52 protein-coding genes, 2 pseudogenes and 2 riboswitches (2 of these 56 cut by a window edge) are annotated in these 55,330 nt (G+C 74.8%); of the genes and pseudogenes, 24 read left to right on the top strand and 30 right to left on the bottom strand.

The window, feature by feature from the left end; genetic code table 11:
• The 6 genes and pseudogenes from ppk2 to cobN all read right to left on the bottom strand — a co-directional run.
• Positions 1–612: the 5' portion of a polyphosphate kinase 2 gene (ppk2, locus tag PV364_RS13520; RefSeq protein WP_319660391.1), read on the bottom strand. The gene continues 285 nt to the left of window position 1, outside the view; 612 of the gene's 897 nt are visible here — the first part of the coding sequence; its start codon is at positions 610–612; its stop codon lies off the left edge, out of view.
• 13 nt (positions 613–625) lie between these two features.
• Complete coding sequence (locus PV364_RS13515) at positions 626–850, bottom strand: hypothetical protein (RefSeq protein WP_319660390.1); 225 nt, start codon at positions 848–850, stop codon at positions 626–628.
• 34 nt (positions 851–884) lie between these two features.
• Positions 885–1,877: pseudogene (locus tag PV364_RS41230) on the bottom strand (inorganic phosphate transporter).
• A 69-nt stretch (positions 1,878–1,946) separates the two neighbouring features.
• Entirely contained in the window at positions 1,947–3,506 is a 1,560-nt protein-coding gene (locus tag PV364_RS13495; RefSeq protein ID WP_319660152.1) for a substrate-binding domain-containing protein, read from the bottom strand.
• Positions 3,507–3,691: 185 nt separating this feature from the next.
• On the bottom strand, positions 3,692–4,159 hold the full coding sequence (locus PV364_RS13490) for a DUF4442 domain-containing protein (protein ID WP_319660151.1): 468 nt from the start codon (positions 4,157–4,159) through the stop codon (positions 3,692–3,694).
• A gap of 75 nt (positions 4,160–4,234) precedes the next feature.
• Positions 4,235–7,837: a cobaltochelatase subunit CobN gene (gene cobN, locus PV364_RS13485; RefSeq protein WP_319660150.1), complete on the bottom strand. Its 3,603-nt coding sequence runs from the start codon at positions 7,835–7,837 to the stop codon at positions 4,235–4,237.
• 52 nt (positions 7,838–7,889) lie between these two features.
• A riboswitch (cobalamin riboswitch) is annotated at positions 7,890–7,974 on the bottom strand.
• A 117-nt stretch (positions 7,975–8,091) separates the two neighbouring features.
• On the opposite strand from cobN, the gene cobG reads away from it, so the two are divergent.
• Genes cobG through PV364_RS13470 form a run of 3 tightly spaced genes read left to right on the top strand, consistent with a single transcriptional unit; the run spans position 8,092 to position 11,575 of the window.
• Complete coding sequence (gene cobG / locus PV364_RS13480; protein ID WP_319660149.1) at positions 8,092–9,459, top strand: precorrin-3B synthase; 1,368 nt, start codon at positions 8,092–8,094, stop codon at positions 9,457–9,459.
• The gene (locus tag PV364_RS13475; RefSeq protein ID WP_319660148.1) at positions 9,456–10,088 is read left to right on the top strand and encodes a precorrin-8X methylmutase; all 633 of its coding nucleotides are present in this window, start codon (positions 9,456–9,458) and stop codon (positions 10,086–10,088) included. The genes cobG and PV364_RS13475 overlap by 4 nt, the downstream gene beginning before the upstream one ends.
• On the top strand, positions 10,085–11,575 hold the full coding sequence (locus tag PV364_RS13470; protein WP_319660147.1) for a precorrin-2 C(20)-methyltransferase: 1,491 nt from the start codon (positions 10,085–10,087) through the stop codon (positions 11,573–11,575). Before PV364_RS13475 ends, PV364_RS13470 begins: the two co-directional genes overlap by 4 nt.
• A 13-nt stretch (positions 11,576–11,588) precedes the next feature.
• Here the strand turns inward: PV364_RS13470 and PV364_RS13465 are convergent, their stop codons facing one another.
• From PV364_RS13465 to PV364_RS13455, 3 genes are all read right to left on the bottom strand, one after another.
• On the bottom strand, positions 11,589–12,347 hold the full coding sequence (locus PV364_RS13465; RefSeq protein WP_319660146.1) for a cobalt-precorrin-6A reductase: 759 nt from the start codon (positions 12,345–12,347) through the stop codon (positions 11,589–11,591).
• A 135-nt stretch (positions 12,348–12,482) separates the two neighbouring features.
• Entirely contained in the window at positions 12,483–12,902 is a 420-nt protein-coding gene (locus PV364_RS13460) for an organic hydroperoxide resistance protein (RefSeq protein ID WP_319660145.1), read from the bottom strand.
• Between the two features lie 76 nt (positions 12,903–12,978).
• Entirely contained in the window at positions 12,979–13,824 is an 846-nt protein-coding gene (locus PV364_RS13455) for an alpha/beta hydrolase (RefSeq protein ID WP_319660144.1), read from the bottom strand.
• A gap of 196 nt (positions 13,825–14,020) precedes the next feature.
• Here PV364_RS13455 and PV364_RS13450 point away from each other — a divergent pair, with 196 nt between their 5' ends.
• Positions 14,021–14,518 carry a MarR family winged helix-turn-helix transcriptional regulator gene (locus PV364_RS13450; RefSeq protein WP_319660143.1) on the top strand — a complete coding sequence of 166 codons (498 nt, stop codon included), beginning with the start codon at positions 14,021–14,023 and terminating at the stop codon, positions 14,516–14,518.
• Between the two features lie 103 nt (positions 14,519–14,621).
• Here PV364_RS13450 and PV364_RS13445 read toward each other — a convergent pair whose 3' ends face one another.
• The 5 genes from PV364_RS13445 to cbiE form a co-directional block, all read right to left on the bottom strand.
• Complete coding sequence (locus PV364_RS13445; RefSeq protein WP_319660142.1) at positions 14,622–15,728, bottom strand: CU044_5270 family protein; 1,107 nt, start codon at positions 15,726–15,728, stop codon at positions 14,622–14,624.
• Positions 15,725–16,411 (bottom strand): RNA polymerase sigma factor, encoded by a 687-nt coding sequence (locus tag PV364_RS13440; RefSeq protein ID WP_319660141.1) that lies wholly within the window; start codon positions 16,409–16,411, stop codon positions 15,725–15,727. The genes PV364_RS13445 and PV364_RS13440 overlap by 4 nt, the downstream gene beginning before the upstream one ends.
• 285 nt (positions 16,412–16,696) lie before the next feature.
• Positions 16,697–20,047: a S8 family peptidase gene (locus PV364_RS13435; RefSeq protein ID WP_319660140.1), complete on the bottom strand. Its 3,351-nt coding sequence runs from the start codon at positions 20,045–20,047 to the stop codon at positions 16,697–16,699.
• Between the two features lie 204 nt (positions 20,048–20,251).
• Positions 20,252–21,022 carry a precorrin-4 C(11)-methyltransferase gene (cobM, locus tag PV364_RS13430; protein WP_319660139.1) on the bottom strand — a complete coding sequence of 257 codons (771 nt, stop codon included), beginning with the start codon at positions 21,020–21,022 and terminating at the stop codon, positions 20,252–20,254.
• Entirely contained in the window at positions 21,019–22,257 is a 1,239-nt protein-coding gene (gene cbiE, locus PV364_RS13425; protein ID WP_319660138.1) for a precorrin-6y C5,15-methyltransferase (decarboxylating) subunit CbiE, read from the bottom strand. The genes cobM and cbiE overlap by 4 nt, the downstream gene beginning before the upstream one ends.
• A 101-nt stretch (positions 22,258–22,358) precedes the next feature.
• Between cbiE and PV364_RS13420 the strand changes: the two genes are divergently transcribed.
• From PV364_RS13420 to PV364_RS13410, 3 genes are read left to right on the top strand one after another with little or no spacing between them, the layout of a single operon-like run.
• A complete protein-coding gene (locus PV364_RS13420; protein WP_319660137.1) occupies positions 22,359–23,597 on the top strand; it encodes a threonine synthase in 1,239 nt (412 codons plus the stop codon).
• Positions 23,598–23,631: 34 nt separating this feature from the next.
• The gene (locus tag PV364_RS13415; RefSeq protein WP_319660136.1) at positions 23,632–25,170 is read left to right on the top strand and encodes a hypothetical protein; all 1,539 of its coding nucleotides are present in this window, start codon (positions 23,632–23,634) and stop codon (positions 25,168–25,170) included.
• A gap of 10 nt (positions 25,171–25,180) precedes the next feature.
• Positions 25,181–26,125 (top strand): ribose-phosphate pyrophosphokinase, encoded by a 945-nt coding sequence (locus PV364_RS13410; RefSeq protein ID WP_319660135.1) that lies wholly within the window; start codon positions 25,181–25,183, stop codon positions 26,123–26,125.
• Here the strand turns inward: PV364_RS13410 and PV364_RS13405 are convergent, their stop codons facing one another.
• From PV364_RS13405 to PV364_RS13380, 6 genes are all read right to left on the bottom strand, one after another.
• Positions 26,126–26,359, bottom strand: a complete 234-nt coding sequence (locus PV364_RS13405) for a hypothetical protein (RefSeq protein WP_319660134.1) — start codon at positions 26,357–26,359, stop codon at positions 26,126–26,128.
• Positions 26,356–26,739 (bottom strand): hypothetical protein, encoded by a 384-nt coding sequence (locus PV364_RS13400; RefSeq protein WP_319660133.1) that lies wholly within the window; start codon positions 26,737–26,739, stop codon positions 26,356–26,358. Before PV364_RS13400 ends, PV364_RS13405 begins: the two co-directional genes overlap by 4 nt.
• Before the next feature lie 53 nt (positions 26,740–26,792).
• Positions 26,793–28,292: a HAMP domain-containing sensor histidine kinase gene (locus PV364_RS13395; RefSeq protein WP_319660132.1), complete on the bottom strand. Its 1,500-nt coding sequence runs from the start codon at positions 28,290–28,292 to the stop codon at positions 26,793–26,795.
• Positions 28,289–29,002, bottom strand: a complete 714-nt coding sequence (locus PV364_RS13390; RefSeq protein WP_319660131.1) for a response regulator transcription factor — start codon at positions 29,000–29,002, stop codon at positions 28,289–28,291. The genes PV364_RS13395 and PV364_RS13390 overlap by 4 nt, the downstream gene beginning before the upstream one ends.
• 295 nt (positions 29,003–29,297) lie before the next feature.
• Complete coding sequence (locus PV364_RS13385; protein ID WP_319660130.1) at positions 29,298–31,112, bottom strand: APC family permease; 1,815 nt, start codon at positions 31,110–31,112, stop codon at positions 29,298–29,300.
• On the bottom strand, positions 31,109–32,428 hold the full coding sequence (locus PV364_RS13380; protein ID WP_319660129.1) for a hypothetical protein: 1,320 nt from the start codon (positions 32,426–32,428) through the stop codon (positions 31,109–31,111). Before PV364_RS13380 ends, PV364_RS13385 begins: the two co-directional genes overlap by 4 nt.
• A 98-nt stretch (positions 32,429–32,526) precedes the next feature.
• Here PV364_RS13380 and PV364_RS13375 point away from each other — a divergent pair, with 98 nt between their 5' ends.
• Entirely contained in the window at positions 32,527–33,021 is a 495-nt protein-coding gene (locus tag PV364_RS13375) for a hypothetical protein (protein WP_319660128.1), read from the top strand.
• Between the two features lie 15 nt (positions 33,022–33,036).
• Here PV364_RS13375 and PV364_RS13370 read toward each other — a convergent pair whose 3' ends face one another.
• Positions 33,037–33,912, bottom strand: coding sequence for a YhjD/YihY/BrkB family envelope integrity protein (locus PV364_RS13370; protein ID WP_319660127.1), 876 nt, complete (start codon positions 33,910–33,912; stop codon positions 33,037–33,039).
• A gap of 125 nt (positions 33,913–34,037) precedes the next feature.
• Here PV364_RS13370 and PV364_RS13365 point away from each other — a divergent pair, with 125 nt between their 5' ends.
• Genes PV364_RS13365 through PV364_RS13355 form a run of 3 tightly spaced genes read left to right on the top strand, consistent with a single transcriptional unit; the run spans position 34,038 to position 36,282 of the window.
• The gene (locus PV364_RS13365; RefSeq protein ID WP_319660126.1) at positions 34,038–34,826 is read left to right on the top strand and encodes an SDR family NAD(P)-dependent oxidoreductase; all 789 of its coding nucleotides are present in this window, start codon (positions 34,038–34,040) and stop codon (positions 34,824–34,826) included.
• 35 nt (positions 34,827–34,861) lie between these two features.
• Positions 34,862–35,299, top strand: a complete 438-nt coding sequence (locus PV364_RS13360; RefSeq protein WP_319660125.1) for a glyoxalase superfamily protein — start codon at positions 34,862–34,864, stop codon at positions 35,297–35,299.
• Positions 35,296–36,282, top strand: coding sequence for an RNA polymerase subunit sigma-70 (locus PV364_RS13355; protein WP_319660124.1), 987 nt, complete (start codon positions 35,296–35,298; stop codon positions 36,280–36,282). Before PV364_RS13360 ends, PV364_RS13355 begins: the two co-directional genes overlap by 4 nt.
• 599 nt (positions 36,283–36,881) lie before the next feature.
• Here PV364_RS13355 and PV364_RS13350 read toward each other — a convergent pair.
• The 4 genes from PV364_RS13350 to PV364_RS13335 all read right to left on the bottom strand — a co-directional run bounded on the left by PV364_RS13350 (position 36,882) and on the right by PV364_RS13335 (position 39,154).
• The gene (locus PV364_RS13350; RefSeq protein ID WP_319660123.1) at positions 36,882–37,277 is read right to left on the bottom strand and encodes a DUF1992 domain-containing protein; all 396 of its coding nucleotides are present in this window, start codon (positions 37,275–37,277) and stop codon (positions 36,882–36,884) included.
• 26 nt (positions 37,278–37,303) lie between these two features.
• The gene (locus PV364_RS13345; protein ID WP_319660122.1) at positions 37,304–38,104 is read right to left on the bottom strand and encodes a VOC family protein; all 801 of its coding nucleotides are present in this window, start codon (positions 38,102–38,104) and stop codon (positions 37,304–37,306) included.
• A gap of 100 nt (positions 38,105–38,204) precedes the next feature.
• Positions 38,205–38,639, bottom strand: coding sequence for a MazG nucleotide pyrophosphohydrolase domain-containing protein (locus PV364_RS13340; RefSeq protein WP_319660121.1), 435 nt, complete (start codon positions 38,637–38,639; stop codon positions 38,205–38,207).
• A gap of 38 nt (positions 38,640–38,677) precedes the next feature.
• Positions 38,678–39,154 carry a molybdopterin-dependent oxidoreductase gene (locus PV364_RS13335; protein ID WP_319660120.1) on the bottom strand — a complete coding sequence of 159 codons (477 nt, stop codon included), beginning with the start codon at positions 39,152–39,154 and terminating at the stop codon, positions 38,678–38,680.
• Positions 39,155–39,328: 174 nt separating this feature from the next.
• Between PV364_RS13335 and modA the strand changes: the two genes are divergently transcribed.
• The 3 genes from modA to PV364_RS13320 are packed head-to-tail and all read left to right on the top strand — an operon-like array spanning position 39,329 to position 42,053.
• Entirely contained in the window at positions 39,329–40,171 is an 843-nt protein-coding gene (modA, locus tag PV364_RS13330) for a molybdate ABC transporter substrate-binding protein (protein ID WP_319660119.1), read from the top strand.
• Positions 40,172–40,182: 11 nt separating this feature from the next.
• Positions 40,183–41,007 carry an ABC transporter permease gene (locus PV364_RS13325; RefSeq protein ID WP_319660389.1) on the top strand — a complete coding sequence of 275 codons (825 nt, stop codon included), beginning with the start codon at positions 40,183–40,185 and terminating at the stop codon, positions 41,005–41,007.
• Entirely contained in the window at positions 41,004–42,053 is a 1,050-nt protein-coding gene (locus PV364_RS13320; protein WP_319660118.1) for an ABC transporter ATP-binding protein, read from the top strand. The genes PV364_RS13325 and PV364_RS13320 overlap by 4 nt, the downstream gene beginning before the upstream one ends.
• Positions 42,054–42,111: 58 nt before the next feature.
• Here PV364_RS13320 and lysA read toward each other — a convergent pair whose 3' ends face one another.
• Entirely contained in the window at positions 42,112–43,461 is a 1,350-nt protein-coding gene (gene lysA / locus PV364_RS13315; RefSeq protein ID WP_319660117.1) for a diaminopimelate decarboxylase, read from the bottom strand.
• Between the two features lie 13 nt (positions 43,462–43,474).
• Positions 43,475–43,846 carry an SAV_915 family protein gene (locus PV364_RS13310; protein WP_319660116.1) on the bottom strand — a complete coding sequence of 124 codons (372 nt, stop codon included), beginning with the start codon at positions 43,844–43,846 and terminating at the stop codon, positions 43,475–43,477.
• Between the two features lie 248 nt (positions 43,847–44,094).
• Here PV364_RS13310 and PV364_RS13305 point away from each other — a divergent pair, with 248 nt between their 5' ends.
• From PV364_RS13305 to PV364_RS13290, 4 genes are all read left to right on the top strand, one after another.
• Positions 44,095–44,619, top strand: coding sequence for a universal stress protein (locus PV364_RS13305; RefSeq protein WP_319660115.1), 525 nt, complete (start codon positions 44,095–44,097; stop codon positions 44,617–44,619).
• 64 nt (positions 44,620–44,683) lie between these two features.
• Positions 44,684–45,454: a DUF4118 domain-containing protein gene (locus PV364_RS13300; RefSeq protein ID WP_319660114.1), complete on the top strand. Its 771-nt coding sequence runs from the start codon at positions 44,684–44,686 to the stop codon at positions 45,452–45,454.
• A 341-nt stretch (positions 45,455–45,795) separates the two neighbouring features.
• A complete protein-coding gene (locus PV364_RS13295) occupies positions 45,796–47,946 on the top strand; it encodes a SpoIIE family protein phosphatase (protein ID WP_319660113.1) in 2,151 nt (716 codons plus the stop codon).
• 40 nt (positions 47,947–47,986) lie between these two features.
• The gene (locus PV364_RS13290; protein WP_319660112.1) at positions 47,987–49,231 is read left to right on the top strand and encodes a Tm-1-like ATP-binding domain-containing protein; all 1,245 of its coding nucleotides are present in this window, start codon (positions 47,987–47,989) and stop codon (positions 49,229–49,231) included.
• Positions 49,232–49,424: 193 nt separating this feature from the next.
• Here PV364_RS13290 and PV364_RS13285 read toward each other — a convergent pair whose 3' ends face one another.
• Positions 49,425–49,646, bottom strand: coding sequence for a CbtB domain-containing protein (locus PV364_RS13285; protein WP_319660111.1), 222 nt, complete (start codon positions 49,644–49,646; stop codon positions 49,425–49,427).
• A gap of 60 nt (positions 49,647–49,706) precedes the next feature.
• A riboswitch (cobalamin riboswitch) is annotated at positions 49,707–49,774 on the bottom strand.
• A gap of 149 nt (positions 49,775–49,923) precedes the next feature.
• Here PV364_RS13285 and PV364_RS13280 point away from each other — a divergent pair.
• The 4 genes and pseudogenes from PV364_RS13280 (at position 49,924) to PV364_RS13265 (ending at position 53,164) form a co-directional block, all read left to right on the top strand.
• Positions 49,924–50,487 carry a histidine phosphatase family protein gene (locus tag PV364_RS13280; RefSeq protein WP_319660110.1) on the top strand — a complete coding sequence of 188 codons (564 nt, stop codon included), beginning with the start codon at positions 49,924–49,926 and terminating at the stop codon, positions 50,485–50,487.
• Between the two features lie 147 nt (positions 50,488–50,634).
• Positions 50,635–51,650 (top strand): annotated as a pseudogene (locus PV364_RS13275) (energy-coupling factor ABC transporter permease).
• Positions 51,651–51,653: 3 nt separating this feature from the next.
• The gene (gene cbiQ / locus PV364_RS13270; RefSeq protein WP_319660109.1) at positions 51,654–52,415 is read left to right on the top strand and encodes a cobalt ECF transporter T component CbiQ; all 762 of its coding nucleotides are present in this window, start codon (positions 51,654–51,656) and stop codon (positions 52,413–52,415) included.
• Entirely contained in the window at positions 52,403–53,164 is a 762-nt protein-coding gene (locus PV364_RS13265) for an ABC transporter ATP-binding protein (protein ID WP_319660108.1), read from the top strand. The genes cbiQ and PV364_RS13265 overlap by 13 nt, the downstream gene beginning before the upstream one ends.
• Before the next feature lie 10 nt (positions 53,165–53,174).
• Here PV364_RS13265 and PV364_RS13260 read toward each other — a convergent pair whose 3' ends face one another.
• Positions 53,175–53,684 carry a MarR family winged helix-turn-helix transcriptional regulator gene (locus PV364_RS13260; protein ID WP_319660107.1) on the bottom strand — a complete coding sequence of 170 codons (510 nt, stop codon included), beginning with the start codon at positions 53,682–53,684 and terminating at the stop codon, positions 53,175–53,177.
• Between the two features lie 83 nt (positions 53,685–53,767).
• Between PV364_RS13260 and PV364_RS13255 the strand changes: the two genes are divergently transcribed.
• Positions 53,768–54,298: a YceI family protein gene (locus PV364_RS13255; RefSeq protein WP_319660106.1), complete on the top strand. Its 531-nt coding sequence runs from the start codon at positions 53,768–53,770 to the stop codon at positions 54,296–54,298.
• Positions 54,299–54,307: 9 nt separating this feature from the next.
• On the opposite strand, the gene PV364_RS13250 is transcribed toward PV364_RS13255, so the two are convergent.
• On the bottom strand, positions 54,308–55,069 hold the full coding sequence (locus PV364_RS13250) for a hypothetical protein (RefSeq protein ID WP_319660105.1): 762 nt from the start codon (positions 55,067–55,069) through the stop codon (positions 54,308–54,310).
• A 160-nt stretch (positions 55,070–55,229) separates the two neighbouring features.
• Here PV364_RS13250 and PV364_RS13245 point away from each other — a divergent pair, with 160 nt between their 5' ends.
• On the top strand, positions 55,230–55,330 hold the 5' end (the start) of the coding sequence (locus PV364_RS13245; protein ID WP_319660104.1) for an MFS transporter. Its footprint extends 1,150 nt past the window's final position; the window shows 101 of its 1,251 coding nt (coding positions 1–101); the start codon lies at positions 55,230–55,232; its stop codon lies off the right edge, out of view.

Genomic DNA, 55,330 nt, shown 5'->3' with positions numbered 1-55,330 from the left:
CTGGCGGATGGTGAAACGGGTGCGCTGTTCGTCGCGGGAGACGGAGAACCAGAACTTCACCAGGTCGATGCCGTCGTCCACGAGCATCCGCTCGAAGGCGGGCGCCTGGCGCATGAAGCGCTGGTACTCGTCGTCGGTGCAGAAGCCCATGACCCGCTCGACCCCGGCCCGGTTGTACCAGGAGCGGTCGAACATGACGATCTCGCCGGCCGTCGGCAGGTGGTCGACGTACCGCTGGAAGTACCACTGGCCGCGCTCGCGCTCGGTCGGCTTGACCAGGGCGACGACCCGGGCACCGCGCGGGTTCAGGTGCTCGGTGAACCGCTTGATGGTGCCGCCCTTGCCGGCCGCGTCACGCCCCTCGAAGACGATCACCAGCCGGCGCCCGGTCTCCTTGATCCAGCTCTGCAGCTTCAGCAGCTCGATCTGCTGGAGCCGCTTGTGCCACTCGTACTCCTTGCGCTCCATCCGGTGGTCGTACGGATAGTTCTCGCGCCAGGTCTCGACGGGGGTGCCGTCGGGGCGGATGAGCACGGGCTCGTCCTGGTCGGTGTAGTCGACCTGCATACCGGCCAGCAGGTCCGGATCGGCGGGGTGCGGGAGCGTCGCCATGTCGCCTCGCCTCTCAGGAGTGGAACTGCGGAACGATCGGACGGATGCCGTACGCCACGACCGCGGCGCAGGCCAGGGAGCACAGGCCTGCCGCCGTGTACGACACGGTCGCGCCGTCGCGGGAACCCCCGGCCCGGGAGAGCCCGAGCACACCGAGGGCGAAGACGACGACCACACCCACCGTAACGCCGGTGCTGACAGCGGCCACTTCGCCGAGGGCGCTCCAGTCCGGTTGCATCGCATTTCTCCTTGTCGGACGCGGTCGGACGCGCTCAGGCGGCCGACGGGGCGGAGGTCGCGGAGGGGCGCAGCGCCACGGTATGCGTGTCGTTGACATTCTGGGCGTGCACCGGGTGGCGGCGCGAGAACACGACGATGAACGCCGCCACCGCCAGCAGGGCGACCACCACGGTGCCCACCGTGCCGCCGTGCTGCACGACGCTCGCCGAGACCCCGCCCGACCAGCGCGGCGGCCGGCAGCGTCACCAGCCAGGCGACGACCCTGCGGCCGGCGGTCCCCCAGCGGACCTCTGGCGGCCGGCGGCCCAGCCCGGCGCCCAGGATGCCGCCCGAGCACACCTGCGTCGTCGACAGCGCGAAGCCCCGGTGCGCGGAGGTCAGGATCACCGTCGTGGAGGCCGCCTCGGCCGCGAAGCCCCGCGGCGACCGGATGTCGGTGAGCCCCTTGCCCATGGTGCGGATGATCCGCCGGCCGCCCAGGTGGGTGCCGAGGCCGATGGCCAGGCCCGCCGCCGCGATCACCCACACCGGCGGCCCCGCTCTTCTGGGCGTCGTTCGTGCCGTGCACCGGCGACGCCGACGCGATCTGCCCGAGCCGGAAGCCCCGGGTCACCGACTCCCGCCGCGCCCGCGCGGTGATCCGCTAGGCCAGGTACGTCGCCAGCAGTGCCGCGATCCCCGCCACCAGGGGGACGCGACCGCGGGGATCAGCACCTTCTCGACGGCAGTCCCAGCAACCAGTCACGAGGTTCCACAGCGGCGCGCCGACCAGCCCCGCGAAGATCATGCCGGGGTGACCAGGGTGTCGTCGACGATTCCCCGGAGATCGTCTTCGCGACCTCGGTGGAGAGGAAGGCGCCGGCGATGTTCAGCACGCCGCTGATGAGGACCGCGGTCCGCGGTCGCAGAGCTCCCGTCGGGATGGACGTCGCCATCGCGTCCGCCGTGTCATGGAAGCCGTTGGTGAAGTCGAAGGCCGGCGCGGTCACGATCACGACCGCCACGAGAAACGTGATGTGGTCCATGCCCTTTGAGGGAGAGGGCCGCACGCGTACGCCAGGCGACGCCCACATGACGCCCGCCGGTACTGCTCGTCAGGACACGGCATAGTCCTTCAGCCCGCAGCGTTCGATCGCGGCGGGCGAGTAGCAGGGCAGGTGGCCGTGGGATCTGACGACGGCCTGGCCGGGGCCGAGAAGCATGTAGTGGAGGAAGCCGGCGGTGAGGGTGCCGGCGGCGGGGGTGCCGAAGGTGTAGGCGTACTCGAGGTCGTTGAAGGGGTAGCCGGTGGCGCCGTCGGCCCCGGTCGACGGGGCGAAGCCGTCGATCTCCAGGATGCGCACGTGCGGCGCGGCCTTGGCGGCGCCCAGTTCGGCGTAGCCGATGGCGCCGGGTATCCGGCCCACCTCGGAGAGGACCTTGGCGGTGCTGTCGCGTTCGCAGCGGATCACCGGGGCGTCCTGGTAGTCCTTCCGCACGCATTCCCGTGAGGTGAACGGGCCCTCGCCCCTGCCTCCGAGGACGCGCCTGCGGAAGATCTCGCGGGTGCCGGAGTCGGAATTGCGGCTGACGAGGCGGATGGGGACCGAACCGCCGCCGAGTTCCTTCCAGTTGTCGACGGTGCCGGCGAAGACGGCGCGTATCCGGGCCACGGGCAGGTTCGTCACGGGGATGCCGTCGTTCACGACGAGCGCGAACGTGGAGACGGCGACCCGGCTGCCGGTGAGTGGGGCGAGGTCGTCCGGGGCGGGGCCGTCGGACATGGCCACCACCGCGGAGCCGTGGCCCGCCTTCCCGGCGTCCGCGAGGTCGCGGACGCCCCGGTCGCTGGAGTTCGCGTCGACCGTGATCCGGGAACCCTCGCAGTCCGCGGCGTAACGGCGGGCGAGTTCCTCCATGACCGGGGCGAAGGCCGTGGACCCGGTGACCGTCAGTCTGCCGGTGGCGCAGCCGAGGGGCGGCGGCGCGTCCTCGCGGACGACGATGATGGAGGCCAGCACGGTGACGCAGACGGTCAGCAGGATGGTGATCCAGCGGGTCGCGCGGCTGAACAGCGGGGGCGAGGCGTCGACGGGCATCGCCTTGTTGGGGACGACGACACCGTCGCGGATGCCGCCGGTGATCCGGACGCCGCCGCCGACGTGGCCGCCGGTGAGCAGCACCAGCAGCTTGTAGTGCTGGCCCCGGTTGAGCGGCACGCGGGGCAGGTGGATGACGTTGCCCTCGTGGCGGACCCCGCCCTCGCCGCCGGCCGGGGCGAAGTGGTCCATCAGCCCGCCGGCGTCGACCTGGGTGACGGCCACCCCCCGGACCAGACGGCCGGCGAAGACCACGTTCAGGGCCCGGTGCGGGTCGCGGTTGGTGTAGTCGCCGTCGGCGATGCTCTCGCCGCCGTCGTTCTCGATGCGGAGCAGGACGAGCGTGGCGTCCACCATGTCCGGCAGGTCGTTGAAGAGACCGAGCCGCACATTGGTCGCGCCGGCCTCGCCGTCGGGGTCGTCGCTGCCGATCGGGGTGTCCATTTGGACGCGGTAGCCGATGCGTTTACGGCGCGGCACCCGGCGTTCGTACCAGACCACCCCGACGGAGACCGCCAGACCGACGACGGCGGTCAGCACCGCCACGATGTTGTCGGCACTCAGCCAATCGCCCATGCGCGTTCTCGCATCCCCCGTGCAGCCGCCGTGTCACTGGTGCCGCCGGTGCCCGCGGTGACGGTCCGGTCGGTCGGTCGGGTTCGGTCACTGTACGAGCGCGAACGGGTGCCGTTGGCACCTTCCCTGTCCTGCCGTCAGATGTTCGCCGGGCGTTTCCCCGCCGCGCGCGGAGCGGGCCCGGCCTACCGGGGGCCGGGCAGCCGGCGCACGCTCCAGTCGAAGCCGCCCCGGCACACCACCCTGCCCGCCGCGTCCCGGACCTCGGCGACCGTGGCGATCCGCGCGCCGTCGCTCTCACCCGCCAGCAGGGGCCGCAGCGCGGCGCGTTCGTCCGCCCCGAGCGCGCACGTCGCCACCAGCCGCCCCCGGGCCGGGGCCAGGAACTCCATCGTGGCCGCCGCACCCAGCGGCACGACGCCCTCGAACTGGCCGGGCTCCTCGCACGCCGCGACGAGCGCGGCCAGGCCGGCCGCGTCGAGCAGCGCGACCAGCCCGCTCGCGTGCAGGCTCCCGATGACGTTCCCCAGCGCGTCCGGCGTCTCCAGCGCCACTTCCGCGGCACCGTCCTCGGCGCGGACCACCTCGATCCCCGCGGTCCGGTTGGCCGGCACGGGGTCCAGCAGCGCCCGTGCGAGCGCGGTGACGTCCATGACGTCAGCCTGGCAGCGCCGTCCGACGGGCGTGTGACACCCAGTTGTCCGTCGTGCCACGAACCGGCGTGCGGACTACTCGCCGCCCTCCAGATCCCCCTCGGTCTCCAGGAACGCCTCGCGCAGGGCCGCGACGACCTCCGGGTCGGGCTCCGCCCACATGCCGCGGGACTCGGCCTCCAGCAGTCGTTCGGCCATGCCGTGCAGCGCCCAGGGGTTGGCCTCCTGGAGGAAGGCGCGGTTCTCCGGGTCCAGGACGTAGGTGCGGGCGAGCTTGTCGTACATCCAGTCGGCGACGACACCGGTGGTCGCGTCGTAGCCGAAGAGGTAGTCGACGGTGGCGGCCAGTTCGAAGGCGCCCTTGTAGCCGTGCCGCCGCATGGCCTCGATCCAGCGGGGGTTGACGACCCGGGCGCGGAACACCCGGGAGGTCTCCTCCACCAGCGAGCGCGTGCGGACGGTCTCCGGGCGGGTGGAGTCGCCGATGTACGCCTCGGGGGAACGGCCGGTCAGCGCGCGGACGGTGGCGACCATGCCGCCGTGGTACTGGTAGTAGTCGTCGGAGTCGGCGATGTCGTGCTCACGGGTGTCGGTGTTCTTCGCCGCCACCGCGATCCGCCGGTAGGCGGTCTCCATCTCCTCGCGCGCGGGCCGGCCGTCGAGACCGCGGCCGTACGCGTAGCCGCCCCAGACCGTGTAGACCTCGGCGAGGTCGGCGTCGCTGCGCCAGTCGCGGCTGTCGATCAGCTGCAGCAGCCCCGCGCCGTAGGTGCCCGGGCGGGAGCCGAAGATCCGGGTGGTGGCGCGGCGCTCGTCGCCGTGCGCGGCGAGGTCGGCGCTCGTGTGGGCGCGGACGAAGTTCGCCTCGTCCGGCTCGTCCAGGCCGGCGACCAGGCGCACGGCGTCGTCCAGCAGGCCCACCACATGCGGGAAGGCGTCGCGGAAGAAGCCGCTGACGCGCAGCGTCACGTCGACCCGCGGACGGCCCAACTCCTGTGCGGGGACCGCCTCGACACCGGTGACCCGGCGGGACGCGTCGTCCCACACCGGGCGCACGCCGAGCAGCGCCAGCGCCTCGGCGATGTCGTCGCCCGCGGTGCGCATCGCGCTGGTCCCCCACAGCGACAGGCCCACCGACTGCGGCCAGGCGCCGTCGTTGTCCTCGCGGTAGCGGGCCAGCAGCGAGTCCGCCAGGGCCTGCCCGGTCTCCCAGGCGAGCCGGCTGGGGACCGCCTTGGGGTCGACGGAGTAGAAGTTGCGGCCGGTCGGCAGCACGTTGACCAGGCCGCGCAACGGGGAGCCGGACGGGCCGGCCGGTACGAACCCGCCGTTCAGGGCGTGCACGACGGCGTCGATCTCGTCCGTCGTACGGGCCAGCCGCGGCACGACCTGCCGGGCCGCGAAGTCCAGCACCCGGGCGACCTCCTCGGGCAGGCCCTTGGCGACCTCGGCGACCGCCTGCGGGTCCCACGCCGCGTCCTCCATCGCCTGCACCAGCGCGCGGGCCTGCTCCTCGGCCGCGTCGGCGGTGACCCGGGTCGCCGCCGACTCGTCCAGGCCCAGGGCCTCGCGCAGCCCGGGCAGGGCGGCGGTGCCGCCCCAGATCTGGCGTGCGCGCAGGATCGCCAGCACCAGGTTGACCCGCTCGGCACCGGCCGGGGCCCGGCCGAGCACGTGCAGGCCGTCGCGGATCTGCGCGTCCTTGATCTCGCAGAGCCAGCCGTCGACGTGCAGCAGGAAGTCGTCGAACTCGGCGTCGTGCGGCCGGTCCGCCAGGCCGAGGTCGTGGTCGAGCTTGGCCGCCTGGATCAGCGTCCAGATCTGGGCGCGCACGGCGGGCAGCTTGGCCGGGTCCATGGCGGCGATCGCGGCGTGCTCGTCGAGCAGTTGCTCCAGGCGCGCGATGTCGCCGTAGGAGTCTGCGCGGGCCATCGGCGGCACGAGGTGGTCCACGAGGGTGGCGTGGGCGCGGCGCTTGGCCTGGGTGCCCTCGCCGGGGTCGTTGACCAGGAACGGGTAGATCAGCGGCAGGTCGCCGAGGGCGGCGTCGGGGCCGCAGGCGGCGGACAGGGCCGCGTTCTTGCCGGGCAGCCACTCCAGGTTGCCGTGCTTGCCCAGGTGGATCATCGCGTCGGCGCCGAAACCGCCTTCGGCCTGCGCGGAGGCGATCCAGCGGTAGGCCGCCAGGTAGTGGTGGGAGGGCGGCAGATCGGGGTCGTGGTAGATCGCGATCGGGTTCTCGCCGAACCCGCGCGGCGGCTGGATGACGATCAGCAGGTTGCCGCGGCGCAGCGCGGCCAGCACGATGTCGCCCTCGGGGTCGCGGCTGGTGTCCACGAACATCGAGCCGGGCGGCGGGCCCCAGTGCCCGGTGACGGCGTCGCGCAGCTCCGCCGGGAGCGCGGCGAACCAGCGGCGGTAGTCGGCGGCCGGGACGCGGACGGGGTTGCGGGCCAACTGCTCCTCGGTCAGCCAGTCCTGGTCGTGACCGCCCGCCTCGATCAGCGCGCGGATCAGCTCGTCGCCGTCGCCGGAGGACAGTCCCGGTATCTCCTCCGCGGGCCCGAAGTCGTACCCCTCCTCGCGCAGCCGGCGCAGCAGCGCCACCGCGCTGGCCGGAGTGTCCAGGCCCACCGCGTTGCCGATGCGGGAGTGCTTGGTCGGGTACGCGGACAGCACCAGCGCGAGGCGGCGCTCCGCGGGCGGGATGTGCCGCAGCCGCGCGTGGCGCACGGCGATCCCGGCGACGCGGGCGGCGCGCTCGGGGTCGGCCGCGTAGACCGGCAGTCCGTCCTCGTCGACCTCCTTGAAGGAGAACGGGACGGTGATGAGCCGGCCGTCGAACTCGGGCACGGCGACCTGCGTCGCGGCGTCCATCGGGGACAGTCCCTCGTCGCTGCCCTCCCACGTGGCCCGGGAGGAGGTCAGGCACAGCGCCTGGAGCACCGGCACGTCGAGCGAGGTCAGCGCGCCCGCGTCCCACGCCTCCTCGTCGCCGCCGGCGGAGGCCTCGGCGGGACGGGTGCCCCCCGCGGCCAGCACGGTGGTGACAATCGCGTCCACGCCGGCCAGGGCGTCCAGCAGGTCCGGCTCGGGGGCGCGCAACGAGGCGACGTACAGCGGGAGCGGGCGGCCGCCGGCCTGCTCGATCGCGGCGCACAGCGCCTCCACGAAGGCGGTGTTGCCGCTCATGTGGTGGGCCCGGTAGTAGAGAACGGCGACCCGGGGGCCCTCGGTGACGGCCGCGGTGCGCTCCAGGCGGCCCCAGGACGGGGCGGGGGCCGGGGGCTCGAAGCCGTGGCCGGACAGCAGCACGGTGTCGGACAGGAAGCGGGCCAGCTGGGCGAGGTTGGCGGGACCGCCGTGCGCCAGATAGGCGTGCGCCTCGGCGGCGGTGCCGACCGGCACGGTGGACAGCTCCATCAACTGGGCGTCCGGGGCCTGTTCACCGGTGAGCACGACCACCGGGCGCGGCCCGGCGAGCAGCGCGTCCAGCCCCTCCTCCCAGGCCCGGCGACCGCCGAGCAGACGCACCACGACCAGGTCGGTGCCGTCGAGGAGCGCGGGCAGCTCGCCCGCCGTGAGCCGGGCCGGGTTGGCCGGCCGGTAGGAAACCGGGCCGTCCGCGGCGCGGGCGCTGAGCAGATCGGTGTCGGACGTCGAGAGCAGCAGGATCACGTCGGGCGTGCCTTCCTCGGGGTCCGCGCCCCGGGCCGGTGGATGACGGCGGGAGTTCCTGGCTCCCGCGGCCCGGGCATCAGCCGTGGGCCGCGATGACAGTGGCGGGACCGCACCGGTTTCGCACCGGTTTCCTCCCCTGGCGCCGTCGATGGCGTGGGCGCGGCCTGACGACCGTCCCGCCTGCATCGTAAGGGCTGCTGACGTTGCATGGGCCGTACACCTCCCAGGTGCCCGCGGGTATGCTCGCGGCCATGCCCACAGCCCCGGACTCCCCCGTGAACGGCGCCCCCGCCGTGCCCTCGGCGGGGCGCGCGGCGCGCGAGGACGCGTGCCCGGGGGCGCTGCGGCTGCACACCGCCGACGACGGCCCGCTGGCCCGGGTCCGCATACCCGGCGGCTTGTTGACGTCGCGTCAGATACGAGTGCCGGCCGATGCCGCCGACGACCTCGGCGACGGCCGCCTCGACCTCACCTCCCGGGGCAATCTGCAACTGCGCGGCCTGCGCGCCCCCGACGCGGCCACCGCCCTCGCCGACCGGCTCGCCGCCGCGGGGCTGCTCCCCTCGTACGCCCACGAACGGGCCCGCAATGTCGTCGCCTCCCCGCTGAGCGGGCTCGACGGCCACGGATACGCCGATGTGAGCGACTGGGCGCGGGAGGTGGACGCCCTGCTGTGCGCGAGTCCCGCGGCGGCCGGGCTGTCGGGCCGGTTCCTCTTCGCCCTCGACGACGGCCGCGGGGACGTCGCGGCGCTCGGCGCCGATGTCACGTTGATCGCCCGGCCCGACCGCGCCACCGCCGAACTCCGTCTCGCGGGTCAGGCCGTCGCCCGCGTCCCCGCCGCCGACGCCCCCCGCTGGGCACTGCGCGCCGCCGAGACCTTCCTCCGCCTCGCCGCCGGGCACACCACCCGCGCCTGGCGCCTCGCCGACGTCGACCCCACGGGCGCCCGCGTCGCGGGGCTCCTGCCCGTCGCGGTGGCGCGCGCCACCCCGGGGCCGGGCGGGACGGCCGCCGGGACGGACACCCGCTCCGCCGCGCGGGGCGGGCCGCGGCTCGGCGGCCTGCCCCAGCCCGGCGGCGGGACCTGGGTGCTGTCGGCCGGGACGCCGCTGGGACGCGTGACCGCGCGGGCGTGGCGGGTCCTGGCGGAGATCGCCGACGCCGCAGCCGGGCAGGTGCGCGTGACGCCGTGGCGCGGCGTGGTCGTCCCGGGCGTCCCGGCGGACGACGCCCCCGAGGTGCTGCGACGCCTCGCCGGAGCGGGCTTCCTGACCGGCGAGGACTCGCCGTGGCGCGGCGTCACCGCGTGCGCCGGACGGCCCGGGTGCGCCAAGTCGCTGGCGGACGTGCGGGCGGACGCCGAAGCGGCGGTGCGCGCCGGGGCCGCCGGCCCCGGACATCCCCTGCTGCCCGTCCACTTCTCCGGCTGCGAACGCAACTGCGGCCGCCCGGACGGCGCCCGGGTCGACGTCATGGCCACCGCCGACGGGCACTACCGCGTCACCACGGGCGGCACCGGCGCGAGCACCGCCACCGGCACGGCCGCCCGGGACCTGCCCGCGGCCGTCGCCACCGCCCGCCGCACGACCCCACCACCACCGAGGACCACGACGTGATCGAGTACGAGAAGGACGGCCCGGAGATCTACCGCCGGTCGTTCGCCATCATCCGCGCCGAGGCGGAACTCGACGCCCTGCCGCCGGACGTCGCGCAGGTCGCCGTGCGCATGATCCACGCCTGCGGCATGACCGACCTCGTCCGCGACCTGGCCTTCAGCCCGTCCGTGGTCGCCGACGCGCGCGCCGCGCTGCGCGCCGGGGCGCCGATCCTCTGCGACGTGCAGATGGTCGCCAGCGGCGTCACCCGCAAACGGCTCCCCGCGGACAACGACGTGGTCTGCACCCTCTCCGACCCCGCCGTCCCCTCGCTCGCCGCCGAACTCGGCACCACCCGCAGCGCCGCCGCCATGGAACTGTGGCGGGACCGCCTGGACGGCGCCGTGGTCGCCGTCGGCAACGCCCCGACCTCGCTCTTCCGGCTGCTGGAGATGGTCGAGGCGGGCGCCCCGCGTCCGGCCGCGGTCATCGGCGTGCCGGTCGGATTCGTCGGCGCGGCCGAGTCCAAGGACGCCCTGGCCGCGCACCCCTCCGGCCTGGAGCACCTGATCGTGCGCGGCCGGCGCGGCGGCAGCGCCCTCGCGGCCGCCGCCCTCAACGCCCTTGCGACGGAAAGCGACATCGTATGACCACCGGCCGTCTGTACGGAGTGGGCCTCGGCCCCGGCGACCCCTCCCTGATGACCGTGCGCGCCGTGGACGTCATCCGCTCCGCGGACGTGATCGCGTACCACTGCGCCCGGCACGGCCGCAGCATCGCCCGCTCGATCGCCGCGGCGCACATCCGCCCCGAGCAGATCGAGGAGCGGCTGATGTACCCGGTCACCACGGAGACCACCGACCATCCGGGCGGCTACCGGGGCGCGTTGGACGACTTCTACGCCGAGTCCGCCGAACTGCTCGCCGCGCACCTGGACGCGGGACGCACGGTCGCCGTGCTCGCCGAGGGCGATCCGCTCTTCTACGGCTCGTACATGCACATGCACAAGCGGTTGGCCGACCGCTACCCGGCGGAGGTGATCCCGGGTGTCACGTCCGTGAGCGCGGCCGCCGCCCGGATCGGCCGCCCGCTGGTGGAGGGCGAGGAGGTGCTGACGATCCTGCCCGGCACACTGCCCGAGGAGGAGCTCGCGGCACGGCTCGCCGCCACCGACGCGGCGGCCGTGATGAAGCTCGGCCGCACCTTCCCCGCCGTGCGCCGGGCGCTGGGAACGGCCGGGCGGCTGGCCGACGCGCACTACGTCGAGCGGGCCACGATGGACGCCGAACGCCTGGGGATGCTGGCCGACGTCGACCCGGACTCGGTGCCGTACTTCGCCGTCGCGGTGCTGCCCAGCCGGATCGGCGAGCAGTCCGCCCCGGGCCGGGCGGAGGGCGAGGTCGCGGTCGTCGGGCTGGGCCCGGCCGGCCCGATGTGGCTGACCGCGGAGGCGCGCTCCGCGCTCGCCGAGGCGGACGAACTGGTCGGCTACACCACGTACATGGACCGCGTCCCGGTCCGTCCCGGGCAGGTGCGGCACGCCTCCGACAACCGCGTCGAGGCCGAACGCGCCGAGTTCGCCCTCGACCTCGCGCGGCGGGGACGGCGGGTGGCCGTCGTGTCGTCCGGCGACCCCGGCGTCTTCGCGATGGCGACGGCCGTGCTGGAGGCCGCCTCCGCCGAGCCGTACCTCGACGTGCGGGTGCGGGTGGTCCCCGGGATCACCGCGGCGCAGACGGCGGCGGCGCTCGCGGGCGCGCCGCTCGGGCACGACTACGCGGTGGTCTCGCTGTCCGACCGGCTCAAGCCCTGGACGGTGATCGAGGAGCGGCTGCGCGCCACGACCACCGCCGATCTGGTGCTCGCGCTCTACAACCCGGCGTCCCGCAGCCGCCGGGAACAGCTGGAGCAGGCCCTGAAGGTGCTGCGGGAGGGCCGCCCGCCCGGCACGCCGGTGGTCGTGGCGCGCGACGTCGGCGGACCGGAGCAGGCGGTGCGGATCACCACGCTGGAGGACCTGGACCCGGCGACCGTGGACATGCGCTGCGTTCTGCTCGTCGGCTCCTCGCAGACCCGCGCGGTGCGGCGCGGCGACGGCACGACGGTGGTGTGGACGCCCCGGCGCTATCCGGCCTGATCCCCGTCCCGTCTCACCGCCCGGCGCGCAGCCACTCCAGGGCGCCCGCCACGTCCGGGACGGCCGGAACGCCCGGCGGGGCGGGCGGTCGGCGCACGATCACCACGGGCAGGCCGAGTTCGCGGGCGACGGCGAGCTTCGGGGCCGTCGCCGCGCCGCCGCTGTCCTTGGTGACCAGCACGTCGACACGGTGGCGGGTCATCAGCGCCCGCTCCCCGTCGTGGGTGAACGGGCCGCGGTCCAGGACGACTTCCATCCGCGGCGGATGCGGCGGTCCGGGGGCGTCGACGGACCGCACCAGGAACCAGCGGCCGGCGTCCCCGGCGAAGGCCGCCAGGCCCGTACGCCCCGTGGTCAGGAACACCCGGCCGCCGAGCGCGGGCAGCAGGGCGGCGGCTTGCTCCGCCGAGTCCACCATGTGCCAGCGGTCGCCGGGACCGGCGGTCCACCCGGGGCGGCGCAGGCCCAGCAGCGGAACACCGGTCGCCGCGGCCGCCGCGGCGGCGTGGGCGCTCATCGTCTCGGCGAAGGGGTGGGTGGCGTCGACCACCACGTCCACGGCGTGCTCCCGCAGCCAGCGCACCAGGCCCCCGGTCCCGCCGAAGCCGCCCGTCCGCACCTCGCCCGGCGGCAGCCGGGGTGCGGCCACCAGGCCGGCGAGGGAGCTCGTCACCCGCCAGCGGGCCGCCGGTTCACCGGCCAGCGCCTCCGCGAGACCGCGGCCCTCCGTGGTGCCGCCGAGGATCAGGACGTGCTGCTGCGTGCCGGTCATCCCCGCACCCTAGGCCCTGCCGGCATGGCGGCACGGGGGACGGCGGCGGCATCGCGGGACGCGCCGAGCCGCCCCGTGTCCGGCCGCGGCGTGCTGCGCGCGGCGGCCAGGGGGGCGGCTCGGTGTGCGGTGGTCTCAGACGGTGGTGGTGTTGACGGTGACGGGGATGTTGCCGCGGGTGGCCTTGGAGTAGGGGCAGATCTGGTGGGCGGCCTCGGTGAGGGCGGTGGCGGTGTCCTGGTCGACGCCACCGAGTTCGACGTTGAGGACGGCGGCGAGGCCGAACCCCTCGTCGCCGTGGACCAGGGTGATCTCGGTGTCGATGGCGGTGCTGGTGAGCCGCACCTTGCGCTGGGAGGCGGCGAGGCGCACGGCCCCCAGGAAACAGGCGCCCCAGCCGGCGGCGAAGAGCTGCTCGGGGTTGGTGGCGTCACCGGCGCCGCCCAGTTCCTTCGGCAGCGCGAGGGTGGTGGTCAGATGGCCGTCGTCGGACTGGACGCGGCCTCCGTTGCGGCCCTCGCCGGTCACGTTCACGACAGCGGTGTAGTCGGCCATGGTGCTTCTCCTTCGGGTGCGCGGGAGGTGTGGTGGGCCTCCCCCGCACGGGGGCCCGTGCGGGGGTGGCGGCGGTTCAGCGGACGGTGGTGCGGGCGGCCTGCTCGATGACGCGGGTGACCGCGTCCGGGCGGGAGACCGACACCGCGTGCGAGGCCTTCACCTGCGTGGTGCGGGAGTGGGCACGCTCGGCCATGAACCGCTGGGCGGCGGGCGGGATGTTGCGGTCCTGGGTGGTGATGAGGTTCCAGGAGGGGATGGTCTTCCAGGCGGCCTCGGTGGCCTTCTCCTCCAGGGCGGACGAGGCGACGGGGCGCTGCGTGGCGGCCATCAGGTCGGTGACCGGGGTGGGCACGTCGGCGGCGAACTGGTCGTGGAACTTGTCGGCCTTGATGTACAGGTCGGTACCGGTGGCGCCGCCGGGAAGCGGGAAGGGCACGCTGTTCAGGGTCGGGCCGAGGGTGCTGCCGGGGTACTTGTTCGACAGTTCGAGCGCGCTCTCGCCCTTGTCGGGGGCGAAGGCGGCTATGTAGACCAGCGCCTTGACGGCCGGGTCGCCGGCGGCGGCCTGGGTGATGACGGCACCGCCGTAGGAATGGCCGGCGAGCACGATCGGGCCCTTGACGCTCTTGAGGAAGCTGTCGAGGTAGTCGGCGTCGCTCGCCAGGCCGCGCAGCGGGTTGGCCGGGGCCACCACGGGATAGCCGTCGCGCTGCAGGCGCTTGATCACACCGTTCCAGCTGGAGGAGTCCGCGAACGCGCCGTGCACCAGGACCACCGTGGGCTTCTTCTCCGCCGCGTGGTGTCCGGCGGTGGCGCTGGCCGGGACGGTGACCGCCAGGGACGCGGCCGCCACAGCGGCGACGGCGCCCAGCACGGCGGCGGACGTACGGGTGGGGCGGATGACGGTCGTGAGCTTCATGGCGGCTCTCCTTCTCAAGGGGTGGAACCCGGTCGGCTGTCCGTCCCGGGCGTTCCGTCCGGGGCGACATCGAGAAACCTAGCGAGCTTTTCTCTCGTGCACAAGTTATTGGCGCACCAGACACTCGCATCCCATCGAGAGTGCGACAATGGCTCCGGGAGCAGACGACCCGACGACCGAGGAAAGGGGTCCCACCGTGAGTGACGACAGCCGCACGCCCGAGCCCGGCGACCACGCCGGCCAGGGCGAGCCCGCGCCGCTGCTGGACGAACTCCTGTGCTTCTCGCTGTACGCGGCCTCGCGCGCCGTCACCGGGGCGTACCGGCCGCTGCTCGAACCGCTGGGCCTGACCTACCCCCAGTACCTGGTCCTGGTCGCCCTCGGCGAGCACGGCACGATGACCGTGAAGGACCTGGTCGCCGCCCTCCAGCTCGACTACGGGACCGTCACTCCGCTGATCAAGCGCCTCGAGACGAACCAGCTGCTCGAACGGCGGCGCCGCACCGACGACGAACGCGTCGTCGAAGTCGCCCTCACCCCGGAGGGCACCGCCCTCCACCGGCACATCGCGAGCGTCCCGCCCGCGATCGGCGACGCCATCGGGCTGGCCCCCGAGGAGATCGCCACCGTCCAGGGCCTCCTCCGGCGGCTGACGGCCAACGTCCACCGCCACACCGCCGGCGCCGGCGGCTGACCTCTCCCGGACATCCCCGGTGAACGCCGCGTGGCCGCCGTCCTGGGACGGCGGCCACGGGGGCGGGGTCGGCGGCGGGCGCGCCGCCGACGGACGCGGAACGTCAGGCCTTCTGCCCGGGGGTCTGCTTCATGCCGTCGACGATCGCCCGGTCGGTGATGGCGTCGGTGTAGAGCACCGTGCCGGGCTTGATCGTCACGCCGTCCTCGGGGACTTCCCTCACCTGCACGGTACGCTCACCGAGGAAGACATGGGTCTTCTTGTCGAAGATCCACTCCTGCCGCTCGCCGCTGGTCTCGTCCAGCCGGGCCACCGCGACCCCCGTGCGGCCGATCGCGTCCTGGGCGTCGTCCACCACGACGACGCCGGGGATCTTGGCCGCCGTCCTGAACAGCGCCGAGTACAGCTCCGCGGGCGGGTAGCTCTCGCCGAGCAGGTCGCCGATCGTGGTGAACGCCTGCTGGTCGAGGGAGTTGCCGTGCCCCTTCGCCGCCTTGTAGATCATCTTCAGCAGCTCGTCGGGGTCGGTGGGCAACGTCGCCAGGAACTCGTACGACGGGCCGTTCAGGGACGCCTTGAACGGGTGCCCCTGCTCGTCGGGCAGGCTCAGCGTCTCGCCCTCGGGGCTCCGGTTGACGGCGGGGTCGATCAGCCAGCCCTTGGTGCCGTCCGCGGAGCGCCAGATCTGGCGCTTGTGCAGCGCGTGGCTGGCCAGGCTGCTCTTGTCGTCGGTCGACTTCACGAAGGTGTCGGCCGACTGGGACTCGATGTAGACGTACTGGCCCGGCTTCATCACCGGACGCGGCTCCGCCGACGCCGCCAGCGAGATCTGGTCGATCAGCTGGTTCAGTCCCTTGGCACTCGCGGGACTGACCTGCGTGGTCAGTGCGGGCCCGGTGGCCACGTCCGCGAACTGCCCGCCCGGGCCACCGTTCAGCGCCGTGCCGGCGACGACCGCACCGGCCACGGCCAGGGCGGCCACGGGCAGGGCGATCGCCAGGCGCGGCATGCGGAAGCCGCGGTTCTTCGGCAGGTCGGAGCCGGCGGTCGCCATGTGCGCTCCGCGCTGCCGGTCCTGCTGGATGTGGGCCATCAGACGCTCCTTGTGGAACTGGTGACGACCCGTCGGAAGATCGCGTCCAGTCTGCGGGAGGAGCGAGGCGCTCTCCTCCCACTCCGCCGGACTCTGCCGGGACTGATTCGCTTTCATCGGTTTCCCTCCGATACGGGCCGGATCGCGTTGATACGGTCCCCTCTTGTCTGTCGATCCGGCCGGCCGGGTTCCCGATTTCCCCCGACGGGTTTTGCCGCCGGTCCGCGCGCGGGCCGGACGGGCGGGCCGGCGAGCTCCGCCTCGGTGAGTCTGCGCAGCTTGGTACGGGCCCGGGAGAGCCGGGAGCGCACCGTGCCGACGGGGATGCCGAGCGCCTCGGCGGCAGCCGTGTACTCCAGCCCCTCCCACAGGCACAGCGTCAGCACCTCGCGTTCGGGTCTGCGCAGCGCGGCCAGCGCGCGCAGGGCGGCGGCGAGGCGACTGCGGTCGTCGAGCCGGCCCGCCACCTCGTCCGCGTGGTCGGGCAGGGCCATGTCGGCCTCGGCCCGGGCGGCGGCCTTCGCGGCGGCACGGTAGCGCCGGTTGCTGCGGTAGTGGCCGCGGGAGACGTTCGTGGCCACGCCCAGCAGCCAGGGCCGCAGGGAGCCGCCCTCGGCGTCGATGCGGTCACGCAGCCGCCAGGCCTCCATGAAGGTCTCCGCCATCACGTCCTCGGCCGCCGCCCAGTCGGCGGTGAGGCGGAAGGCGTGGTTGTAGACGGCGCGGGCATAGCCGTCGTACAGCTCGGCGAACGCGCTCGGATCCCCGGCCCGTATCCGGGTACGCATGTCTGTGCTCACGTATCCAAGCTGTCGCGCAGCCCGTGCGCAGTTCCCGTGATCCGCGTCACTCCACGAGCCGCCCCGGCCGCGGATCGCCGACCCGCTCACCGGTACCGGACCGAACGCCCGCACCAGGGGCGCCGGTTCGCGGCGGCCCGCCGTCCGCGCGCCCCGGATCGTGAAATGGCCCGCGGAGGAACCGGCTGTGGGGCGGATCACGTGCTCCCGCGACGCCCGTCCGGGCGGCCCGCCCAGCGGCGAGCCCCGGGCCGGCGGCCCGGGGCTCGCGCGTCGGGCCGGTGCCTACGCGGTGGTGCGGTAGGCGCGACGGATCGTCTGCTTCACCGTGTTGCCGGCGGCGTCGGTGAGCGTGACGCGCAGCGAGACGGTGCCCGGCCGGGCGGGGTGGCGCAGTTCGAGACGGTCGCGGCCGACGACCTCGACCGGCTTCCAGGTCCTGCCGTCGTCGTAGGAGACCGCGAAAGCCTGCTTGCGGACCGTGCGCGCGCCGGCCGCGCCCTCCACGGTGAACGGGATCGTGAAGGCCGCGCCCGCCTTGGCCGTACTGGCCGTCCCCAGCACCGGCGAGAAGCGCACCACCGACAGCGGCAGCCACGTCGCGGCGTCCCCCGCCGCACGGCCGGAGCGGAAGGTCCACTCCGCGGTCACCCGGGTACTGACCGTCGAGAGGGACGCCGGGCGGGAGACATCCGTGACCAGCCGGTAGGTCCGCCGCCCGGCCGGGAGGGTGTGCTCGTCGCCGTTCAGCGGCGTGTCCGAGGTGAACACCGCCTTGCCGTCCGCGTAGAGCGCACTCCGTGCCCGGGAGTAGTCCGAGACGCCGCCATGGCCGGCGCCGTCGGAGAACAGCGGCACATAGGCCGAGAAGCTGTCGCCGCGGCGGACCGCGCCCGACGGCTCCTCGCCCGTCCTGGACAGGTGCGGTCCGAAGACACCGATGTTGAACCGCTGCCTGTACCGCTCGCCCGCGGTGTACGCCCTGGCCGCCTCGGCCGTCTGGCGGCCCTCCCACACCGGCTCGCCGCCGGCGTCCGGAGCGCCGTACTGGTCGACGGCGTAGCGCCACTTCACGCCCGGCAGGACGTAGTCGGTGACCGTGCGCGGCAGCGCGTACTCCTCCTGGGAGAAGTCGTACCAGGAACCGTTGGGAGTCAGGGGCGCGGCACTGAGGTTCGCGGTCTTGCCAGGGGCGGGTTCGCCGACGGTGACGTCCAGCGTGGCGAAGTCCTTGCGCCGCAGGTCCGCGGTGAACCCGGAGAGGTCGCCGGTACGGTTCCACGCGGGCCGGTAGTGCACCGTGCCGTGGGTCCAGGTCCCGCCGTACTGTGCGAACGCCTCGCGGGCCGGCAGCCGGGCCCCGAGCTGCCCGACCCGCAGGTCGGCGAAGCCGTTCATGACGTACGTCGCCGTGTAGCCGGCCCCGTCGTCGTCGATGCCGAAGTTGAAGGTGGCCTCGGTGTTTTCGGCCCCCTTGTCGGGCACGGTGATCCGGACGGGATCGGCCTTGCGGGCGTCCATGACCAGCGTGGTGTCCCGGGTCAGCGCGAACTTCGGGTGCAGCAGCAGGGCCAGCTTCCCGTCGTCCGGGTCGGTCCCGGTGGAGACCCGGCCCTCCAGGGCGTAGCGCCCCTTGGGCAGACGGACCGTGAACTCCCCGTCCACGGGGTCGGAGTAGTCCCGCCAGAGGTCGCCGTCCAGGGCGTACACGCCCGTCGCGGACCGGCCGGTGGGCCTGCCGCGCAGATCGAGGTGCCTGACGGTGAGGTCGTACGACTCGACCTCGCGGTTCACGCCGATGGCGGTGCGCACGGTGGTGTCGCCGGCCGTCGCGGTCACGGAGCCGCCGAACGCGCCGTCGGCGGTGCCCGCGCGGGTGTCGGCGGTCACCGCGGCGGTCGCGGTGCCGCCCGCCGGGACGGTGAGCCGCTCGGGCGCGACCTCGAACATGCCCTCGGCGGCGGGCTTGCCGTCCTCGCCGAACGCCTCGGCGGTCAGGTCGAGGGTGACCGGCCGGTCGCCGTCGTTGCGGTAGCCGATCTCCTTGGTCACCGGCCGGTCGTCGGCGTGCGGCCACTGGGCGGTGCCGAAGCCCAGCGAGGGGCTGCCGGACACCCGCAGGCCGATCGCCCGTGCGACATCGGTGCGGCCCGTGCCCTGCGCGAACGCGGACAGCCCCGCGATCGGCACGGCGGAACCGGTGAGGGCCGCCTTGATCCGCTCACCGGTCCAGTCCGGGTGCTCCTGGGCCAGGATCGCGGCGGCGCCCGCCACATGCGGGGTGGCCATCGACGTGCCGCTCATCGAGACATAGCCGTCGGCCGCCGGGTCGCCCTCGACACCCTCGGCCGCCCTCGCGGCGACGATGTCCACGCCGGGCGCGGTCAGGTCCGGCTTGAGGCTGCCGTCGGCGGCGGGGCCGCGGCTGGAGAAGTCGGCGAGGGCGTCCGTCCGGTCCACCGCCCCCACGGTCAGCGCGGCCGCGGCACTGCCCGGGGTGCCGATGGTGCCCGCACCGGGCCCGTCGTTGCCCGCGGCGACGACGAAGAGGGTCCCGGACTGCGCCGACAGGTCGTTCAGGGCCTGCTCGGTCGGATCGGTCTCCGGGGTGTCGGGGGCGCCGAGGCTGAGGTTGACCACCTTCGCGCCCTGGGCGACGGCCCACTGCATGCCGGCGATGATGCCGGATTCGTAGCCCGTGCCGGAGTCGTCGAGCACCTTGCCGACGATCAGCCGGGCCCCGGGCGCGACGCCCTGGTACGTCCCGTCCGACATCGCACCGGAACCCGCGACGATCGAGGCCACATGCGTCCCGTGGCCCACGCGGTCCACCGTGTCGGGGGATTCGGAGAAGTTCTTCTCCGCCCCGACGCGGCCCCTCAGGTCCGGGTGCGTGGCGTCGACCCCGGTGTCCAGCACGGCCACGGTGACGCCCGTGCCGTCGTAGCCGGCCGCCCACGCCTGGGGCGCGCCGATCTGCGCGGTGCCCGTGCCGGGGTCCGCGCTCGCCTCGACCCTGGCGTCCAGCCAGATCCGCTCGACCTCCGCCGGGCCGGCGGCCGCCGAGCGCGAGGCCGCACGGCCGCCGGTCAGCGTCCGCCACAGCTCCGTGGCCTGCGTCTTGCGCGCCCGCAGCGCGTCGCCGTTCACGCTGGGCAGGTCCCGGCTGACCCGGGCCCCGGATTCGGACAACGCGCGCGCCGCGACCGAACCCCCCTTGGCATAGGTGACGATCAGCGGCAGATCCGCCCGCGAGGCGTCGTCGTAGCCCTCGCTCACCAGCCGCGTGACGTCGAACAGCCGCCGGTCGGCGGTACCGTCCGCGATCAGCCGCTCGGCGTCCGCCGGTACCGCGTAGGTGTGGCCGTCGGCGGCCCGGGATATCCGGAATCCCAGGTGCTCCCGGCCCGTGCCGGCGGTCACACCGGCAACCCGTCCGGCGGCGTCGAGCGTCACCCGGTCGCCGGTGACGAGGGTGACGGTCGTCCTCCGGTCGCCGGCCGCGGCACCGCGTCCGGACCAGGACCCGGTTCCGGTGGCGGCCGGCGCGGCCTGGACGACGCCTGCCGTACCACTGAGCAGAGCGGTGGTGACGATCGCGACGGCGGCAGCCGTCGCTCGTCCTGTGTGCTTCAAGGCATGCCCTTCTTTCCGGGCACGGCGAAACGCCGGTACCGGTGGGAGAGGTGGCGTGGTGCGGGGTCGGGAGGGAGGGACAACGGGCCGGACCGCGTCCGACACGGTCCGCTTTCCTACCTGTCGATCCGGCCGGCCTGGTTCCCGTTTTCCGCCGGCCGGTTCCTCCGCTCCCCGCCTCCCGGCCGCGCCGGGCGCCGGGCCTTACAGCGTGTCGCCGCAGTTCGCCGCGTGCCGGTGGACGCGCTCCGCCGAGTACAGGTGGCTGTCGCGGAACTGTTCGGCGCCCAGGGTGCGCCCGACGATGATCACCGCGGTACGGACCACCCCGGCCTCCTTCACCCGGTCAGCGATGTCGCCGAGCGTCCCGCGCAGCACCAGCTCGTCGGGGCGCGACGCCATCGCCACGACCGCCGCCGGGCAGTCGGCACCGTAGTTCGGGGTGAGTTCGGCGACCACCCGGTCGACATGGCGGGCGGCCAGGTGCAGCACGATCAACGCGCCGCCGTGGCCCAGCGTCGCCAGGTCCTCGCCCTCCGGCATGGGCGTGGCCTGCTGGGCGATCCGCGTGAGGATCACCGTCTGGCCGACGGTCGGAACCGTCAGCTCCCGCTTGAGCGCGGCGGCCGCCGCCGCGAACGCGGGCACACCGGGGACGACTTCGTAGGGGATGCCGGCCGCGTCCAGGCGGCGCATCTGCTCGGCGACGGCGCTGAAGACCGAGGGGTCGCCCGAGTGCAGGCGGGCCACGTCGTGCCCCTGCTCGTGGGCCCGGACGAACTCCTCGGTGATCTGGTCGAGGGTGAGCTGTGCGGTGTCCACCAGCCGGGCGCCCGGCGGGCAGTCGGCGAGCAGTTCGTCCGGCACGAGGCTGCCCGCGTACAGGCAGACCTCACTGCGGGCCAGCACGCGCAGCCCGCGCAGGGTGATGAGGTCGGCGGCGCCGGGTCCGGCGCCGATGAAGTGGACGGTCATGACTGCTGCTCCCCTGCGGGCTTGACGGCGGACCACTGGGTGACGGGCATGGCCTGCCGCCAGCCCGTGAAACCGCCGACCGGCACGGCGTGGGCGACGGCGAGGCGGACGAGGTCGCCGCCGTGCCGGGTGTACCACTGCGAGAGCAGCGCCTCGGACTCCAGCGTGACGGTGTTGGCGACCAGCCTGCCGCCCGGCCGCAGGGCCGCCCAGCAGGCCTCCAGCAGACCGGGGGCGGTGAGTCCGCCCCCGACGAACACGGCGTCGGGAACCGGCAGTCGGGTCAGGGCCTCCGGCGCGCGGCCGGTCACCACGCGCAGCGCGGGAACACCGAGCGCGGCGGCGTTACGGGTGATGCGCTCCGCGCGGACGGCGTCGCGCTCCACCGTGACCGCCCGGCAGGAGCGGTGGGCCCGCATCCACTCGACGGCGATCGAGCCCGAGCCGCCGCCGACGTCCCACAGCAGCTCGCCGGGCGCGGGCGCGAGCGCGGCGAGGGTGGCCGCCCGTATGTGACGCTTCGTCAACTGCCCGTCGTGCTCGTACGCGTCGTCCGGCAGGCCGGGAACGAGGCCGAGCCGGCGCCCGCCCGGGTCGGCGGCGCACTCGACGGCGACGACGTTCAGCGGATCACCGGGGGCGTGCGGCCACGCGGCGGCGGTGCCCTCCAGCACACGCTCACGGCCCGAGCCCAGTTGCTCCAGTACCCGCATCCGGCTGCCGGCGAAGCCGCGCTCCCGCAGCAGGGCGGCGACCTCGGCGGGTGTCCCGGCGCCGGCGCTGAGCGCCAGCAGCCGCCGTCCGTCGTACAGGGCCGCCGACAGCGCCGCTTGCGGACGGCCGACCAGGCTCACGACCTCGGTGTCCTCCACCGCCCAGCCCAGCCGGGCGCACGCGTACGCCACCGACGACGGATGCGGCAGCACGTCCAGCCGGCCGGCCCCCAGCACCTCGGTGAGCGTGCGCCCGATCCCGTGGAACATCGGGTCGCCACTGGCCAGCACCGCGATCCGGCGCCCGGCGTGCGCGGCCATCAGCCCCGGCACGGCGGGCCGCAGCGGCGACGGCCACGCCACCCGCTCACCCGCGACCTCGGGCGGGAGCAGGCCGAGTTGACGCGGCCCGCCGATCACGACCTCGGCCGCGGCGAGCACCGCCCGCGACGCGGCGGGCAGCCCGTCCCAGCCGTCGGCCCCGACCCCGACGACGGCGACGCGAGCGGACACGTCGTCCATCACGGGACACCTCGCAGGTCGGCGGATTCGGGCGGCACAGCAGCGGCAGCCTACGCGAAACCCCAGGTGGCCCCCGGGCCGGGGCTTCTACCCTCGAACCCATGGCAACGGATTCCCTGGCCACCGCGCAGCGTTCGCTCGGCGACCCCTCGGCCACCTACCCCCTGTGGCCGCCGCTGACGCAGGGCTGCCCGCGCACCAGCACCGCCACCGTCTCGTACCCCGTCGAGGTCGACTACGCCTACGACCGCGTCCCGGCGGGCCTCTTCGACCGTACGGCCGGCGGCCACGGCCTGGACCGCTGGGCGCCGCTGCTGCCGCCGCTCGCGGCGCCCGGTCTCGGCGAGGGCCGCACCCCGCTGGTCGACCTCGGCGACGGGGTCCTGGTCAAGGACGAGTCGCGCAACCCGACCTGGAGCCACAAGGACCGCCTCAACCGCTGCGCGGTCGGCGCCGCCGTCGCCACCGGCGCCCCGGGCGTGGTCGTCGCCTCCTCCGGCAACCACGGCGCCTCCGCCGCGGCCTACGCCGCCCGGGCCGGGCTGCGCTGCGTCGTACTGACCTCCCCCGGAGCGCCCCCGGCGGTCGTCTCGTTCCTGCACGCCTACGGCGCCGTGGTGCTGCCCGTCCCGGTGGAGGCGCGCCGGCCGCTGCTCCGCCGCATCAGCGCGGAGTACGGCTACCACCCGGTCAGCAACCTGACCCCGACCCACACCGGGCATCCGTTCGGCGTGGAGGGCTACAAAACGGTGGCGTACGAGATCTTCGGCGACATCGGCGTCCCGGAGGCGGTGTTCGTCCCCACCGGCTACGGCGAACTCCTCTTCGGCATCGGCAAGGGGTTCGCCGAACTCCACCGCCTCGGCCTCGCCCCGGCCGTGCCCCGCCTGTTCAGCTGCGAGCCCGCCGCGGGCGGCCCGCTCGCCGCCGCGATCCGTCGCGACCGGCCCGCGGTCACCGTGCCGGTCGGCACGACGGCCGCGTACTCCATCGCCTGCCGGGTGGGGGGCTACCGCGGGGTTCTGGCGCTGCGCGGCAGCCGCGGCGAGCCGCTGCTCGTCACCGACGCCGAACTGGCCACGGCCCGTGACGAACTCGCCCGCGCAGGCCTGTGGACCGAACTGTCCTCCGCCGCCGGCCTGGCCGGCCTCCGCCAGTACGGCGCCCACCGCTTCGAGGGCCGGATGGTGTGCGTGTCGACGTCCAGCGGCTTCAAGGACGCCGCGGTGGGTTCCCTGCGCGTCGCGCCGGTCGCCCCCGACTGGGACACCGTCCGGCGCCGCCTCGACGAGGACCGCCCGGGCCCGGCACCGCTTCGGTCCCCGGGGCAAACCAGGTGACGACGGCACCCCCGCCCGTGATGCTGTACCGGTGATGACATGGGCCCAGGCACGGGAGCTCGCGGCGGAGCTGATTCCGGCCGCGACCGGCGACGACCCCGGTGCCCGGGCGGTCGCGGCGGAGCGGCTCGCACGTCTCGACGGAAGGTCGTGGCTCCTGCTGGACGAGGCCGCCCGCCCCGCCGGCCTCCCCACCGCCCGCGTTCCCCTCAGCCCGGCGGCCGGACTGCCCACGGACGTGGTCACCAGCTGGCACCGGGACGGGCACCTCCGGCAACGGGCGACCCGGATGCTCGCCCGGCACGACGGGCGGGTGGCCACCGCCGCCCTCGCCGTGCGGTTGCTCGACCACGTCACCCCCGTACGCGAGGAGGCATGGCGCGCACTCCTTCCCCGGCTCGACGCGCACAGCGCCGACGCCGTGCTCGACGTCCTGCTGGCCGGCCGCGACCGCCGCCACGCGCCGGCCGCCCTCGGCCGGGTGCTCGACACCCTGCTCGACCGGCATCCGGCCGCGGAGCTGGTTCCGTCCCTCCTGCGCAGCGATCGGCGCGGCGTACGGCGATGGGCGCTGGCCTTCGGACACGAACGCGGGCTGCTCACCGCGCGGCACCTGCTGGCCGCCGTACGCCGGGACCCGGACCAGTGGATCCGCGCCACCTGCGCCGAATGGCTCGTGGAGGTCACGCGACCCGCGGAACTGCGGCCGCTCCTGACCGCGAAGAGTGTCGTGGCCCGCCTCGTGGCGCTCACCCGCGTCCCCGACGAGGCCCTCGCCGACGACGAACTCGTACCGCTGATGGCCGACCGGTCGCCCGCCGTACGCGAGCAGGCGCGGTGGCGCGCACGCCGCAGGGGCGTCGACGCCGCGGACTGGTACCGGGACCGGATCGGCATGCCCACCACACCGGCACAGGTCCTGGCCGCGTGCCTCCACGGACTCGCCGAGGTGGGCGGCACGGTGGACCTGCCCGCGTTCACCGCGGGCCTGGGCCACCGGAGCGCCCGGGTCCGCGCGGCCGCGGTGACCGGGGCCGGCTTGCACGCGGCGCGGGGCGAGGCCCTTGCCCTCCTGGAGCCGATGCTGCTCGACCCCAGTCCCCGCGTGGGCGCCACGGCCGCGTCGAACCTCGTGCGACTGGGCGCGCCCCGGGCGGCGACGGACGCGGCGTGGGCGTCCGCCCAGCCCTGGAGCAGGCGCGCCGCGTGGCGGGTGGACCGGGGCCGTGGCAGCTGGGACCGCGTCGAGGCCGACCTCCGGGCCGCGGAGGACGACGATCCCCGGCTCGCGTCCCTGGGGCGCTCGGGTATCGGGAACTGGCTCGCCACCGGACCGGCCACCACCTGGGCCGGCCTGCCGGACACGCAACGGGGGCGGATCCAGCGGGCGCTCACCACGGGCACCCTCGACGACAGCACCTGCCGGGCCGTGGCCTTCCACGCCCGCATCGACCGCCCCCCGCCCCCCGCCCCCGCGCGCCGTGACGACTCCGCTCCGGTGGCGGAGCCCAGCCGTGCGGCGCGCCGATGGCCACGGCTGATCCCCCGTCGGCGGCAAAGGGCCCGCCCGTAGGATGCGCAGCGTGCGCGACATCGCGGTTTTCAGCGGCAGTGCCCATCCCCGCCTCGCGGCCGAACTCTGTGCCCACCTGGGGGTGGAACTCAGCCTGGCTCGGGTCAGCCGGTTCGCCAACGACTGCCTGGAAGTGCAGTTGCAGGCCAACTGCCGGGAGCGGGACGTCTTTCTGATCCAGCCGCTGGTGGCCCCCGTGCAGGAGCACCTGGTGGAGCTGCTGATGATGTGCGACGCCGCCCGGGGCGCGTCGGCCGCCCGGATCACCGTCGTGATGCCGCACTACGCGTACGCGCGCTCCGACAAGAAGGACGCCCCCCGCATCTCCATCGGGGGGCGTCTGGTCGCCGACCTGCTGGTCGCCGCCGGTGCGAGCCGCGTGCTCACCATGACGCTGCACTCCCCGCAGGTGCACGGCTTCTTCAGCGTCCCCGTCGACCACCTGCACGCACTGCGCGAGCTGGCCGCGCACTTCCGCGGCCACGACCTGTCCCGCGCCACGGTCGTCTCCCCCGATCTGGGCAACGCCAAGGAGGCCGCCGCCTTCGCCCGCATGCTGGGGGTGCCGGTCGCGGCGGGGGCCAAGCAGCGGTTCGCCGACGACCGGGTCACCATCAGCTCCGTGATCGGCGAGATCGCCGGGCGGGACGTGATCGTCCTGGACGACGAGATCGCCAAGGGCAGCACCGTCCTGGAACTGCTGGAGCGGCTGCGGGAACTGGGCGCCCGCTCGGTCCGCGTCGCCTGCACGCACGGCCTGTTCGCCTCGGGCGCCCTCAAGCGCCTGTCGGACCGGCCGGAGGTACTGGAGATCGTGTGCACCGACACCGTGCCCGTCCCGGAGGCGCAGCGCACGGACAAGCTGACGGTGCTGTCCGTCGCGCCCGCGCTGGCCGAGGCCGTGCGCCGGATCCACGACGGCGCATCGGTGAGCGCCCTGTTCGACCAGGTCTGATCAGCCGTCGCCGCGAGCCGCGTCGGAGTCCGCCCGGGCGGCGGCGCTCTCGGCGTCGTCCACGATCCGGCTGAGGTCGGAGGGGACCGGGGCGACGGAGGCGGCACCGCCGGACGGGGCGGGCGCGGCGCTGCCGGACGGTCCGCAGGCGGTCAGCAGGGCGGCGCAGGCCGTGGCGGCGACGGCGACCGCCAGGACGGCGGCGCGACGGCGGATCACGGGACGGCCGGTCACGAGGCGGCGCCGTCGTGGTGGGCGGCGCACCAGTCCTGGACCTTGCCGAGGTCCGTCCTGCGCTGCTGCAGCGTCGGCACCAGGGAAGTGCGGAAGGTCAGCCGGTCGTCGAGGTAGGTCTCGATCTCCGTGTGGCCGGCCGCCTTCGCGTTGTCCACGCGCTGCTGCAGCCGCTTGATCGAGCCGCGCTGCGTCACCGGTCCGTCAAGGCGCTTCAGCGCGCGGTCGATACGGGCGTCGATCCGGTCGGCGCGCTTGCACAGGGCCTTGGCCCCGTCGCCCTTCGGACCCGGCGCGGCGGTGGCGGCGCCCGCCGGGGCGGCGAGTCCCAGCACGGTGACGACGGTGGCCAGGGCCACGGCGGTGGTACGGCGTCGCATGACGTCCTCCTTCGGATCGCGGGGAACGCGGAGCACGCCCCTCGCACCGGACGTTAGGGAGCGTCTTTGTGGAAACCTTGTGGCTCCTGCCGCCGTTGCGCCGACAGCCAGTCGCGGCGCAGCAGCGGCAGCGTCGGCTCGCCGCCGCGCACCCCGCTGAGCGGCAGCCGTATCTCGAAGCGCGCGCCCGGCCCGCCGTCGGGGCGGTCGCCGACCACGACCGTGCCGCGGTGCAGGGCGATCTGCTGGGCGACCAGGGTGAGTCCGAGCCCGGAGCCGGGGCTGCCGGGGCGGTGGTGGAAGCGTTCGAAGACCGCGGCGCGGGACTCGGGCGCGACGCCGGGACCATGGTCGTCGACCGTGAGGACGACGGCCGGCGCCCGCTCGTCGCCGCCGCGCCGCAGGACGACCTCGACGGCGGGCGGCCCGCCCGCGGGGCGGCCGTGGACGAGCGCGTTGGTCAGCAGGTTGTCGGCCATGGAGCGCAGCCCCTGCTCCCAGCCGCGGACAAACAGCCCCGGTGCGGTGGTGACGGTCACCCGGGCGTCGGGGTGCCGGCGGCGCAGGTCGGCGGCCGCGGCGTCCACGAGTTCGCCCGCGTCGACCGGGACGAAGGTGTCCTCCTCGACCAGGTCGCCCTGGGCCAGGGCGCGCAGCATGACCAGCAGGCCGAGCACCCGGGCGTGTTCGGCGCGCAGGTCCTCCAGGACCTCGGCGCGGTCGCCGGCGGGCAGATCGGGGTACCGGGTCAGGATGTCGAGATTGGTGCCGATGCTCATCAGCGGATTGCGCAGTTCGTGGGAGGCGGTGGCCGCGAACGAGCGGGCGGTGGCGAGGGCTTCGCCGGTCCGGGCGGCCTGCTCGTCGTAGCGCGACAGCACCGTCTGCAAGGTACGTGCCAGGTCGTTGACCTCGGCGAGCCGGGTCGGGGTGTGCTCCAGGCGGACCGCGCTGACCCGCGGGTCCAGACCGCCCGCGCGCTGCTGGAGGCGGCGCAGCGGTCGTACGGCACGGCCGGCCGCCGCCCAGGCCAGCAGTCCGGACAGGGGCGCGGCGAGCAGGGCCACGGTCAGCACGCGCAGACGCACCCGCCGCAACTGGGCCTCGGTCGCCGCGTCCGGCGAGAAGACCCACAGCGTGCCCTTGGCCCCCTTGCGCGAGCCGGCGACCGGCCGCGACAGCACACGCCAGCGGATGCCGCCGGCGCCGACCGTGACGGGGCGGGGCGCGATGGCGGGCAGCGCCACCGACGCGGCCGGCAGCGGTCCGCCCTCGACGGTGCCGTCCGGGCCGACGACCCTGATGCCCACGTCGAGCGCCGAGGCGAACAGCCTGCGGCTGCGGGCCTGTTCCGCCGCCGGGCGGTCGGCCGCGGTGACCCGCAGCAGCGCCCGGGCGTCCGGGGCGACCGCCGCGGCCCGCTCCCGCAGGTGCGCGTCCTGCTGGGCGTGCAGGTCCGCCGCGACCAGCCGGATCAGCAGCGCGCCGGAGGCCAGGACGAGCAGCGGCACCACGGCCACCACGGCGAGCGCGACCCGTGTCGACAGCCTCATGACCGGCTGTCCTCGCGGTCGTCGCGCAGGACGAAACCGACGCCCCGCACCGTGTGGAGGACGCGAGGGCGGCCACCGGCCTCCAGCTTGCGCCGCAGATAGCTGACGAAGGTGTCGACGGCGTCGGTGCGCACGTCGAAGTCGTAGCCCCAGACCCGGTCCAGCAACTGGTCCCGGGTCATCACCAGCCCCGCGTTGCGGGCCAGCACCTCCAGCAGCTCGAACTCCCTGCGGGTGAGCGCGAGCGGCTCCCCGTCCAGGCGCGCCTGCCGGGTCGCCGGGTCGACGAGCAGGCCGCCCGCCCGCACCAGGTCGGAGGGCGCGGGCGGGCGCCGGCGCAGCAGGGCCTGCAGCCGCAGCACCAGTTCCTCCAGGGCGAACGGCTTGACGAGGTAGTCGTCGCCGCCCGCCTGGAGCCCGGCGACCCGGTCGGCGAGTTCGTCGAGGGCGGAGAGCATCAGCACCGGAACGTCGTTGCGCTCCGCCCGCAGGGTCCGGCAGACCTCGATCCCGCTGAGGTCCGGCATCGAGATGTCGAGGACGACCACGTCCGGCGCGCCCTCGCGGACGGAGCCGAGCGCGGCGTGCCCGCCGTCGGCCAGGATCACCGAGAAGCCGCCCAGCCGCAGGCCCCGCTCCAGTGACCTGCGTATGGCGGCGTCGTCGTCGGCGACCAGCACGCGGCCGCCGGTGTGCGCATCGGTTCTCACGGCGGTGATGGTAGGCGCCCCGGCCCGGCCGCGAACGCGCGGCGGCGGATCGCGTCCACAGCCTGTGGACCGTGCGCCGGCGGCAACAGCCCTCTCGCCGTACGGCGGACTCCGCGCGACGCGGGGCCCCGGCCCCGGCATCGCTCTGCCGAAGCGCCGGCCCGTTGGCGCGCGACCGGGGTGGCGGTGGGCGCCCGCGCCGTCGTCGCCCGCGCAGAGCGAGCGCCTGCCGGACCTCGGCCCGGAGACCGCGCCCCGTACGCGACGGCACCCCGGCCAGGCCGGCTGGCCCGCGTCAGATGTCGAGCCGGTACGGCACCAGGCAGACCACCACGTCGGTGCGGGCCCGCAGGACGGTGGCGAGCAGGATGCCGCGCTGGTTCTGCAGGATGCGGTAGCGGCGGTGCCGGGGCTCGACCTCCGGGATGAGCACGGCGATCTGCCGCCCGCCGGCGGCGGCGCGCTTGACGTAGGCGAGGATCGGCTGCACGAGTGAGCGGTGCGGGCTCTCGATGACGTCCAGGCGCACCCCGGGGTGCCACCGCTCCCAGTTCTCCAGCAGGCGGCGGCTCTTCTCCGGGTCGCAGTGGACGGCGACGACCACCACCTCGTCGCCGAGCGCCAAGGCCGCGGTCAGCGCGTGCTGGGCGAGCCGGCTCACCTCGCCCAGCGGCACGATGACCAGGCTGTCGGTGCGCCGCGGCGGGTCGGGCACGACCCCGGGCCGGAGTTCCTCGCGGACCCGCAGGTAGTAGCGCTCGATGCGGGCGAACAGCAGCATCAGCAGCGGCACCGCGATGACGACCACCCAGGCGCCCTCCAGGAACTTGCTGGTCAGCAGGATCACCCCGGCGAGGGCGGTCAGCACGGCGCCCACGCCGTTGAGCAGCGCCCTGGGCAGCCATCCGCGCGGCCGGGCCCCGGCCCAGTGCCGCACCAGGCCGGTCTGGCTGACCGTGAAGCCGATGAACACCCCGATCGCGTACAGCGGGATGAGCCGCTGGGTGTCGGCGTCCACGACGATCAGCAGCAGGGCCGCCAACAGCGCGAGGGCCACCACCCCGTAGCGGTAGACCGGCCGTTCGGCGCGCAGCCCGAACACGTGCGGCAGCCGGTCGTCGCGGGCCAGCAGGCTCATCAGCACGGGCAGTCCGCCGAAGCTGGTGTTCGCGGCCAGGCCCAGGACGAACGTCACGATCAGGTTCGTCGCGTAGTACGGCCAGCCGTCGCCGAAGGAACCGGCGGTGAGCTGCGCCAGGATCGTCACCCCGCCGCGCGGCGCCACCTCGTCGCGCCGGATGAGGAAGCCGAGGCCGATCAGCATCAGCGCCAGCAGCGCGCCGAGCATCAGTTCGGTCCGCTGGGCGCGCCGGACCTTGGGCGGCCGGAAGCCGGGCACCGCGTTGGCGATGGCCTCCACGCCGGTGAGCGCGGAGCACCCGGAGGAGAAGGCCTTCAGGAGCAGCAGCAGGCTCAGCGCCTCGGTGGCGTGCACGGGCCGCGCGGTGCCGACGACCGCCGCCGGATGGGCGCGCAGCAGGCCCACGACCACGACCGCGGCGATGCTGAGGACGAACAGCGCCGCGGGCAGCATCAGCACCCGCGCGCTGTCCGCGACACCCCGCAGGTTCACCAGCGTGATCAGCCCGAGGCCGCCGAGGCAGATCTCCAGCAGATACGGCGTCAGGGACGGGAAGGCGGAGGCGAGGCTGGCCGCGCCGGCCGCCAGGCTGACGGCGACGGTGAGCACGTAGTCCACCACCAGGCTGGCCGCCGCCAGCAGGCTGACCCGCACGCCGAGGTCCTTCTTGGCCACCGCGTAGGAGCCGCCGCCGTCCGGGTGGACGGCGATGACCTGGCCGTAGGAGATCACCAGCACGACCAGCAGCGCGGCGATGACCAGCATGACCGGGAGCGTCGCGGACAGCGCCGCCGTCCCTGCCGCGACGAGGACGACGACGATGGACTCCGGGCCGTACGCCACCGAGCTGAGCGCGTCCAGCGACAGCGCCGCCAGCCCCTGGAGGCTGGTCAGCCGCGACTTGTCGCCCTCGCCGTGCAGCAGCGGGACCTTGGGCCGTACCTGACGGCGTGCCAGTCCGAACGTCATGGGCGCACCGGCCGGGCCAGGAACTCCACGACGGCGAGAACGAAGACGACGGCCAGCGCCAGCCCGACGACCACCCAGCCCGTCGGGTACGACCAGAAGGCCAGCGCGAGGCCCGCCGCCGCGACGACGATCCAGGCGACCAGGACCTTGTGCCGGTCCAGCCACGGGCCGACGGGTCCGGTCCGCATCCCCGCCCCCTCCGCGGCGTCCCCCGCCGCGCCGAGCACGGACTCCCACACCCCGCGCACCCGGACGGCGTACCGGCCCGGGCCGCTGAGCCACGCCCCGAGCGCCACGACGACGCCGAGCACGATCACCGCGCGGACCGTGGCGCGCAGGAAACGGATCAGGGTGTCGTAGACGGTCGCGGCGGCGGGCTGGGAGACGCTCGCGGGCAGCGCGTCCAGATAGATCGTCCGGAACACGGTCAGGGCCAGGCCGAGCACCAGGGCGGCCCCGGCGAAACCGAGCGCGGCCGCGACCAGCGACCGGCGGCGGCGGGCGGCGAGCAGCACGCCCACCGCGGCCAGGACGACCGTGAGGATCGGCAGCCAGAAGCCGGCCAGTTGCAGCAGCCGGAAGCCGGTCCTGATCTTCCCGACCTTCTCGGAGCGGACGACGGTGAAGTCGGTGTGGATCTGCGGGATCTTCCCGGCGACGGTGAGGCCGGCGTCGACCAGCCGCTGCTTGACCTGGTCGATGACGGGGGCCAGGTCGATGGCGACGGTGTCGTTGGTGAGCCGCACCGCGCCGCCGCCCTCGCCGGTGAGCGCCTTGTCGACGGTGGCGTGGATGCGGCGGTTGGCTTCCACCCACACCGTCCGGAAGGCCTCGCTGCGCACGACCCGTTCGGCGGTGCTGTGCACCAGGCTCTGCAGGCCGCTGTTCAGCGGGCCGGACAGCCGGTTCAGGAGGGTGTCCAGCCGGGGGCGGTCGGCGGGGGCGACCTCGTCCAGCAGGGACGTGACGTCGACGTGCTGCATGACGGCGCCGGTGATGCGGTCGGCGGCGGCGTCCTGGACGTCGCGGTCGGAGGCGAGCGGCGCCACTGTGGCGACGTAGCGGTCGGTGTCGCCGATCTGGGAGTTCACCCAGACGGCCAGCGCGCTGAGCGGCACCAGGACGCAGGCGAGGACGATCAGCAGCGCGGAGAAGAAGGCCCTGACGGGGTGGTGGTGACGGCGGCGGCCGGTCCCCGGCCCGGTGTCCGCGGTCTCACGTGCGTCGCGTGCCGCACGTGCGTCGCGTGCCTCCAGCGCGGCCAGCCGGGCGCGCAGCTCGGCGAGGTCGCCGCCCTCGGGGCCCGTGCCCGCCATGTCACCGCCGCCTCTCCCTGACCACGCGACAGGGTCATTTAATCCGTATTGTGCATGATATGCCATATGAGGCGTCAGAAGCGGTACGGAGGACGGCGATGACAACGGTGGACCAGTGGCGCGCGGCGAGCGCGACGTACGCGGCGGCTGTACTGACCGTCATGGCGGCTGCCGTGAGCGGCTGCTCCGACGGGGCCGGCACCCCTTCCGTGAACGGGTCCCGGGCCGCCTCCGCCGCGTCCTCGCTGGCCGCCCGCGGCGGCGAGGCCCTGGCGTCGGCGACCGCCGCGGCGGCGTCGGAGCTGGCCCGCATCAAGGGCGGTGTCGACGCCAAGGCGGACGTCCGTCTGGGCACCGTCAGCACGTCCCAGGACAAGGCGACCGTCCCCGTCACCGCCACCAACAACGGCACGAAGCCCGCCTCCTACACCGTCCAGGTCTCCTTCCGCGACTCCGGCGGCAACCTCCTCGACGCGGTCGTCGTCACCGTCCCCGACGTCCCCGCCCACGGCACCGCCCGGGCCACCGCCCGCAGCCACCGCGACCTCGGCGGCCCCGTCCGGGCCACCGTCGACACCGCCCTCCGCCACTGACCCGTCGGCTCGGGATCAGCCGGGGCCCGCGGGGCCGGCGGGCGGCTCGTCGGTCGCGATGACGGCGCCGAGGGTGATGCAGAGGGAGACGGCGACGCAGACGGCGATCAGGCAGGACAGGAGGGTGAAGACCGAGCCCAGCGAACCGTAGGCCTCCAGGCTGCGGTTGAGGGCGAGCGGGACGTAGAGCGGCGCGGCGAAGTACGCGGCCTCCAGGACCACGGCGGTGAGGACGGCGCCGGGCAGCAGCGGCCGCCAGCCCACACGGCCACCCAGCAGGAGGTGCTGCGTCCACCACCACACGGCGACGCCGCAGGCCAGCGAGAGCGGGAAGCCCAGCCACTCGCCGACGCCGAAGGCGTCCCGCATCGGGCCCAGGAGGAAGACGACGACCAGCATCATCGCCACCCACACGAACCACCGCCACGCCGCGATCCGGGCACCGGACTTCGGCATCCGCCAGGCCCGTTCGCACACCCGCTGCATCGACCGGCTGCACGCGGTCGCGGACAGCAGCACCATGAGACTGCCGACCGCCCCGACCGTCTCGCGCAGATTGCCCGCCTCGGCCTCGGCCAGCTGACTCAGCTGCACCTGCGACGCGCCGCTGAGTCCCAGCAGGTCCTGCAGCGAGTCGAAGATCTCCCGGCGCAGATCCGCGGGTGCGAGGGACGTGACGACGAAGACCAGCGGCACCGCGGTGAGGAAGACCTGCGCGGCCAGCCGGGTCCCGGCGTCGAGCACGTGGACGGACAGCAGCCGGGCGGCCAGCCGGGTGATGACCGGGAACCTGCGCTCGGCACCGGTGCGCAGCTCCCGGGCACGGCGCGGCAGATCCGCGCGCGCGGCGCGGAGCCCGTCCCGAATCCCGCCGCGCGGCCGGCCTGTCACCCTCCGACTGTTTTACAGCCCGCCACGCCCCGCAACCGGTGCACCGATGAGTTTCCGCGACGGCCGCCGTTTCACGTTCGTGAGCGGCCGCCGCACCGGCGGCCGCGCGTTCCGAAGGAGCCTGGATGACCGGGACACTGGACGGCCGCACGGCGGTCGTCTACGGCGGCGGGGGCGGCATCGGCGGCGGCGTGGCGCGCGTCCTCGCGCGTGAAGGGGCGCTGGTGTGCCTGGCGGGACGGACGCGGGGGACGCTCGACGCGGTGGCGGAGGAGATCACCGCGGCGGGCGGCCGCGCCGAGACCGCCGTGCTCGACGCGCTGGACGAGAAGGCCGTCGAGGCGCACGTCCAGGACGTGGCCGAGCGTCACGGGGGAGTCCACGTCTCCTTCAACCTCGTCACGCGCGGCGACGTGCAGGGCGTCCCGCTGGTCGAGATGACGGCGGACGACCTGCTGCGGGCCGTCGACACCGGGCTGCGGTCCTCCTTCGTCACCGCCCGCGCCGCCGCCCGCCGGATGGTCGCCCAGGGGTCCGGGGTGATCCTGCACCTCAACAGCGCGTCCGGCGCGGGGGCGATGCCCGGCATGGGCAGCACCGGACCGGCCGACGCGGCGACCGAGGCGTTCATGCGGTACCTGGCCGCCGAGACCGGTCCGTTCGGCGTGCGGGTCTGCGGCATCTGGACGGCCGGGGTCGCCGAGACGCTGACCCGCGAGGGGCTCGCCGCCGTCGCCGGGGAGAACGCCCCCGACCCGCGGGCCGCCCTGGCGGCGATCGCCGGGGCGTCGGTGCTGCGCCGCACGCCGCGGCTCGCCGATGTCGCGGAAGTGGCGGCCTTCCTCGCCTCGGACCGGGCGGCGGGCATGACGGGCACGATGACGAATGTGACCGCCGGTCTCGTGCTCAGGTGACACGATCCCTACCACCCACGGATGGAGACAGCGTCATGGATCTCAGGCTCGAACTCGTGCTCCTGCCGGTCGTGGACGTCGACCGGGCCAAGGCCTTCTACAGCGAGAAGCTCGGTTTCTCCGTGCACGTCGACCACCGCGCCGGCGACGACTTCCGGGTCGTGCAGCTCGACCCGCCCGGCTCCGCGTGCTCGGTCTCGGTGGGCAAGGGCATCACGGACGCGGCGCCCGGCTCGGTACGCGGACTGCACCTGGTCGTCGACGACATCGAGGCCGTGCACAAGGAGTTGACCTCGCGCGGCGTCACCGTGGCCGGTATCCGGCACATGACGCCGGGCGGCTGGGTGGACGGCGTCGACCCCGGCCACAGCCCGTACAACTCCTTCGCCGAATTCGCGGACCCGGACGGCAACACGTGGGTGCTCCAGGAAGTGCGGCGCGAGCAGGGGGAGAAGGACGGGGCCGCGGGATGACGGACGAGGGGGCCTTCGCCGCGCTGAGCGAGCGCCACCGCCGCGAACTGCACGTCCACTGCTACCGGATGCTCGGCTCGTTCGACGAGGCCGAGGACGCGGTGCAGGAGACGTATCTGCGGGCGTGGCGCGGACGCGAGGGGTTCGGCGGCGACCTGCTGTTCCGCGCCTGGCTCTACCGCATCGCGACCAACGTCTGCCTCGACACGCTGCGGCGCGGCGCCCGCCGCTCGGCCGCCGCGCAGGCGCAGTCCTTCGCGGACGTGCCCTGGCTCCAGCCGTACCCGGACGGCCTGCTGGACGAGTTGGCGGCCGGCGGCGCGGACGACCCGGACGCGGTCGTCGTCGACCGGGAGACGATCGAGCTGGCGTTCCTGGCCGCGCTGCAGGTGCTGCCGCCGCGGCAGCGGGCCGCGTTCCTCGCCCGCGACGTCCTGGCGCTTCCGGCGGAGGAGACGGCCGCCCTGCTGGGGACGACGGTCGCCGCCGCCAACAGCGCCCTGCAGCGGGCCAGGGCGACGATGCGGCAGCACCTGCCCGCGCGCCGTACCGACTGGTCCGCGGGAGATCCCGGCGCCGAGGAGAAGGCCCTGCTGGAGCGCTTCATCGACGCGCACGAACGCTGCGACGCCGCGGCCGCCGTGTCGATCTCCGCACAGGACCTGCGGATCACGATGCCGCCGATGCCGATGGTCTTCGAGGGGCTGGACGCCGTCGCACCGCTGCTGGAACGCGCGCTGGGCGAGAACCGGGACGGCGACTGGCGGCTCCTCCCGACGAGCGCCAACCGCATGCCGACCGCGGCGAGTTACCTGCGGCGGCCGGGCGACACCCGCTTCCGGGCCTTCAAGTTCGACGTCCTGCGGGTGGAGGACGGGCTGATCGCCGAGATCACGACCTTCGGCCCGTCGCTGTTCCCGGCGTTCGGCCTCCCACCGGAGCTCCCTGATTCCACGGAACCGGCAGCCCCCGCGGAACGGTGAGCAGGCGGCGACGCCCCCGGCCCTTCCCCTCAGGAGCGGCCGGGGGGCGTCGTCCTCGAACCGTTCCGGGGCGAGGACGTCACGTCCACGGTGACCGGCGCCGAGCAGGCGCCCCGGAGCGGAAGCGGGCGGCCCTCCTCCCGCCGTCGAGAGGTGCGTCCCCGCGCCCCCATGTCAGCCGCCGCGCCGCGGCATGCCTGGGCCGGCGGAGCGGCCGGCGTCCCTCGCGCTGGTCGCGCCGCTCACCCGGATCCGCGATGCCACCGACCGCTGCCGGCGGGTGCCGGCACCCCCGTACCTCGTCGGCCCCGGCCCGGCGACATGATCGAGGCCACCCTCCGGCGCACCGGCTTCGCCGTGCCCGGTCCGCGGCCGGGACGGCGGTCCGTCGCCGCCCGTCACGCGCTCCGCCGCGAATCCCCGCGCGGGGCCGGGGATGCCCGGCGACCCGGCCGACGCCTTCGCGCGGATCGCCTGCGGCACCGCGACGGCCCGGGCCCCGACCGGGTACTTCCGCACGCCCCTCCGGCCCCAGGCAGCGGGTCAGCGCGCCCGGCCACGGGCACCCGGGGCGCCCGGGGGCCCGAGGCACGCCCGGATCAGTGCTGCTCGCGCCACTCGGCCACGACCTGCTCGACGTCGAACGGCCTCAGCCCGAGCGGCGGACCGGGCGGCGGCATGCGCAGCGCCGCGCGGATCTTGTCGTTGACGCCGTCCAGGATGGCCCGGACCAGGCGTTCCGACGGGGCGCGCCGCGCCTTGGCCAGGGCGTCCTCCGCCTCCTTGCGCAGCACGAGGGCGGGCGGCAGCGCGGCCAGGCCCTCCTGGGCCATCTTCCGCCGGATCCACCACAGCTCGTCATAGGGCTCGTCCAGCGAGGCCAGCGGCTTGCCCGCCCCGGGCAGATCGTCGAAGGCGCCGCGTTCCGTGGCGTCGCGGATCTGGTGGTCGACCCACGACTCGAACGGGACACCGGGTGGCTTGCGCTCCGTCATGCCCACGATTCTCCCGCAGGTCCCGCTCAGGCGGCAGGTGCCGGGTCCAGCAGGACGAAGTCCGCGCCCGCCGGGTCGAGGCAGACCGCCAGCCGGCCGACGCCCTCGGCGTCCTCCGGGCCCATCTGGAGCGAGCCGCCGTTGCCGGTGACGCGAGCGACGGCCGCGTCGCAGTCCTCGACGGCGAAGACCGGGTGCCAGTAGGGACGCCCGCCGTTGAGGGTGAGGAACTCGGGGGCCATCTCCATCAGCCCGCCCTGCATCCGCTCCTGGCTCTCCCCCGCGGGCGTGATCACGGTGTACGTTCCCCCGCCCCCGCCGGGGAGCGGCATGTCGTCGGTCTTCCAGCCGAAGAGGGAGCCGTAGAACTCCTTCGCGGCCGCCGCGTCCGTCGTGTAGAGCTCGGTCCAGCACAGCGAACCCGGCTGGTCGGCGGCGCCGAAACCCCGCGTCCCGCCCGGCTGCCACACGGCGAACTCGGCGCCCAGCGGGTCGGTGAGCTGTGCCAGCCGGCCCTCGTCCCGCACGTCGGCCGGCTCCCGCCGCACCGAGCCGCCCGCCCGCATCGCGGCCCAGGTGGTCACCTCGACGTCGAGGGCGCGAAAGTAGATCATCCACGCGGGCCGGGCGCCCTCCTCGGTGAGCTCCCCGACCGCGCCCACCGTCCGCCCGTGCAGCCGGAAAAGGCCGAAGTCGCCGCCCTCCAGGGCGAACCGCTCGAAGGCCCAGCCGAAGACGGCCCCGTAGAAGGCGGCCGCGGCATCGACGTCCGGCGCCCCGAGGTCCACCCAGCACGGCGACCCGGGGACGAAGTCTGTGGTGATCATGGCGCTCCCTTCGCGGGGTCCGTCCCTGATCCTTCCAGCGTGACACCAGGGCCCGGAAGCGGCGCGGGACGCCGCGCCGCCCGCCGCCGCGGGCCGCCCGCTACGCCTCGCGCGGCGACCAGCCCTGGTCGCGCAGCACCGCGGCGACGTCCGGGGCACGGTAGTGCTCGCCCTTGAGCACCTTGCCGTCGGCGCGCAGGGTCGGCCGGCCGTCGGGGCCCAGCTTGGACATGTTGGCGCGGTGCACCTCGGCGATGACGGCGTCCAGGTCGATGCCGTGGACCAGCGCCGTGCCGTACGCGACGTAGACCACGTCGGCCAGCTCGTGCGCGAGGTGGGCCAGCGATCCCTCGGCGGAGGCCTCCGCGACCTCGGCCACCTCCTCCGCCAGCAGGTCCTGGCGGTGCGCGGCGTGCGCCGGGGAGATCTCCGCGGGCGCCGAGCGGACGTCGAGGCCGAAAGCGGTGTGGAACTCGCGGACGAGGCCGGAAGGCGAGGCGGGGGAGGCGGGGGACGCAGAAGAGGAGGAGTGCATCCGGCCGATCGTAATCCGTGCCCGCCGTGCCCGGAGGATCAGGCCGCCGCGGCGCCCGCGTACCGGCCGTCCACCCGGATCGCGGTGATGCCGCTGATGTGCCGTGCCCCGCACCGGTCCTGGGGAAGCACCAGTTGCGGGCCGCTCCCGTCCAGCGGTGTGCCGTCGATGCGGGTGGCCAGCAGCACCGCGGCCCGCCCGAAGTCGGGGTCGATCCCGCCCCAGGACAGCAGGGCGTGATGGCCGTCGGCGCCGGTGACGACGATGAGGAAGCGCAGCCGGTCCTTGCGCCGGGCCGGGTCGAAGGCGGGCCCCGCGGCGCACAGCACCTCGTGCAGCAGCGGCCCCTCGAACCGGTGGTGCTGCGTCCCGCTGGTGGCGCACTCGAAGCTGACCCGCGCCTCGCGCTGCGGCCATGTACGCAGGTCACGCACGGTGAGCGAGGCGGGGCGGGCCAGGTCGCCGCTCAGCACGAATCCGGCGAGCTGCGGCGGCGCGGGAACGGGCGCGGTCACCGGCATGCACCTCCTGTACCACGGTACCCACGAGGGCCCCCAGCGGAAACGCACGTACGTGATCAGTTGTCGAATCGTCTGGCTAATGCAATGCGTCAGGGACCATCAGGGCCGCACCTGCGGCACTATCATCGGCGCAGGCGCGACCGCTTACCGAGGGGGAATGACCACGTGATGAACCGTTCCGTGCACCGCCGGACCCGGACCTTGCAGCTGGCCGTCGGAGGCACCGCGGTGCTGCTGGCCCTGAGCGCCTGTTCCTCCGGTGACGACTCGAACGACGCCTCGTCGTCGGCCGCGCCGTCGGCCTCGGACGCCGCGGCCTCGCCCGCCGACGACCTCAAGGGCACGGTCACGGTCTTCGCCGCGGCCTCCCTCAAGGAGACCTTCACCGAGCTGGGCAAGCAGTTCGAGGCGGCGCACCCCGGCACGAAGGTGACCTTCAACTTCGGCGGCAGCGACTCGCTCGCCGCGAGCATCACCTCCGGCGCCCCGGCCGACGTCTTCGCGGCCGCCTCCCCGAAGACGATGAAGATCGTCACCGACGCCGAGGACGCCTCCGGGGAACCGGAGACCTTCGTGCGCAACCAGCTGGAGATCGCGGTCGTCCCCGGCAACCCCAAGAAGATCGACGCCCTGAAGGACCTCACCGGCCCCGGCCTCAAGGTCGCCCTGTGCGCCAAGGAGGTGCCCTGCGGGGCCGCCGCCCAGAAGGCGCTGGACGCCGGCGGCCTGAAACTCACGCCGGTCTCCTACGAGCAGGACGTCAAGAGCGCGCTGACCAAGGTCGAGCTCAAGGAGGTCGACGCCTCGCTCGTCTACAAGACCGATGTGAAGGCCGCCGGTGGCAAGGTGGAGGGCGTGGAGTTCCCCGAGTCCGCCAAGGTCGTCAACGACTACCCCATCGTGCTGCTCAAGGACGCCCCCAACGCCGACGCCGCCAAGGCCTTCATCGCCCTGGTGGAGTCGCCCGGGGGCGCCGAGGTGCTGAGCGCCGCGGGCTTCCTCAACCCGTGACGGACGACGTCCTGGACGGCGCGGCCGGCCCCGTGAAGGCCCGGCCGCGCCGTCACCGCTCCCCGGCGCCGCTGCCCCTGCTGCTGCCCGCGCTGATCGGCCTCGCCTTCCTGGCGCTGCCGCTCGCCGGACTGCTGGTGCGCACGCCGTGGAGCGACCTCCCGCACCAGCTGACCAGCCCCGGGGTGTGGCAGGCGCTGCGGCTGTCCCTGGTCTGCGCCACCTCCGCGACCGCGGTGACCCTCGTGCTGGGCGTGCCCCTGGCCTGGCTGCTGGCGCGCACCGAGTTCCCCGGGCGCCGCATGGTGCGGGCGCTGGTGACGCTGCCGCTGGTGCTGCCCCCGGTCGTCGGCGGTGTGGCGCTGCTGCTGGCGCTGGGCCGCAACGGCATCGCGGGGCGGTACCTGGACCAGTGGTTCGGGCTCACCCTGCCGTTCACCACGACCGGGGTGATCGTCGCCGAGGCGTTCGTGGCCATGCCGTTCCTGGTGATCAGCGTGGAGGGCACACTGCGTGCCGCCGACCCCCGCTACGAGGAGGCCGCCACCACGCTGGGCGCCTCCCGCTTCACCGCGTTCCGCCGGGTCACCCTGCCGCTGATCGCGCCGGGCATCGCCGCGGGCGCGGTGCTGGCGTGGGCGCGCGCGCTCGGCGAGTTCGGCGCCACCATCACCTTCGCGGGCAACTTTCCCGGCCGCACCCAGACCATGCCGCTGGCGGTCTACCTGGCCCTGCAGAGCGACCCCGCGGCGGCCATCGCGCTCAGCCTGGTGCTGCTCGTCGTCTCCGTCGCGGTCCTCGCGGGGCTGCGCGACCGATGGATGACGGCCGCATGAACGGCGCCCAGGGCCTGCGGGCCGAACTCGTCGTCGACCTGGGCACGTTCCGGCTCGACGTACGACTGACCGCCGCCCCCGGCGAGGTCCTGGCACTGCTGGGGCCCAACGGCGCCGGCAAGACCACCGCGCTGCGCGCCCTGGCCGGTCTGACGCCGCTGACCGGCGGACGGCTGCGGCTGGACGGGACGGACCTGGACGGAACGCCGCCCGAGGCCCGCCCGGTCGGCGTGGTGTTCCAGGACTACCTGCTCTTCCCGCACCTGTCCGCCCTCGACAACGTGGCCTTCGGTCCGCGCTGCCGGGGCCTGTCGAAGGCACGGGCCCGCGCCGAGGCCGCGGCCTGGCTGGAGCGGATGGGACTGGCCGAGCACGCCGCGGCCCGACCAAGGCGGCTGTCCGGCGGGCAGGCACAGCGCGTCGCCCTGGCCCGCGCGCTGGCGACCCGCCCGCGGCTGCTCCTGCTGGACGAGCCGCTGGCCGCGCTGGACGCCCGCACCAGGCTGGAGGTGCGCTCGCAACTCCGGCGCCACCTGGCGGATTTCGAGGCCGTGGCGGTACTGGTGACGCACGACCCGCTGGACGCGATGGTGCTGGCCGACCGGCTGGTGGTCATCGAGCACGGCCGCGCCGTGCAGGAGGGCACCCCGGCCGAGGTCGCCCGCCGTCCCCGCACCGACTACATCGCCCACCTGGTGGGGCTCAACCTCTACCGGGGTGAGGCCGCAGGCCGCGTCGTGACGCTCGCCGGGGGACCGGCGATCACCACCACCGACGACCTGACGGGACCGGCCTTCGCCGCGTTCCCGCCCGACGCCGTCACCTTGTACCGGGAACGGCCCGCCGGTGCGAGCGCCCGCAACCTGTGGCACGGCCGGGTCGTCGGCCTGGAGTCCCGGGGCGACCGCATCCGCGTCGACGTCGACGGCCGACTCCCGCTCGCCGCCGACCTGTCGACCGCCGCCGCGGCCGAACTCGACCTCCACCCGGGGGCCGAGGTCTGGGCCACCGTCAAGGCCGCCCAGGTGCACGCCTATCCGGCGTGACCCGGGCGGCCCCTCCGGGGCACACCGGCCGGGCACCGCCGGGGCCGGCCGGAACCGTTCACAGGCCGATGTCGCGCCTGCGGAAGTCCTCCATCGACTCGCGGCGCACCAGCAGCCGCGCCCGCCCCTCGTCCACGGCGACCACCGGCGGGCGGCCGACCATGTTGTACGTCGAGGCCATCGACAGGTGGTACGCGCCCGCGACCGGCACACCCAGCAGGTCGCCCGGCCGGATGTCGCCGGGCAGCGGGACCGCGGAGGCCAGCACGTCGCCGGCCTCGCAGTGCCGGCCCACGACGGTGACCAGCGCGGGCTCCTCCGTGGAGTGCCGGCCGATCAGCCGGGGCGCGTAGCGCACCCCGTACAGGGCGGGCCGCGGGTTGTCGCTCATGCCGCCGTCCACGGCCACGAAGACCTGGCCGCCGGTGCGCTTGACCGACAGCACCCGGTACAGCGCCACACCCGCGGGCCCGGCGATGGCGCGGCCGGGCTCGACCGTCAGCCGCGGGACCGGCAGCCCGGCCGCCGCGCAGCTCGCGGCGAGCTCGCCACGCACCCGGGCGGCCAGCGAGGTGATGTCGAGCGCCGCCTCGCCGGGCCGGTAGGCCACCGCGTGGCCGCCGCCCAGGTCCAGTTCGGGCAGCGCGACGCCGTGCTGGCGGCGGATCCCGGCCAGCAGCCCCACCAGCCGCCGCACGGCGGACAGGTACGGCTTGACGCTGGAGATCTGCGACCCGAGGTGGCAGTGCAGGCCGACCAGTTCGAGACGCGGCTGGTCCAGGACCCGGGCCACCGCGTGCTGCGCGGAGCCGTCGGCGAGCGACAGCCCGAACTTCTGGTCGTCGGTGCCGGTGCGCACCGCGGCGTGACCGCCCGCCGCGATGCCGGGCACCACCCGCAGCAGCACCTTCTGCCGGGACCCGGCCGGGACCTGGGCGGCCAGCCGGGCGATCTCCCCGGTGCTGTCGATGACGATGCGGCCCACCCCCAGGCGCAGCGCGGTGGCCAGGTCCTCGGGGCTCTTGGCGTTGCCGTGCAGCACGATGCGCTCCGGCGGGAAGCCGGTGATGACGGCGAGTTCGAGCTCTCCGGCCGAGCAGACGTCCAGGCCCAGGCCCTCCTCCTCGACCCAGTGGGCCATCGCCCGGCACAGGAACGCCTTGGCGGCATACAGCACGTCGGCGTCGGGGAACGCGGCCCGGTAGGTGCGGCAGCGGGCACGCACCTCGCCCTCGTCGAGGACGTACGCCGGGGTGCCGAAGCGCTCGGCGAGCTCGGTGAGGGCGACGCCCCCCACCGACAGCTCGCCGTGCGGCGCGGTGCGGGTGGAGGCCGGCCAGACGGACAGCCCGGTGTCGACGCCCTCTGCGGCGAGCGCGGTGAAGGCGGTGGTCTCAGAGATGGTCATGGCAGGACGCTCCTCAGCCGATGCGCAGCGGCAGGTGGTCGGCGGTGTGCACGGCCCGCGGGTCCCAGTCCGCGGTGGCGCCCACGGCGGGCGCGGCGAACTGCGGGTCCACGGTGAGGGTGGTCACCCCCAGCGGTTCGGCGAGCGCCCGCAGCGCGGGCTCGCCGAGCCTGATCCATTCCTGGCCGGCGCCGAGCGTGGCGGCCAGGCGTTCCTCACTGGTGAAGGCGACGGCCGTACGGCCGCCCAGGGGCGTGCGGAACATTCTCGCGACGCACCCGGCGGGACCCGGCCGGACGGGGACGAACAGCGTCTCCCCTCTGGGGTGTCCGGCCGGGACGGGTTCGGAAGGTTCCGGGTCGTCCCCGCACCATGTCTCGCTCATCGCGATCCTCCTGTGAGGTTCGTTCGTGACGGTGGGCCCGGGCCGGATGTGGTCCGTGGCCAGGCATTGACGCTATGCCCGGCACGTGCGGGTCCGGGCCCGTCCCTGATGCGACGTTGACGTCCGCGGGCCAAGCGTTGACGGTGCGCTGGCGGCACGGTCAGGGAAGCGTCAAGGGCCGTGGCGGCGGCGACAGGGCGACGACAAGAGCCCCCGCGCGCGGACGCGGACGGCGCTTCCATGGGGGTATGGAAGACGCCGGATACCGCCGCGTGGTCGTGGGGGTGAGCGGTTCGCTGGGCAGTCTCGCGGCACTGCACCGGGCGGCCGCCGAGGCCCGCCGCGGCGATGCGGTGCTGGTCGTGGTGCACGCCTGGGAGCCGGCCGGCGGCGAGTTCGCCTACCGGCGCCACCCGTGCCCGCCGCTGCTGAGCGCGGGGCAGGACCAGGCCAGGACACGGCTGCTGACCGCGATGGACGACGCCTTCGGCGGTGCGCCGGCCGGCCTGCCGGTCCGGGCGCTCGTCGCCCGCGGCCCGGTGGCCCGCTGCCTGGTGCACGTCGCGGACCGCGAGGACGACCTGCTCGTCGTCGGCGCCGGGCGCACCGGCCTGCTGCGCCGGCTGCTGTCGCCCTCGGTGGCCCACCGGTGCGTACGGGACGCGGCCTGCCCGGTGCTGACCGTGCCGCGCCCGTCGCTCCAGGAGCTCTTCGAGACCGTGAGCCGCCGCAACGCCCGGCGGCTGCCGCTGCGGGCCGCCGGGCCCGTCTGACCGTTCCGCGGGGGGGTCCGCGGGGGGGGGTATCCGTCCCGACCAGCCGAATCAGGTGAGGGCCGTGCTCCGTAATCCGTCCCTGTCCCCGTTCCTGCGCAGGCTCGCCCTGCCGGCCGCGGTCCTGCTGCCGCTCGCCGTCAGCGCGGTGCTGCTGCCCTTCCGCACAGGCATCGCCGCCCCGCTCGTGGCCCTGGTCCTGGTGGTCGCGGTGGTCGCCGTGGCCGTTCTCGGCAGCCGTGTCGCCGGAGCCGTCGCCGCGCTGTCGGCAGCGGCGTGGTTCGACTTCTTCTTCGCCCCGCCCTACGGGCGGTTCACCATCGCCGGGCCCGGCGACATCGCCACCGCCCTGCTCCTGCTCGCAGTGGGGCTGGCCGTCTCCCAACTGGCCGCCAGGACCCGGCAACTGGAAGTCGTCGTGGTCACCGACGCGGACCACCTGGCCCGCATCCACGAGACCGCCCGGCTCGCCCAGTGCGCCCCCTCCCCGCACCGGGTCGTGGAGCACGTCGGCGACCAGCTGGTGAGCCTGCTGCAACTGCGCGGCTACCGCTTCGAGTACGGCACGCTCGTCGGCCACCCGCCGCGGCTCGAGGCCGACGGCACGATCTTCTGGGGCCGCCACCCCTGGAACGCCGACCGCCAGGGCCTGCCCGACACGGAGGTCGAGCTCCGGGTCTTCCACAACGGCCGCTTCCACGGCCGCTTCATGCTCCGCCCCACCCCCGGCGCCGTGCCCTCCCCCCAGGCCCGCCTGGTCGCCGTCACCCTCGCCGACCAGGTCGGCACCGCCATCGACCTCATCGCCCCGGCCCCGACGACCCACCCGTCGTAACCCGCGCCCGGCACGCGACCGCCCGGGCCCCGCCTCAGCCGCCGCCCGATACGCCCACGCCACCGCACTCGCGGACCCGGCCGGAGTCCCACGACCTCCTGATCACCTGCACGGGCCCGCGCCTCGACCGCCGCCCGAGACGCCCCGTCCCGTACGTGGCCGACGGTGCCCAGCGCCCCACCCCATCGACCGCGTGAGCACCGCCTCCCTCCCGCCACCGCCATCGACCTCATCGCCCCGGCCCCGCTCGCCCCCAAGGTGCGCCCGCGGCGCCGGTGCGGCGGCTCGGCGGGTGCCGAGGGGGGAATGAGGCGTATCGTCCCCTTAGAGAGCCGATCGGCATGGACGGTGGGCCCGCGATGGTGGTGACCGCCCCCGTACGGGAGCAGCTGGACGAGACGCTGGCCGAGGTCGTGCGCGCCACGAACGCGCACATCGGCGCGGTCTTCCTGGTGCTGCCCGAAGGGCGGGGGCTGGGCCTGGAGGTGCTGACCGGGGCACCGCGGGAGCTGGCGACGCCGTGGGCCCGGATGGCCCTGAACCGTTCGGCGCCGGTGGCGGACGCCGTGCGCACCGGGCGCCTGGTGTGGCTGGGGACGCGGGAGGAGCTGGCGGAGCGCTACCCGCAGACCGCGCTGGTGCTGCCGTACGACCTGGCCCTGGCCGCCGCCCCCTTGCAGGACGCCGCGCACCTCGTGCGCGGCGCGCTGATGCTGATCTGGCCCGGTTCCCATCCCGAGCCCCCGGCCGGGATCGAGCACGCCGTCATCGGCCGCGCGTGCGACGTGATGTGCGAGCACCTGCAGCACGCGGAGTCGGCCGGCGACCCGGTCCGTCCGGGCCCGCTGCCGCGGGTGCTGGACCGGCCCGGCGCCGCGCGGGCGGCGCCGGACGAGGCGCAGGCGGCGGCCGATTTCGCACGGCGGTTGCCGGAGGGCGGGTGCGCCCTGGACCAGAGCGGGCGGATCACCTACGTCAGCGGCCACGCCGAACTGCTCCTCGGCGAGTCCGCCGGGGTGCTGCTCGGCGCCCTGCCGTGGCAGGTGCTGCCCTGGCTGCACGACGCGGTGCACGAGGACCGCTACCGCGGGGCCGTGCTCAGCGGGCAGCCGACGTCGTTCATCGCCCGGCGGCCCCCCGACCACTGGCTGCTCTTCCAGCTCTACCCGGACAGGACCGGGGTGAGCGTGCGGATCTCCCCCACCGACCACCGTCCTGAGCCGGCGCCGCGGGCCCCCGGGAACTGCCGGAAGGACGCGGCCGGCGCGGCACCGGACCGGGTCACGGCGATCTACCACCTGATGCAGCTCGCCGGCGCGCTCGCCGAGGCGGTCGGGGTGCGCGACGTGGTCGAGCTGGTGGCCGACCTGTTCCCGCCGGCGTTCGGCGCGGACGGCTTCGTGCTCGTCGTCGCGGAGGGCGGCCGGCTGCGGGTGATCGGCCATCGCGGCTACGACGAAGAGGCGATGGCCGCGCTCGACGGCACCCCGCTCGGCTCGCGGCTGACCCCGGCGAGCCGGGCCCTGCTCACCGGGGTGCCCCGGTTCTACAGCTCCCCCGAGGAACTGCTGCGGGCGTACCCGGGGCTGACCGGCTCCCTGCGGAAGTCGGCGTGGGCCCTGCTGCCGCTGATCGCCTCGGGCCGCCCGGTCGGCTGCTGCATCCTCGGCTACGACCATCCGCGCCCGTTCCGCGGTGACGAGCGCAGCGCCATGGCCTCGCTGACCGCGCTCATCGCACAGGCCCTGGACCGGGCCCGCATCTACGACGCCAAGCACCGACTCGCCCACGGCCTCCAGGCCGCGCTGCTCCCGCACACGCTGCCCTCGCTGCCCGGTCTGGAGGTCGCCGCCCGCTATCTGCCCGCCACCAGCGGCATGGACATCGGCGGCGACTTCTACGACCTGATCCGGCTCGACGGCACCTGCGCGGCCGCCGTCATCGGCGACGTCCAGGGCCACAACGTCAACGCCGCCGCGCTGATGGGCCAGGTCCGCACCGCCGTGCACGCGCACGCGACCGCGGGCGCCTCGCCCGACGAGGTGCTGGCCCGCACCAACCGGTTGCTCGACGAGCTCGACACCGGGCTCTTCACCAGCTGCCTGTACGTACACCTCGACCTCGCCGAGGGCATCGCACGGCTGGCCAGCGCCGGTCATCCGCCACCGCTGCTGCGCCACCCCGGGGGACGTACCGAGGTGCTCACGACCCCGCCGGGGCTGCTGCTGGGCATCGACCCGCACGCCGAATACCCCACCACCGAGGTGCCGTTGCCACCGGAGGCAGTGCTCGCGCTCTACACCGACGGGCTGGTCGAGAGCCCCGGCACCGACCTGGACACCGCCATCGCCGGTCTCGCCGGCGCGCTGTCCGCCGCCGGCGAGGGTCCGCTGGACCGGCTCGCCGAGACCCTCGTCCACTTCGACGGCGCCTCCGAGCACCGGGTGGACGACACCGCGCTCCTGCTGCTGCGGCGCATGCCGGCGGCATGAGGCCTTGTCACATCCGCCGATGCCCCCAACACTGTGATCCATGCCGGTGGTTGCGCTGCTGGGAACGCTGGACACCAAGGGTGTGGAGTACGGATGGCTGCGCGAGCGCCTGCTGCGGCGCGCCGTGGAGGTCGTCCTCATCGACACCGGGGTCGCCGGTGAGCCCCTGGTGCCCCCCGACATACCGCGTGTCGAGGTCGCCCGCGCGGCGGGCGCCGATCTCGCCCGGCTGCGCGCCCAGGGGGACCGGGGCACCGCCGTGACGACGATGGCCGAGGGCGCGGCCGAGGTGGTGCGCCGACTGCACGAACAGGGGCGGCTGCACGGTGTGCTGGCCATCGGGGGCAGCGGCGGTACGTCGATCGCGACCCGCGCGATGCGCGCCCTGCCGCTGGGGGTGCCGAAGCTGATGGTGTCCTCGATGGCGGCCGGCGACGTCTCGCCGTACGTGGGGGCTGCCGACATCGCGATGATGTACAGCGTCGTCGACATCGCGGGCGTCAACCGCGTCTCGGCGCCGATCCTGGCGAACGCGGCCGACGCCATCGCCGCCATGGCCACGGGGTACGCCACCGACGCGCCGCCGCCCGCGGACGACCGGCCGCTGGTCGCGGCCAGCATGGCCGGCGTGACCACCCCGGGCGTGGACGCCGCCCGGCAGCGGCTGACCGAACTCGGCTACGAGGTACTGGTCTTCCACTCCGTCGGGTCGGGCGGCCGCTCCCTGGAGACCCTCGCCGCGCAGGGGATGTTCGCCGGCGTACTGGACCTCACGCTCAGCGAGCTCGCCGACGACCTGGTCGGCGGCGCCTTCGGGGCGGGCCCGGACCGGCTGCGGGCGGCGGGCCGCGCCGGACTGCCGCAGGTGGTGAGCCCGGGGGCGCTGGACATGGTCAAGTTCGGGCCGCTCGCCTCGCTGCCCGAACGCTTCCGGTCCCGCCACGTCCACGTGCACAACCCGTCGGTCACCGTCATCCGCACCAGCGCCGCCGAGTGCGCCGCGCTCGGCCGCCAGGTCGCCGAGAAACTGCGCGCCGCGACCGGTCCCGCGGCCCTGCTGCTCCCGCTGCGCGGCCTGTCCACCCTCGGCGCCCCTGGCGGCCCGTACCACGACCCGTCCGTCGACGAGGTGCTGTTCACGGCGCTGCGCGAGGGCTTGCGCGGCAGCCGGGTGGAGCTGGCCGCGTACGACACGCACCTCAACGACCCGGACTTCGGCCGCACCGCCGCCGACCGGCTGCACACCCTGGTCACTGCGAACGGCCCGGCCCGCGCCACCCGTTGAACGCCGAAGGCCGGGCACCTGCCCGACCGGCGGGGGTTGCCACGGCAGCGGCCCGCGGCGTGCACACGGTGGCAGCGCGGGTGGGGTGTCGGCCCCGCCCTCGCCGCGGGCGGTCCCACGGGACACGCCGGGAAAGATCCGCCCCGGGCGGGGGCGGCGACAACGGGTGGTCGGCCGGGCCGGCCGCGCCCGCTCAGTGGCAGGGGAAGCCGAGCAGGTGACGCCCGTCGTGCACCCATTCGTGCACGTTCTCGCCGGAGATGAGCGAGGTCGCGCCCTGCTCGGCACCCACGAAGTAGAGGACGACGAGCATCAGGACGCCGAAGAAGACCGCCCACGGCGCGATCGCGCCGATCGGCAGCGGGGCGGGGACGGCGGTGGGTGCGACGGCGGGCTGGACGGCGGACTGCGCCATGGTGTGACCTCCTGGTGGGAACGCGCGTCCCGGTCGGTGGAGCGATGTCGACGGCTGCGGGTCTGACTCGCCCGGCGCTGTGCCCGGCTCACAGTGGCGCGACCGTGCCGGATTCCCACCGGACTTCCGCCGTGCCGTCGTGTTCGTCCTCGCGACGGTACCGCGGTCCGGCCGAACGGCCAAGGGCACACGGGTGCGCCCCCGTTGGCGGCGCGACCTGGCGTGGAAGGGTTGCCGGGGGCCGCGCGGCGGCCCCGCGGACAACGGAGGAGAGCGCATGACCACCCGGGTGACCCTGATCTCGCCGGTCGTGACGGCCGCGCTGCGCGAGGCCCGTTTCGACGACGACGTGCCGCCGGACGAGAGCGCGCTGGTGGCCGCCCGCGCGGTGGCCGGCGACCTGCCCTCCGCCGGCCGGGTCCTGGTGTCGCCCTCGGCGCGCTGCCGGGCGACGGCCGCGGCGCTGGGACTGGCCGGCACCGAGGAGGCCCCCGACGGCTGGGCGCTGGGGCGCTGGCGCGGCCGCACGCTGGCCGAGGTGAGCGCGGAGGAGCCCGACGCGGTCGCGGCCTGGCTCTCCGACCCCGACGCCGCGCCGCACGACGCGGAGTCGCTGCGCGACCTGTGCGCAAGGGTCGGCGCCTGGCTGGACTCGCTGGCGGCCGCGACCGGCCGGGTGGTCGCCGTCGTCGAGCCGGAGATCGTCCGGGCGTGCGCGGTACGGGCACTGGGCGTGCCGGAGCCGGCGTTCTGGCGGATCGACGTCCCGCCGCTCACCGCGACGGAATTCAGCGGGCGCTCCGGGCGCTGGAACCTGACGGCGGGGCGGCCGCTGGCCTGAACGACCGGCGCCGTGAAGGCGATCCGGTCGCGGCCACCGGTACACGCGAGGGGAACGTTTTCGCGTGTCCCAGGCTCTTGCAACCATGTTGCAATAAGGCCGTATGATGAGGCGTTCGAGCAGGCCGACTCCGAAGCGGAGCACCTCATGCATGTACCCGACGGATTCATCGACGCCCCGGTGTCGGTGGCGGCCGGGGCCGTGGCGGCGGCGGCCGTCGCCGTGAGCCTGCGCGGTGCCCGGCGCGAACTCGACGAGCGCACCGCGCCACTGGCCGGACTCGTCTCCGCCTTCATCTTCGCCGTGCAGATGCTCAACTTCCCCGTCGCGGCGGGCACCAGCGGCCATCTCCTCGGAGGCGCACTGGCCGCCATCCTGGTGGGCCCTTTCACCGGCGTCCTGTGCGTGTCGGTGGTGCTGCTCATCCAAGGGGTGCTCTTCGCCGACGGCGGGCTCACCGCGCTCGGCGTGAACATCACGGACATGGCGATCGTGACGGTCGTCGTCGCCTACGCGGTCTTCCGCGGCCTGGTGAAGGTGCTGCCCCGCACCCGCGGCTCGGTGACGGGCGCGGCCTTCGCGGCGGCCCTGCTCTCCGTCCCCGCGGCCTCGGTCGCCTTCACCGCGATCTACGCGCTCGGCGGCACGACCGACGTCCCCCTGGGCAAGGTCTTCGCCGCCATGGTCGGCGTCCACGTGCTCATCGGCATCGGTGAGGCGTTCATCACCGCCGCGACGGTGGGCGCCGTGATCGCCGTCCGTCCCGATCTCGTCCACGGCGCCCGTGGCCTGCGCCGTCCGCTGGAGCTGAAGGAGGCGACCGTCTGATGGCGGCCGTGACCACCACCCCCAAGCGCGGCGGCGTACGGCCGCTGTGGATCGCCGGCCTGATCGCCGCCCTGGTGCTCGCCGGATTCGTCAGCTACTACGCGTCGTCCAGCCCCGACGGCCTGGAGAAGGTCGCCGCCGACCACGGCATCGACAAGAAGACCGAGGAGCACGCGGCCAAGGACTCGCCGCTGGCGGACTACCGCACCGAGGACGTCGGCGACCCCCGGCTGTCCGGCGGTCTCGCCGGGATCCTGGGCGTCGGCGCCACCCTCGCGCTCGGCAGCGGCGTCTTCTGGGTCGTGCGCCGCCGGCCGCGCGCGGACGAGGCCTGACGGATGGGCGCGGGGCACGCACACCGGCTCTACCGGCACGGGCACTCGCGGGTGCACGCGCTGCCCCCGCAGTGCAAGATCGCCGCGGTCTTCTGCTTCGTCCTGGTCGTCGTGTCCACCCCGCGCACCGCGGTGTGGGCCTTCGGCCTGTACGCGGTGCTGCTGGCCACGGTGGCGGCGGTGGCCCGGGTACCCGCGGGCTTCCTGCTGCGGCGGCTGCTGATCGAGGTGCCGTTCGTCGCCTTCGCCGTCCTGATGCCGTTCGTCGCCGAGGGCCCGCACACGCAGGTGCTCGGGCTGTCCGTGAGCGTGAACGGCCTGTGGGGCGCCTGGAACATCCTCGCCAAGGGCACCCTGGGCGTCGCCGCGTCGGTGCTGCTGGCCTCCACCACCGAACTGCGCGAACTGCTGCTCGGGCTGCAGCGGTTGCGGCTGCCCGCGCTGCTGGTGCAGATCGCCTCCTTCATGATCCGTTACGGCGACGTCATCACCGACGAGATGCGCCGCATGCGCGTCGCCCGGGCCTCGCGCGGCTTCGAGGCCCGCGGCCCGCGCCACTGGGGCGTGCTCGCCAAGTCCGCGGGCGCCCTGTTCATCCGCTCCTACGAACGCGGCGAGCGCGTCCACCTGGCCATGGTCAGCCGCGGCTACGCCGGCAGCATGCCGGTGATCGACGACGTCACGGCGTCCCGTGCCCAGTGGTCGTACGCGGCCGCGCTCCCGGCCGCCGCGCTGCTGGTCTGTCTGATGGGATGGTTCGTGTGACACCTTCGCTCGAGGTCGACGGCCTCGCCTACGCCTACCCCGACGGCCACCAGGCGCTGTTCGGCGTGGACCTCACCATCGGCCGCGGCGAGCGGGTCGCCCTGCTCGGGCCCAACGGCGCCGGCAAGACCACGCTCGTCCTGCACCTCAACGGCATCCTGGAGGCGGGCGCGGGCACGGTCACCGTCGCGGGCCTGCCGGTCGGCGACCGCAGGCACCTCGCGGAGATCCGCCGCCGGGTCGGCATCGTCTTCCAGGACCCGGACGACCAGTTGTTCATGCCGACCGTCCGCGAGGACGTCGCCTTCGGACCCGCCGCGGCCGGGATGCGCGGCCCCGAGCTGGAAGCCTGCGTCCGCAGGGCACTGGAGCGGGTCGGCATGGCGGAGTTCGCCGACCGGCCGCCGCACCACCTGTCCTTCGGCCAGCGGCGCCGGGTCGCGGTGGCCACCGTGCTCGCCATGGAGCCGGAGATCCTCGTCCTCGACGAGCCCTCGTCCAACCTGGACCCGGCCTCGCGGCGCGAACTCGCCGACATCCTGCGGTCGCTGGACGTCACGGTGCTGATGGTCACGCACGACCTGCCCTACGCCCTGGAACTGTGCTCCCGCGCGGTGATCCTCAGCGGCGGCGTCATCGCGGCCGACGGCCGCACGCAGGAACTGCTGTCCGACGACGCCCTGATGCGCCGCCACCGCCTGGAGCTGCCCTTCGGCTTCGACCCGCGCTCGGTCGCGACAGGCATCTGACGGCTTGTGCTCAGGCGCCGCACGGGGGACGGCCCGGCGGCTCCGGGTCGACCGCGGTGACCGCGTCCGCGAGCGCGGCGAAGCGCTCCGTGCCGCCGAGGGGGGCGACGACGCGTTCCCGCAGCGCGTCGGCGAGGGCGCGGGCGGCCGTCGCCGCCACCTCCAGCCCGCGTTCGGTGAGCGCCGCCAGCGTGACCCGCCGGTCGCTCCGGCACGGACGGCGTTCGATGAGGCCGGCCTCCGTGAGGCGGTCGGCGACCTTGGTGGTGCCCGCCGTCGTGAAGCCGAGGGTTCCCGCGAGCTGGTTCATCGGCGCGGAGCGCTCCGGTGTGGTCATGAGGAACCACAACGCCTGGAACGAGGACGGGGCCAGCCCCGACCGCGCCTCCACGTCCGCCAGCAGCTGATCGGTGACGCGGCGGAAGCCCGACTGCAACCCGTCCCACCGCGCGAGCAGTTCCAGGTCCGCGGTGCCGGGGCAGGTCACCCCGCCGTCCGCCCCCGTATGGATCTCCGTCATCACATTGCCCAGGGTACCAATGCCCGTTATTGTCTAACCAGCTACTTAATATCTGGCTAGCAATCAAAGGATGCGGTTCCCCCATGACCGACTCGTCCACCACCCCCGCCGGCCCGCGCACGGGCTCGTGGGTCCTCGACCCCGCGGCTTCCTCGGTCCGGCTCACGCACAAGACGATGTGGAACGCGGCCACCGTCAAGGGCGCCTTCGCCACCGTCGCCGGCAGCGGCGAACTCGCCCCCGACGGCACCGCACACGGCACGCTCACCATCGAGGCCGCCTCTCTCGACACGGGCAACACCCAGCGGGACACCCACCTGAAGTCCGCCGAGTTCTTCGACGTCGCCGCCCACCCGGCGATCGTCTTCACCGCCCGCCGGGTCACCGCCGACGCGGACGGCGCCCTCGCGGTCGACGGCGAACTGACCGTGCGCGGCACCACCCGCCCGCTCGCTCTGACGGGCCGGGCCGACACCGCCTCCCCCGACGCGGTCGTCCTCACCGTCGAAGCCGTCGTCGACCGGGCCGACTTCGGCCTCACCTGGAACCGGCTCGGCATGATCAAGGGCCCCGCGACGCTCACGGTCGTCGCCCGCTTCACCCACGGCGGCTGACGCCGCGGGTCACCGCCGCCCCGGGCCGCGCAGGTCCCGCAGCGTCCACCCCCACCCGCCCGGGTCGAGCGGGCGGGTGGCGGCGGTGAAGACCTCGGCCGCGCGGCGGTAGGACAGCCGCCCCCGGCCGGTGCGGAACACCGGCCCGGCGACGCGCCCCAGTGTCAGCAGCGCCAGCAGCCGCCCCGTCGCCTCACCCCAGCGCAGCGGCGTGCCGCCGAGGCGCTCACGGGTACGGCGGCCGGGCAGGTCCAGGTGGTCGACGTCCAGGGCGAGGACCCGCTCGATGGACGCCCCGGTGTCGTGGAGCAGATGCCACAGGGCCTGTTCGCGCAAGGGGGCCGGCAGGCCGAGCACCTCCCGCGCGCGGTCCGCGTCGAGGCCGCCCCCCGTGTCGCGCGGCCCCGGCAGGGGCAGCGCCCGCAGGCCGTCCACGGGGTCGCCGGTCAGCCAGCCCTGCGCCCGCCACCAGGTCACGGCGGCGACGAGCACGGACAGTTCGCGGTTGGCGGTACGGGCGCCGACCGCCGCGGAGCGCGCGGCGAAGGCCTCGCGCAACCGCCGCGCGGCCTGCGGTGTGTCGAGCAGTGCCAGCGGGACGGCGGGCGGCGCGGCGTTGCGCCGACCGCGCCCCAGGGGCGCGGCGCGGTCGACCAGGCCCCACGCCCAGGTGGCGAGGGCGATCCGGTAGACCCGGCGGGAGCCGGTGCCCAGGCCCGTGGCGGCGAGATACCGGTCGACGGCGACGGCGTACTCCACGGGACGGCTCATGCCCCACCCCCTTGTCGCTGCGCACCCTCACCAAGGCCCGCGGACCGCAGTAAATGACCTGCCGTCCGCAACCGCATCCATCATAAGTTGATTCGACCCGACTCAATAATTTCGACCGCCGCTCTGGCGTGTCGGCCGACGGCCCTTGCACGCTGCGCCCATGGCCTTCGACTTCCGCCCCGCTGTGCTGCGGGAACGCGACTTCCGCCGCTTCTTCACCGGCTACGCCACGTCCCTGCTCGGATCGTCGATGGCGTCGGT

It is taken from the genome of Streptomyces sp. MI02-7b, from assembly GCF_033793585.1.
In the GTDB taxonomy this organism is placed as follows: Bacteria; Actinomycetota; Actinomycetes; order Streptomycetales; family Streptomycetaceae; genus Actinacidiphila.
Note: the sequence above shows the minus strand (reverse complement) of the source record. Positions and strands in the feature narration are given on the sequence as shown.

What these genes read in the sequence shown, in the direction of transcription:
- PV364_RS13305 (WP_319660115.1), top strand. Translation starts at nt 44,095, where the DNA reads ATGGAAGACGCCGGATACCGCCGCGTGGTCGTGGGGGTGAGCGGTTCG.
- PV364_RS13350 (WP_319660123.1), bottom strand. Translation starts at nt 37,277, where the DNA reads ATGACGGAGCGCAAGCCACCCGGTGTCCCGTTCGAGTCGTGGGTCGAC.
- PV364_RS13320 (WP_319660118.1), top strand. Translation starts at nt 41,004, where the DNA reads ATGAACGGCGCCCAGGGCCTGCGGGCCGAACTCGTCGTCGACCTGGGC.
- PV364_RS13345 (WP_319660122.1), bottom strand. Translation starts at nt 38,104, where the DNA reads ATGATCACCACAGACTTCGTCCCCGGGTCGCCGTGCTGGGTGGACCTC.
- lysA (WP_319660117.1), bottom strand. Translation starts at nt 43,461, where the DNA reads ATGACCATCTCTGAGACCACCGCCTTCACCGCGCTCGCCGCAGAGGGC.
- PV364_RS13400 (WP_319660133.1), bottom strand. Translation starts at nt 26,739, where the DNA reads ATGCGACGCCGTACCACCGCCGTGGCCCTGGCCACCGTCGTCACCGTG.
- PV364_RS13290 (WP_319660112.1), top strand. Translation starts at nt 47,987, where the DNA reads ATGCCGGTGGTTGCGCTGCTGGGAACGCTGGACACCAAGGGTGTGGAG.
- cobG (WP_319660149.1), top strand. Translation starts at nt 8,092, where the DNA reads ATGCCCACAGCCCCGGACTCCCCCGTGAACGGCGCCCCCGCCGTGCCC.
- PV364_RS13465 (WP_319660146.1), bottom strand. Translation starts at nt 12,347, where the DNA reads ATGACCGGCACGCAGCAGCACGTCCTGATCCTCGGCGGCACCACGGAG.
- PV364_RS13280 (WP_319660110.1), top strand. Translation starts at nt 49,924, where the DNA reads ATGACCACCCGGGTGACCCTGATCTCGCCGGTCGTGACGGCCGCGCTG.
- PV364_RS13360 (WP_319660125.1), top strand. Translation starts at nt 34,862, where the DNA reads ATGGATCTCAGGCTCGAACTCGTGCTCCTGCCGGTCGTGGACGTCGAC.
- PV364_RS13285 (WP_319660111.1), bottom strand. Translation starts at nt 49,646, where the DNA reads ATGGCGCAGTCCGCCGTCCAGCCCGCCGTCGCACCCACCGCCGTCCCC.
- PV364_RS13250 (WP_319660105.1), bottom strand. Translation starts at nt 55,069, where the DNA reads ATGAGCCGTCCCGTGGAGTACGCCGTCGCCGTCGACCGGTATCTCGCC.
- PV364_RS13310 (WP_319660116.1), bottom strand. Translation starts at nt 43,846, where the DNA reads ATGAGCGAGACATGGTGCGGGGACGACCCGGAACCTTCCGAACCCGTC.
- PV364_RS13420 (WP_319660137.1), top strand. Translation starts at nt 22,359, where the DNA reads ATGGCAACGGATTCCCTGGCCACCGCGCAGCGTTCGCTCGGCGACCCC.
- PV364_RS13260 (WP_319660107.1), bottom strand. Translation starts at nt 53,684, where the DNA reads ATGACGGAGATCCATACGGGGGCGGACGGCGGGGTGACCTGCCCCGGC.
- PV364_RS13365 (WP_319660126.1), top strand. Translation starts at nt 34,038, where the DNA reads ATGACCGGGACACTGGACGGCCGCACGGCGGTCGTCTACGGCGGCGGG.
- PV364_RS13255 (WP_319660106.1), top strand. Translation starts at nt 53,768, where the DNA reads ATGACCGACTCGTCCACCACCCCCGCCGGCCCGCGCACGGGCTCGTGG.
- PV364_RS13455 (WP_319660144.1), bottom strand. Translation starts at nt 13,824, where the DNA reads ATGAAGCTCACGACCGTCATCCGCCCCACCCGTACGTCCGCCGCCGTG.
- modA (WP_319660119.1), top strand. Translation starts at nt 39,329, where the DNA reads ATGAACCGTTCCGTGCACCGCCGGACCCGGACCTTGCAGCTGGCCGTC.
- PV364_RS13355 (WP_319660124.1), top strand. Translation starts at nt 35,296, where the DNA reads ATGACGGACGAGGGGGCCTTCGCCGCGCTGAGCGAGCGCCACCGCCGC.
- cobM (WP_319660139.1), bottom strand. Translation starts at nt 21,022, where the DNA reads ATGACCGTCCACTTCATCGGCGCCGGACCCGGCGCCGCCGACCTCATC.
- PV364_RS13470 (WP_319660147.1), top strand. Translation starts at nt 10,085, where the DNA reads ATGACCACCGGCCGTCTGTACGGAGTGGGCCTCGGCCCCGGCGACCCC.
- PV364_RS13495 (WP_319660152.1), bottom strand. Translation starts at nt 3,506, where the DNA reads ATGGGCGATTGGCTGAGTGCCGACAACATCGTGGCGGTGCTGACCGCC.
- PV364_RS13460 (WP_319660145.1), bottom strand. Translation starts at nt 12,902, where the DNA reads ATGGCCGACTACACCGCTGTCGTGAACGTGACCGGCGAGGGCCGCAAC.
- PV364_RS13375 (WP_319660128.1), top strand. Translation starts at nt 32,527, where the DNA reads ATGACAACGGTGGACCAGTGGCGCGCGGCGAGCGCGACGTACGCGGCG.
- cbiQ (WP_319660109.1), top strand. Translation starts at nt 51,654, where the DNA reads ATGGGCGCGGGGCACGCACACCGGCTCTACCGGCACGGGCACTCGCGG.
- PV364_RS13295 (WP_319660113.1), top strand. Translation starts at nt 45,796, where the DNA reads ATGGACGGTGGGCCCGCGATGGTGGTGACCGCCCCCGTACGGGAGCAG.
- PV364_RS13490 (WP_319660151.1), bottom strand. Translation starts at nt 4,159, where the DNA reads ATGGACGTCACCGCGCTCGCACGGGCGCTGCTGGACCCCGTGCCGGCC.
- PV364_RS13415 (WP_319660136.1), top strand. Translation starts at nt 23,632, where the DNA reads ATGACATGGGCCCAGGCACGGGAGCTCGCGGCGGAGCTGATTCCGGCC.
- PV364_RS13380 (WP_319660129.1), bottom strand. Translation starts at nt 32,428, where the DNA reads ATGGCGGGCACGGGCCCCGAGGGCGGCGACCTCGCCGAGCTGCGCGCC.
- PV364_RS13265 (WP_319660108.1), top strand. Translation starts at nt 52,403, where the DNA reads ATGGTTCGTGTGACACCTTCGCTCGAGGTCGACGGCCTCGCCTACGCC.
- PV364_RS13340 (WP_319660121.1), bottom strand. Translation starts at nt 38,639, where the DNA reads ATGCACTCCTCCTCTTCTGCGTCCCCCGCCTCCCCCGCCTCGCCTTCC.
- PV364_RS13395 (WP_319660132.1), bottom strand. Translation starts at nt 28,292, where the DNA reads ATGAGGCTGTCGACACGGGTCGCGCTCGCCGTGGTGGCCGTGGTGCCG.
- cbiE (WP_319660138.1), bottom strand. Translation starts at nt 22,257, where the DNA reads ATGGACGACGTGTCCGCTCGCGTCGCCGTCGTCGGGGTCGGGGCCGAC.
- PV364_RS13515 (WP_319660390.1), bottom strand. Translation starts at nt 850, where the DNA reads ATGCAACCGGACTGGAGCGCCCTCGGCGAAGTGGCCGCTGTCAGCACC.
- PV364_RS13385 (WP_319660130.1), bottom strand. Translation starts at nt 31,112, where the DNA reads ATGACGTTCGGACTGGCACGCCGTCAGGTACGGCCCAAGGTCCCGCTG.
- PV364_RS13445 (WP_319660142.1), bottom strand. Translation starts at nt 15,728, where the DNA reads ATGAAAGCGAATCAGTCCCGGCAGAGTCCGGCGGAGTGGGAGGAGAGC.